Source organism: Alicyclobacillus acidiphilus NBRC 100859, from assembly GCF_001544355.1.
Taxonomy (GTDB): domain Bacteria; phylum Bacillota; class Bacilli; order Alicyclobacillales; family Alicyclobacillaceae; genus Alicyclobacillus; species Alicyclobacillus acidiphilus.
Map to the genome: position 1 here is coordinate 1 of NZ_BCQI01000027.1, position 40935 is coordinate 40935.

A 40935-nucleotide genomic window follows, 5' to 3' on the forward strand; every position below is an offset into this window, starting at 1 on the left:
TGTTTCGTTTTGTTGGCACATCAGCCTCCCTTATGACCCTTAAGGTGTCCCACCGCTTTTTGATTTATGCAGTCCATCGCCTGGTGACATCCATCTACACCAACGTTGGCACAGATGTCGCCGCTTCCGTCCAGTCGTCGACAATCCGCAGCGATGCACCAAGTCGATTGAACGTGCCTACCACGTCCTCGTAACCGCGCTCGATGTGTTCAATCCCGGTGATGGACGTCACGCCTTCCGCCATCATCGCCGCCAGCATGAGGCACGCTCCAGCGCGGACATCGGTCGCATGGACGCCTGCGCCAACCAACTTGCGGCCCCCGCGGATGAGAATACCCGATCCGAATTGCAGAATGTTGGCCCCCATTCGCTGCAACTGCGGAACATGGTTAAATCGATGATACACGGTGTCGACAATGACGCTTCGCCCCTTGGCCCGCAAGAGCGGCGCTGTCAATGGTTGCTGCAAATCGGTTGGAAATCCGGGATATGGCAAGGTTCGAACGCGTGTTGGCCGCAATTCCCCGTCCGAGAAGGCCGTGATCGATTGATCCGTCACTTCAAATGTCATGCCGATTTCCCTGAGTTTGGTCAAGCAATTGCCCAAGTGCTCCGGAATGACGCCGGACACCGTCACCGATCCCCCAACCGTCGCCGCCGCCAGCAGATATGTGCCCGCGATCAGCCGATCCGGTATGACAATGTGCTCGCAGCCGCTCAGGTACGATCGCCCGTCGATATGGATCACGTCCGTTCCAGCTCCGCGGATTCGAACGCCCATCTTGATGAGTAAGTTGGCGACATCGACGACTTCCGGATCGCGCGCCGCGTTGCGCAGCGTGGTCGTACCCTCCGCCCGCGACGCGGCGAGCATCAGATTGATGGTGCCGCCCATCGTGATCACGTCGAAATAGATATCAGCGCCGATCAGCCGATTCGCTTCGACAACGTAGTGATCTTCATGCAAATGCACCTTGGCCCCAAGCGCTTCCAGCCCTTTGAAGTGCTGTTCAATTGGACGTTGTCCAAAATTGTCGCCGCCTGGATACCCAATGGAAACACGCCCCAATTTGGCAAGCAGTGCGCCGACGAAGTAGTACCCTGCCCGATAGGACGAGGATTTTTCGGGATCGAACGCCGCTGTAAAAATAGGTCGAGGATCAATTCGATATTTCCCCCGCTGAAGTTGAGTAACTTCCACGCCGACCTCCTCGCACATGTCGAAGATGGTCGTCAAATCTTTCAAGCCGGGCACATTTCGGAGTGTAACCGTTTCGTCCGACAGGCACGATGCAGCAATCAGTGCTTGTACACTATTCTTCGAGCCCGGCACTTCGACCGTGCCGCACAACTCTGTAACAGGTTCTACAATCAAGGATCTCACACACACTACCGCCTCTATCGATTCATCCGAGAACAGACGCTATGCAATGTCAGTTGGACTCGTCCTGAGTTTACCATAGAGTTCCGCGTTTTCGGTGTGGTGTTGGATCCCGACCGAAGAAAAGATCTATATAGAATTGGCGCGGGGGGTGCGGGGCCGCTTGCCGCAAATAAGCGGCCCCGGGCCGTTTATTTGCGTTGAATCGTCGGATTCGCGCCGAATAAGCGGCCCACAGCCGCTTAAGTGGCCGAGATCGCTCCATTTGGGGACAGTAGAGGCAAATAAGCGGCCTTGGGTCGCCTATTTGCCTTCGATCACGCCACTTTGCCGAAATAAGCGGCCATGGATCGCCTATTTGCCCTCACGCCCCCGCCAGCCCCCACATCCTTCGCGGCGTGAAATTATGTGAAGAGGAACTGAACCATATCTCCGCCGCCAATACTGACCTGCACGGCCTGAGGTCGATGGGCGGAAGCAAATGTCGCGGTCAGAACGACGTTGTTGCCACTGGACGAAAATCGATAGGAGATACCTTGACTGGTATAGGATTTGCCGATCACGATGGACGGCGAAACCTTTACATTGACCAATGTCACGCTGAAAGTGCCATTTTGGATTCGAGGATTGCGGTACACACTCTGCATGTCTCCGTGCGTCATCAACAGCAAGATGCCGTTTTTCGCAACCTGCACACTTTCCAGCGTGATCGCGTTCTGCGAGCTGACCTGTCCACCTTCGGGTGTCGTGCGATTGGACGCCGCCGTGTTAGAAGTCTGATGCGAGGCGGCGTTCGTCGCATGGCTCGCACTTCCGGTCCCATTTCCGGTGCCGTTTCCGGACACCGAGCAACCGCTCACGATGGCGGTCGCCGCCAGAACCATACTTACGACGAGATACAGATGAGTCTGAACCCGAGTCATAAACGCAATCCCCCTTATTGATGATGTAGACGGTGCGGTTCCCCATCAGGTTACGCTCTATTTTTTGGAAATTCATTCATGTCCATGCACGGCTCTGCAACAAGGTCAAGCGATACGCTCCAAAGGACGAGCCCAAGAAAAAGGCCACTACGGATGCGGGTGTAGTGGCGAAAGTATAGAAAGGATTGGCTTCAAGCCCATTGTAGCGGCTCGCTTTGGTGCAAATGTGGAGCAGATATGGAGCGGATGTGGAATCCGAACCAAATCCCCTGCGTTCTGCGGCCATTTTCGCCCGAATCGAATGGACGATGTGTCGCTTCTCTCCATGCGGCGGTGGATGTTTGCTATGGGATCGGCAATGGGACCTTCTTCAACGTGCCGATCTTCGCGACATTTCTGCTCGGCATGTTTTGGAAGAGAGCGACTGGCTGGGGCGGTTTCTCCACCCTTGTCTCAGGAATCGCCTTCTCCTTTATCTTCTAGTTTCTGCTGCCAGTCCATTTCCTGACCGACAACGCGGAAAATTTCTGGAGAGCCATTTGATTCTGGATCGTGGCCACAGCCGTCGGCCTCTTGGTCAGCACGTTTACGAAGCCCAAATCGGACGACGAACTCCAAGGTATCGTCTTTGGTGTCGGAAGATATCGTGGACATCATCTTTTGGTAAGGGGTGACTCAAATGAATCGATCAGGCGGTGGAAACATGCTTGATTTCGGCGGCTCACCGGCATTTGTTGACATTCTACGAGCTCCTTCTGACGACCTACGGGGCCATCCCAGGCAATCACGCCCCATCCGTTTCATTCAATTTGGACCTTTGGTGGGGGTTGCTCGTCCTGGTCGCTGGAATCTTGTTTATCCTTGGCTCGCTGCGTCGCCCCCGGGAGCCTGAGGACGACGAAGACTAGACGACACACGGTTACCACGGTTACCGAATCAAGTTGCGAAGGCATGCGCACATCGCGGCGCTTGCCTTCGTCCCACGCGGTCCAAACTCTGAACGACGATGCCCAGTGATTTTACGATTTCACCCGTCGCCTCCACATGCTCAACATGCCGTTGCGACCCACGGCCCCGTCCGAGTCCACGGCTTGCTGCTTGTCCATCGTTATATGGTTGATGGTTGAGGACACCTCGGCCCCAATGAGCAAAATGATGCACACAACATAGATCCAAAACGTGAAGAGCATGACAAACGCGAACGATCCGTACATCAACGCATAGTTCCCAAGGTAATGGGTGTAGATCACAAACCCCCAACGGCTGGCGTAGATCAGAAGCGTCGCTGTCAACGCGCCAACGACAGGTGCCCAAGGCCTTTGCGGGGCACTCGGCAAAATGCGATAGCAGCAGTAACAAGTAACCCACAGCACAACCGGAAATGTGACGATCCCGAGCAGGTGAATGGACATCCATACATCGATCACATTCGTCGACAGAAAGCGCTGGAGAGACGCCGGATCCAACGCCGATATGACGGACGAAGCCACGGTCAGACTCAACAGAATGCCCATCATCACAAAACCAATGACGTACTGCAAAATGAAGGAACGACGTTTGCGCACTTCGTAAATGGTGTCCATGATTTGCTGCAGGTTCACAAATCCTCCAATGGAACCCCAAAGTAGCCCGAACGTTCCCACAATGCTGATATGCGCCCGATAGAGCGTCAAATGCTGAAGCGTCGTTCGCGCGAAATTTCCTCCAAACGGCAGAGCGGGAATATACGACTGTAGAATTCGTTGCAGAAACTGTGCAACCACTGCCTCTGGAACGACAAACGAAGCCACATATACGAGCAGGCAAAGCACTGGAAACAACGAAGAGAAACCGAAAAAGGCGATGATAGCCGCCAACGAACCTATGTTGTGCCGCATGGAGGATCGAAAAAGTGAGATGGCAAATTGTTTGATCATACCCATATGATTGCCAGATAACCAATGAAACAATCATTGGCGGCTTCCGCCAAACGGATGCCCATGACCTGCATGGGCATCCGCACGTTGTCAGACTAGCACGGGCATCCTGGGTCGATCACTTTGTGCTTCACCATCGGTTGCACATAGTGGCGAGGCACGTTGACGATAATCTTGCGCTGAACGTGGATGACGGGCTGCACAATCGGCACCTCGCGCGGCACATAGCAGTCATGGAAGACGTACTGTGGATCGCACACAATCGGTTTACATTGATTCGGCGCGGCGTGCACGACCGGATCCACCGCGTGATGCTTGTGATGTTTGGCTACATATGCTGTCGATTTCGGCGCAACATGACCCGGATCATAACCATGCACAAACGTCACAGATTTCTTCGAAGTGTATGGAGCTACCGGTGGATAGTACGTTGGACTCGACTCGTGTTCCATAGACGGCGATTCAAAGTCGGACGGAGATTCCGATCCATGCGAATACGAATAACCAGATTTCTTGTCGCTCATATGCAGGTGTTCGCCCCTTTCCTTTGATGGTTATAGGTATGAGCACCCATGAGCGTCTGCCCTAGTCATTTGACCATTTTCGCCGTCGGAGGTTGAATCGATTGTCGGCCGCGTTGGGGGGGACGAGGCGGTGCGGTTCACGCCGTATGCGATGCCAGAATGCGTTGATGGCTAGGAAATCCACCATTGGTCTTTGACTCTCGCTTCAAGGAACTCTTCCAAAGCCTGAGAAGTGATACGATACGGGATGCGTTTCTTCTTCTTGTAACGAATCATTTGTATCATATGATTGCCATACAGATATGCCTTAAATTCATAGGTCTTCTTGCCCTGTTTGATTTTCATCATAATTGGATACTTGTTCAACGAGGGAATCATACCGTATTCAAAGAGAAATTCGGCATTGTTGAACGCAATCACAAACCTGTCCCGCTCTCTTCCGCGAAGTTCCAAACCGTAGACGTTCACAGACGAGATTTCCGGATTATTCAGCTTGGGATGAAGGGCAAACGAATCGATCACTCTGTTTACCCATGCAGTCGGAGGACTTAGAAAAAAGGCCAGCAAAGGAACACAGACTGCAGAGACAAGGACAAGCCAATGTGGTATAGGCGGCAAAACCGTTCTCCCCCTCACCAACTCCGGTTTATCGATATTATACAACGCGTAGATTCCATGTTGCACACACCCACGCGAAGCCGGAATCAAGCCCGCGACTCGATGCTATGGCAAGAATTCCGGCTCTCCAATCAGTTCTGAATGGAACAGTGATCGAAGGTGCTGGATGTGGCGACGATCCGACAGCACCAAGAGGTGATCGTACGCTTGCAGCCGCGTCGCCCCTCTGGGAACGATGACATGGTTGTCACGGATAATCGCGTAGCACAAGGTGTTCTCCGGAAACTCAATCTCGACCATCTTCCGGTCGATGAAGTCCGAATTGCTCTGTATCTCGATAGGCGTCACAATCGCGTTTTCCCGCGCGATCGCGACTAATTCCAACAACCCTTCCGACGGCGATCGCTCAAATAAGTCCAGTCTGTGCGCCAACGGTTTGACTGTCCATCCTTGCACCAAGGTGGACGCGATGACTACAAAGAACACTGCGTCCAACATGGTGCTTGGCGTGTACCCGGGTGAAAGGATAGCCGTCAGGACCAACACAATCGGCACCGCGCCGCGAAACCCAGCCCAGGACATAAACTGTTTCTCCCGCCAATGAAAACCCATGCCGAGGGTCGACAGCCAGACGGCGGCGGGCCGGGCGATAAACAGTGCGCCTACTGCCAGTCCCAGCCCCGGCAAAACAATGGCAAACAGGCGCGACGGTGACATCTGCAGCCCGAGTACGACGAACATGATGATGTGCATCGTCCACGACAGCCCTTCGTGAAACCGCAGAATACTGTAGCGATGTTCGAGTCTGCGATTCCCCATCACCACCGACGCGACATACACCGAGAGGAAGCCGCTTCCGTGGAACAGTACCGCCGCGGCGTAAGACAATATCGCAAACGCCAAGGTCAAAGTCGGATACAATCCGCCGGTATCGAGCTTGATTCGTTGATTGGCGAGGGAACCGAGATAACCTGCGACAAGACCCACGGCAAGCCCTACCAGCATCTGAAGCGCAAAGGTTCCGACAATATACCAGGACGCGTGCCAAAACGATCCCATTCCATGTGTCGACCACTGAATCAAAACGATGGTCAAAAAGAACGCCATCGGATCATTGGTACCCGATTCCACTTCAAGGACATCGACCAATCGTCGTCGCAGAGGTTGACCTCCAAGAATCGAAAACACCGAAGCGGCGTCTGTGGAACTCACGGCAACGCCCAATAACGCGGAAGGAAAAAACGGAAGGTGCAGCAGGTAATGCACGAGACACGCCATGATGGCGGAACTGATGAGTACACCGAAGGTCGCCAGCGAAAGCGCAGGAAGCCAAACTTTCCGAATTCTCGAAACCGACGTATGTAAGCCGCCCTCAAACAAAATGAGTATCAAAGCGATATACCCGACAGATTGCGCGGCGGACAGTGGAACTTTGGGGCTGATTCCGATCCCGCCCGGACCGAGCAGCATGCCGATGGCGACGAATCCAATCAGAACAGGGAAACCGATCCGATTTCCCACTCGAGCCGACCAAACGCCAGCTAGCAGAATCACGGACAACAATAGGAGAAATGACTCCAACCGTCCTTCCCCCTTCTTTACGCGCAGCTTCCGTTGCACTATGTTCTTTTATTCTAGCATTGAGACAAATATTTGCGACAGCGTCGGGCCTTGTTTCGTCGTCTCCAGAGATATGCGATCTCGCAAAAATTTTTTTTGGATCGAGGTGACGAACCGATTGACTTGGCACGTCGCCGGAATACAATAAGAAATGTAGTTAGCACTCTCTAGTCTAGAGTGCTAATAAATTAAAGTTTTTGGAAGAAAGGAGTCTGACGAGGAAATGTGATGCGAAGTTGACTGCGGGTCTGAAATTGGTTGTATTCGCGGCACACACAATGGATCATTCAAGGGATGCTTGGAGGTGCTTGCTATGAAAACCCAATGGAAAATTGTGATCAATGCACTGATTGGAATTTGGTTCATTCTCACGCCTTGGGTACTCAATTTCTCGAGCGATACCGCAGCCCTGTGGACCAGTGTCGTGATTGGCGCAATTCAGACGTTGGCCTCGCTGGCAGTCTTTGCGCAAAAGCGATGGAACTCTGCGGCGCGCTTCGTATGGATTTCCTTTGTCACTGGACTGTGGTTCATCGTTCATCCTTTTGTCTTCCAGATGCAACAAAACAGCGGAGAACTGTGGAACTTCGTCATTCTTGGCGTGATCTCCGCCGTGCTCTCGTTCTGGTACGGCTGGGAAACCAGCACGGAATCGACCGACAGCAGACATGGTTCCGGTTCCCGTGCGCAAGCGGCAAAATAACAGTCGCATAAGATCATGAGACAACGATTGCTGATGATGGGTGCCCGACTTTCATGGTCGGGTGCCCGCTTTGCTTTTGCGGATGCACGTGAACACGAGGGATTCGTTGGCTCGGGTCACTCTAATCCCGCAAACGAGCCGAAGAACTCATAATGCCGTCTTTCGGCTGGCACGCCCCACTTTTTCAGCGCTTGATTGACCGCCTTCATAAACGGGATCGGACCACAAAAATAGAAATCAGCTTGGTTGTCGCCCACCACCTGTTCAATCCACTCTCCAGTGATGAAATCTGCCTGGTCAAAATTTTTCGCTTCCCGGTCCTCGATCTGGCGAGGAAGCATAGAACCTACGTTCCATGGCTCAATACGACGTTTCTGTTCGCCTCGTCATCATACACGATGAGGACGACCCATGAAACGACGCCACGATTCGCTCACGAAATGTTCGAGGATTTCACCGCGTACCTTGAATCACAGAACTACTCCCCTGCGACGGTGACTGCCTACCGTTCGGACTTCCGTCTGTTCCACAAGTTTCTCAAGGATCAAGACGTCTTGGAATTGACCGAAATCGATTCATCATTGATGCGCCTGTACCCTCGTTGGCTACATCGTTCAGGACTGAAGCGAACCAATTCAGCCCGGCGCATCAACTCCCTATGAGCATTCTTCAATGGCTGTGCGACGAAGAACTGATCGACAGTAACCCCATGAGCCGAATCAAAGTTCCACGACAGGACAAAAAACTACCGACGTACTTTCGACCTGACGAGCTGTCCCGATTTCTCAGCGCCCCCACTCTCAATCATCCGCTGGACAAGGCAGTAATTACCTGCTGGTCAATACAGGTCTGCGACGTCAAGAGGTTATCAACCTCACCTTGCAGGACATAGACCTCACGAGCCGTATTCTGAACGTGCGCCACGGTAAGGGGGCAAGGATCGCGTCATTCCGCTGAACGACATCGTCGTATCGGCGTTACTCGAATATCTCAAGGTACACCCCGATACAGACAGCGACGCGCTATTTATCGGGATGAGAAGTGCACGAGTACCAATCGGCGTTCAATACATGCACCGACTATTCCATCGCTGCCTCGATGAATCAGGCATTCGTCGTAGCGGTCTGACCCTTCACAAGTTACGCCATACTTTCGCGACACGGCTACTGGAACGGGGTGCCGATTTGCGGACATTGCAAGAGCTGCTTGGTCATGACGATTTGAACACGACCCAGATATACGCTCATGCAAGCCGAGAGCGCCTGACCGAGGCGGTGCGTCTGCTTGAGGAGGGCGAATGATATGTTCATCGTGACCTGCACGAATTGTGGCGCTACACGAGAATGGACGACTGGCGTTCTCGTCGGACAAGCACGAATCCAAGTGGCTGGGTTCAGCGTGTATGGACGATGTGGGCAGGTTGTCACCGAAGAGGAAGGCACCGTGCTGAGAGAGTTCGTTGTGCCGCTGGATGATGGCCAAATAGATGAGTGACGAAAGACATGTCACTCGGGATTCAATATCGTCGCGGGGTCTGTTGGTGAACGGGTGTTCGCCGCACTCGCTTCCGTCGCTGAAACCGCAACATCATCACCAGACATTATCCATTCAGCAGCACCAGCCGTCATTCCACCCCATCAACATAGACGTGCGACCTCAGGACCCACCGTGGACGAACTCAGACATTCGCAACGTCCAGTAATACCTCGAATTCTCTAAATGCGACAATGATCCTTCCGATCCGACGTGATCGTGGGGGCGTTTTTCTTGATTGGTGAAACATCAGTTGGCACAGTCGAGTAGACAGGTTATGTCCAGCGTGCTTATGGTACACTTGGGTTATTCAGGTAAAGGACAGTTCAAGTGAAGATGCAGCTTTGATTTAGAAAAAGGAGGTGAGAGACTAACCGAACATATGTCCGGGGAATCTTACGCGATGATTTTGAGGAAATCAAAACCGATGTTTTTGGGGAAATCAACCCGATTTTTTTGAGGAATTAAATCCGATGTTGACAGCTCACGACGTATCAAACGCAATAATCGCTCAATCATGCCCGATGTTGCCGCCACGCTTCAGATATTGGACAACCAAATTCTACTGGACCGTACCTTACCTTCTGACCTAGACAGCTTGCCTCGCGATCCCAGCCACCCCGTCTACATCGACGTACGAGGCGGCAGAAACCCAGCAACCAAAGGTAGAAACGCACGATTTCGGCTTGCTGTGTCGCCCGGTTGGCAGGCGGAATTTCGAATTCTGTGGGAAGCCTCTCTCATCAATCGCGAGACTATGGAGTCTGTGTGTCGCGACGCAGGGTTGCTTGTCGGTATCGCTGACGGTCGCATGATGGGCTTCGGTAGATTTGAGATTGTCTCATTTGAGTCGAGAGTGCCTAGGAAACGTCCACCACGGGACGTATGGAAAGAACTTCGATACATCGTCTGGAATCGCGATCAACAGCGATCGGACACAGCCAGCACGAAGCCGACGGACATCGGCGTTCCCATCCAGAACTCGAAGTGCTATAGTTTCATCGAGGCAAGACCGAACACGTCAAAAAGGTCGTAGATAGCAGACGTTCTATACTCGCTTCAGGCATAAATCTTCGACGAAGCCCGACACGACGCTGATTTAAGGGAATACTCCAAGTTATAAAATCGGGATTTTCCAGGAGATTCGCACCAGTCGAAATCAACAAGGACTGGGTCGCTTTAGATCCCCCCACCGTATGCCATTACAAAAACAACCCAAAAACCGCGCCTCCGCTGGGTTCTGCGCCCAACGAAAACGCGGTTCATACAAGGGTATGTAGCCGTCGAAGAAGCAAGCCTGTAAGCCGAGTTCTGTGCTCCTGTGCTGCAAACGGTATCGATGGACACGCGTACGCCCCTGTGATACCTCGCACGTTGGAGTAGCAATCATCTATCTAGGCTGACTGTTGCCAGCCAGCTCAAGCGACCAACCCGAGTGCGTGGCGGGCAACCACATCTGCACTCCTATCCGGTCTTGCTCCAGGTGGGGTTTACCTAGCCAGCCCGTCTCCGGGCTGCTGGTGCGCTCTTACCGCACCGTTGCATCCTTGCCTGTGTTCCGAAGAACCATCGGCGGTCTACATTTCTGTGGCACTATCCCTAAGATCGCTCTCGCCGGACGTTATCCGGCACCCTGCCCTGCGGAGCTCGGACTTTCCTCCCGTGCGGCCTTTCGGCACTGCACCGGCGATTGCCCAGCTTACTTCTTCGCGAGAAACATTACATAGTATACGCCGGACCGCGACCTTTGACAATTGGCCGCAGTATTTACCATTGCGCTCAACATCTGTCCATCACTCGAGTCGATCCGCACAGGATCGGCACGTCGGCGCCACGGCCGCAGCATCCGCCACAACCACACGCCGCCAACGCTGCCGCTCATGCCCTCGCCGCGGTCGGCTTACAGCCACCGCCACGGATCGGTCGATCCCGGCGCGGCCGCGACGTCCACGCTGTCGCCGAGGCGCTCCTGCAGCTTGGCGGCGATCACGTTGCATACGGGCTCCTCCATGGCTGCGTGCGGCACGTCGATCACGGCGATACCATCCTGCACCGCGTCCGCCACATCGTGGTGCGACGCGTCGGCGGTCACCATCGCGTGGGCGCCTTTGCGGCGTGCCGTGTCGATCCAGCCGCTGCCCGAACCGCCGAGCACTGCGGTGGTTTCGATCACGGCTGCGGGATCGCCGGCGTAGCGAATGTGCGGGAGGCCGAAGGCGGTGCGAGCGTGATCAGCGAATTCGCGCAGCGACATGGGCGACGGGAGTTTGCCGATCCGGCCGATGCCATACTGTTCGCCGGGCAACTGCAATGGGATGATGTCGTAGGCGATCTCTTCATAGGGATGAACTGCCCTCATCGCGGCGAGAACGCCTTGGAGCAACGGCTCTGGGACGACTGTTTCGAGGCGCGCCTCGGCGACATGCTCCAATTGGCCAGGCTTGCCGATAAACGGGTTCGTTCCCTGCGACGGGAGAAATGTTCCGCGGCCCGTCGTGGCGAATGTGCAGTGCGAATAGTTGCCGATGTGACCAGCGCCAGCGTTGCCGATGGCGTCGCGCAAAATGTCGACCTGGGCCAACGGCACGTAGACCACGAGTTTCAGAAGCGGTGTGGTATACGTGACATCGAGCGGCTCGACCTCGGACAGGGCGAGGCGTTGCGCGATCACGTCGTTCACGCCGCCGCGAGCGATGTCGAGGTTCGTGTGCGCGCTGTAGACCACCATCCCCTTGGCAATCAGTTTGGCGATGGCGCGGTGGCGGACCTGGCTGTAATCGATCCGTTGGAGCGGATGATAGAGCAGGGCGTGATGCGTGATCAACATGTCGACATCCGCGTCGACGGCGCGATCGACAATCTCCGGCGTCGCCTCGAGCGCGACCCAAACGCGGCGGACTGGCCTGGTCACGTCGCCGATTTGCAGTCCAATCTTATCGTTGGGCAACGCCAGATGAGGGGGAGCGAGATCGTCCATATAGCGGATGACGTCGACTGCGCGTAACACTTCACTCATATTCGACTTCTCCTTTCCCGAGCCAAGCGCTGAGAATCGCAATGTCACGTTCGAGCGACTGGCGGCGATTCGCGGAGGCCGGACGATCACTCTGCCGCAAAGCCCCGACAATCCTGCTCAGGGATTCCACCTCTCGCGCAACCCTCCGCCGCATGAGCGGTGTCGGGTTGGCCAACAGCGTGGGACCATAGACGAATTGCAGACGCCGACATTCGCTCACGCTCATGGCCGCGTCCAATGCCGTCAAGAAGGGCGCAGTCTCCGCGTAAATGCGATCCTTGCCGTCTCCTGGCTCGACCGCAATCACTTCGTACAGCTTGTCCTCTTCGGCCACGGTCGCTTCGTGGATAATGTGAAAATCGAGATCGTACAACGCTTCCCGCAGCACGTGGCCAGCGTTCATCGGTTGAAACACGAGCCGCCGCGCACTCCTTGCGATATCGATGGACTGTGTGACCATTTGCATGTGGACGTGTCCGCCGATCCCGGCGGATACGATAACGTCTGCTTCTCCATATTGGAGCGTGCGCAGGCCGTCGCCGAGCCGAAGGTCAATCTGGCCGATCAATCCGTACGCGTTGACGTTGTCGGCCGCGCGGGCTAACGGACCTTCGTTGATATCCGATGCGATGGCGCGGGCCGCGAGTTTGGATGTGACGGCATAGATTGGCAAAAGCGCGTGGTCTGTGCCGAGATCGGCCAAGGTGTCGCAGGGAAGCGCGAAATCGGCGATTTGTTGCATTCGGTTGGACAGCGATAGTTCAGGCATAATTCCACTCTTTCGTTGACTAAGCGTTCCAGAACGGGGCTTCCCGCCCCTTTAAAGTATATTGAATATGCGCAAAAACCTCACGCCTTGCGGCCTTAAATTCTCGTCGGGTCGAATAGGCCGCGCAGCCGCTCACCCGCATGCCAAGCGTCTGCGCGACGGCCAGCGCCCGGGGCAAGTGGTAATCCGATGTGATGATGACGGCTGTTCCGTATCCAAAGCGCTTCATTAAAACGTGACTGTTTTTCAAATTTTCCCACGTGTTGGTGGACCAGTCGTCTTCGTGTACGTGTTCGGGAGGCACGCCGTTCAACATCAAAAAACGCTTCATGGACGACGATTCGGACACACTTTCGTCAACCCCGCGTCCACCACTCACGATAAAAGCTCGTATGATGCCGAGTCGATACAGATGCAATCCCACTTTCAATCGTGCCAGCAGCGGGCGACTCGGATTGTAGCCGTCTGTATAGGCGCCAAGAACGATACCGACGTCGCTTGGTATGGGGCGTTCTCTTCGGCCGTCGATGCGCAGTCGTTGCGCAAAACGGCGAACAAACATGGATGTTCCCATGCATGTGACAATCACAGCGATGATCAGTACGACTATCCATTTCAGCAAAGTCTGGTCACCCACCCTTGATGGGTACGTCTGAAGGAGCACCCCACTTAACGATACGCACTGATTTACCGTGGTAGACCGAAGTAGGTTTCGGGCCGAGATAAAGAAAAAGGGCCATCAGCGACAGCCTCCAACGGCTTGCGGACAGCCCTTATGATACGGCGACACAACAAAGCAAGAGCGCTTATTCCAAGAAATCTTTCAGCCGCTTGCTTCGGCTCGGATGTCTGAGTTTGCGCAAGGCCTTTGCTTCAATTTGCCGGATGCGCTCGCGCGTCACTCCGAAAACCTTTCCAACCTCTTCAAGCGTTCGCGTACGTCCGTCGTCGAGCCCAAAACGCAATCTCAATACATTCTCCTCGCGCTCGGTCAACGTGTCGAGAACGTCCTCCAACTGCTCTTTCAACAACTCGTACGCTGCTGCGTCAGCCGGAGCCGGAGCCTCGTCGTCCGGAATGAAATCGCCGAGGTGCGAATCATCCTCTTCGCCGATAGGCGTCTCCAACGAGACAGGCTCCTGCGCAATCTTCTGGATCTCACGCACTTTGTCTGGCGTCAAATCCATCTCTTCCGCAATCTCCTCGGCGGTCGGTTCGCGTCCGAGTTCCTGCAGCAATTGACGGGAAACCCGGATCAATTTGTTGATGGTTTCCACCATGTGAACCGGAATGCGGATGGTTCGCGCCTGATCCGCAATGGCCCGAGTAATCGCCTGGCGGATCCACCAGGTCGCGTAGGTGCTGAATTTATATCCTTTGCGGTAATCAAACTTCTCGACCGCTTTAATCAGACCCAGATTGCCCTCTTGAATGAGATCGAGGAACAGCATACCGCGTCCGACATAACGCTTCGCGATGCTCACGACAAGTCGCAGATTCGCTTCCGCCAATCTCCGTTTTGCTTCCTCGTCGCCAGCTTCAATTCGCTTCGCGAGTTCAATCTCGTCCTGTGCGGAGAGAAGGGGAACGCGCCCAATCTCCTTGAGATACATGCGAACCGGATCGGAAATCTTCACACCCGGCGGCATCGACAAATCGTTCAAGTCGTATTCTTCGTCGCCGGAATCGTCGGATCGGCTCGGTTCCTCGTCGCGTTCGTTGACCACATCGATGCCCTGTTCGGCAAGCTGTTCGAAGAAATCGTCCAACGCGTCGGTGTCTTGATCAAATGGCGCCAATCGATCCGTTATCTCTTCGTATGTCAAGGAGCCCTGCTTCTTGCCCATATCGATTAATTGTTGTTTCGCTGTTTGAAGGGTTAAACCTTGGTCATCCTCGCGGATTTCATCTTTCGCCTTCGTCATAACGATCCCCGCCTCCTTTACCCCAAGGGTCATTCCGTTTGGTAAGCCCGGGGTTGCTTCAACGTTGCAATCTGGTCCTGAACTTGCTCCACTTGCAACTTTATCTGTCTAAACGCACCCTCGTCGCCCATCGCCTCTGCCTCGATCCACTGCCGAAGAAGTTGCCTGTGCAACATCTCGAGCTGCTGCAATTCCAGCGCACGCATATAGTCGTCGAGCAATGCCGGAGTAAACTCAGGCACCTCATGAAAAAAGAGTGACGACGCCAAATGCGCGAGCGACTCGTCGTCTAGTTGGTCGACAAAAGCCGACGGCGATCCCTCCGGATTCGCCATCCGCCAGGCATACAGATTGGATAGCAGGGCTGTCTGCAAAGGTTCTGCGAGCTCCGTTAAACCTCGTTCCATCAGATACGTCGCAGCCTCCGCGTCAAATAAAACAGCTTGCAGCAAACTGATGCTCGCCTTTTGATCCGCACGCATCAACGTCTGAGATTCTCGCTCCACCCGGCGAACGGACTTGTCTGCAAACCGTCGAGTAGATTGTTTCGAGAAAGCTCGAAGTTCTTCCTTCAATGTTTCGACAGACAAATTAAATTCCTGTGACAAATTTCTTAACTCGTATTCCTGTTCGACAGGCGTCGCTCTCGCGGCCAGTATCTGCAACGCTCGACGCACAAACTCCGTGCGACCGACCGAACTGACCAACTGCGCGCCTTGCCGCAAATCTTCGAGCAGAAACTGCACGACGGACAGCGTCTGTCTGCTCAGCAACCGCTCAAAAGCTTCCGCTCCATGGGCCCTGACATATTCGTCCGGGTCTTTCCCGTCGGGAATTCGTAAAACCAGTGGTTCGATGCCGGCCTCCAAAAGAATGTCGATGGCCCGAACGGTGGCCTTTCGTCCGGCTTCATCGCCATCATACGATATGATCACTCTGTCACAGTCGGTCTTCAGCAGGTGCGCCTGCTCCTCGGTGAGTGACGTTCCTAAAGTCGCTACGCCGTTCTCCACGCCCGCTTGATGAAGCGATATCACGTCCATGTAGCCCTCCAGCAGCAAAGCCGACTTCTGCTGCCGAATGAGCTTGCGAGCGCGATGGTAGTTATACAACAATCGACTCTTGTGGAAGAGCTCGTACTCGGGCGAATTCAGGTACTTCGGCTTGGCGTTGGCATCCATCGTGCGCCCGCCAAAGGCGATGACCTGCCCTTTTCGATCCATGATGGGAATCATCACGCGTCCACGGAAGCGATCGATCACGTCGTTTCCGATTTCCACGGCCAATCCGCACTCAAGCAACTCCGATTCCGCAAACCCCTTGCGCTTCAAAAACTGCACAAGCATGTTCGACGACTTCGGAGCATATCCCAAGCGGTAATCAACCATGGTCGAGCGCGAAATTCCCCGACTCTGCAGATAATTCAGGGCTTGCACACCAGCGTCGGTATTCATTAAAATATGGTTGAACACCTTAGCCGCCAGTTCATGCGCTTCTCGAAATCGATCCAGTTTCGGATTAGGGCCGGCCTGTGCGGAAGAATGGACTTCACCAGGCACAGGTATCCCTTGTCGTTCCGCAAGGAGAACAACGGCATCCACAAACGATATGCCTTCGATGTCCATGACAAAACGAAATACCGTTCCCCCAGCGCCACATCCGAAGCAATGGAACATCTGTCGTTCAGGAGACACGGAAAATGAGGGTGTGCGTTCATTGTGAAACGGACACAGTCCCGTAAACGCACGGCCGCTCTTCCTCAGCTGAACATAGTCGCTAATCACTTCCACAATGTCGACCTGTTGGCGCAATGACTCTAGGAATGACTCGGGTACTTTACCCATGGTAACCTCACCTCACGGTGCGCACTAGGATTGCAGTACATCGAATCGATCCTTGCCTTAGGGTCTATATACTGTTATTCTACAAAGAAAGACACTTTCCTCCCGTCTGATAAAAGTTTGTCCGGTTTTCTCCGCAGTCCAATATCAGGTTGCTGTGGAAACATACATCCGGTACGAGTCAAGACAAAACTTAGTATCGACGCATCTAGTCAAATTTATCCTCTTCAATGTCCCGCAATCCAGTGTATGGTTTGACAAATCCACTTATGTGTGAATCGTGATTAACTGCTTACCTGCATGCTTACCTTGAGGGATTTTCGTTATCCGCATCGAATACGCGGGCGATCTCGTCAAGCACCGCACGCGATTTCAAGTATAACCCAGCGAATTCCGTTAGTTGATAGAAGAGAATTCGATCCATGGCTTTCTTCGTCTGCACGGAAATTGCCACCTGCCCGAGCTGCTCAAAATTGGTGCGCTCCAAGACGGCCAGAATGGCTCCGCAGCGATCAGGCACTTGAAATGTATACGAAGCTTCTTGGGGAGAAAAACAACCGGAGCAAAGCAACCCGCCTTCGCGGATATGGTAACGGACAATCGGTGAGAGATCCCTGCCGCAGCGAACGCACTCGGTCCACGTCGGACTGACGCCAAGCCAGCGGCACACTTTGGTTTCAAACATTCTTGCGAGGATGGACGTATCGTGCTGACCAGCTTCCAGTTGATCCAGCAACGCGGCGAATTGGCGGAAGGCCGACGCGGGCGCGTTCGGCCGTTCCGGCACCGCGTGGGATACGAGTTCACAAAAGTAGGCGGCATAGGCGGCCGCCTCCAAGTCCTCGTGAAGGCGGCGGCGACTTGCCGTACGTTCAACTTGTTGAACCGTTCCCATCCCCTTGCCTTGATAAAGAAAATAAGTTCCTTGCGCACAGACTTGAGCTCCGGCAGATAGACGACTTTGCGGCTTCATTGCCCCCTTTGCCATCGCGCTGGTCAGACCAAGCGGTGTCAGAAGGGTCAGTATCGCGTTCGATTCCCCGTATCGAACCGTTTTGACGACGATCGCTTCGGTGTTGTAGAGCACCGTCTCCCAACTCCATTCAACCAGCCGCGTCACGATGGAGGCAACTCGGATTCATCCACATAACCGACATCTGCAGCGAGACCTTCCTCATTGGTTTCGGAGTCCGTTTGCTCAAAAGCACGATAAAGTAGATATGCGTCAATGTCGCCGGTGAGCTCGAACATTTGCCACGTGATGTCACGCAACGGGATCGTCTCCTTTCAAGCTCTCTTGGCTACATTCCCGTACGGGCTTAGTTTTCCGCACCCGCGGCACCCTATACCTGCTTTCGTCTCGTCCTTGGCTCAGGATTCCTCGTGAAATCCGAACTGGCGCAAGAGCGACGGACGATTCCGCCAGTCTCGTTTCACCTTGACCCACAACTCCAGATACATCCGATTGCCAAGCAGCGCCTCCAACTCTCGCCGCGCCAACTCGCCGACGCGCTTCAACATCTGTCCCTGCTTGCCAATCAGAATGCCTTTCTGGCTGTCGCGCTCCGTATAGATGGTCGCATTGACGTACACGGTGTCGGATGCTCGACGTTCCATACTCTCGATCTCGACCATAACCGAATGAGGAATCTCCTCGTGCGTAAACTGAAGAACTTTCTCGCGAATGATCTCGGAAATGATGAAGCTCTCGGGATAATCGGTCACCATGTCATCCGGATAGTACTTGGGTCCGTCCGGCAGCCGTTCTTCGATCAAGGCGGCCAACAGATCCGTTTGATCTTCGCGAAGCGCCGAGATCGGTATGTAGTCGTCAAACTCATACAGCTTTTGGTATGACGCGATCCGTTCGAGCAACCGCTCCTTCTCGACGGCGTCCACCTTGTTGATCACAAGGAATACAGGTGTTCTGACCGATTCCAAGTGCTTGATGATCTGGCGTTCCGTTTCATGGCTAGGCGCGGTGGCGTCGACAACCAGCAGAATCAAGTCGACTTCGCTGAGCGTTTGCATCGCCACGTCGACCATATATTCGCCAAGCCTGTGGTGGGGCGTATGAATTCCTGGCGTATCGATGAAGATGGTTTGCGCCTCTGATGTCGTTCGAACGCCACGAATACGATTTCGCGTCGTTTGCGGCCGATTGGACATGATGGCGATCTTCTGGCCGATCATCGCATTCAACAACGTCGACTTGCCGACGTTTGGCCGTCCGATGATGGCCACAAATCCAGATTTAAAACTCATGTGTATCCTCCATTCGCCTGCGCTTGATGACCGTCTCGGCGCGGTACGGCCAACAGCGAAATGTCCAGATGACGGCAAGTGCCGCGAGAACCATCACAGCACCGGGCATGTGACGTCTGGACAGAAGCCAGAAGTGCCACGGCCAAACCTGCGTTAACAGCCAGCAGGCGACACACAGGGCCCCAATTGAAATCATGGTGACGGCGCCGGACGCGACATCCTTGGCGGCGCCAGCGACGACGTGATAGCGCCAATTGGAGGCCACATCGACCGTCAACTCGATGGCCGTGTTGAACAACTCGGCCGCGAAGACACACATCGAGACAAAGAGCGTCACGGTGACTTCCGTCAGCGTCGGCCGCAAAACCAATTCGACAATCGCCAACGCGGTGAACAGCCAGACGTCACGCTTTAAGTTGGTCTCCGTGTGAAACGCATAGACGATGCCTTTTGCACTATACGACACTGCCGCCCGAAAAGGTTCTTCCGCCTGTTGCTCGATCTTCGGTTCATCCACATTCACGTGCGTCGCCCCACTTACATCGCCGACCGTCCGTTGGCTGTTGGCGCCTTTGGTGAACGCCTCATTGCTGAACGATTTACCTCACAAGCCCGATTTGCTTCAAAATCTCTTCTTGGTGTCCGAACATGACCCGTTCGTCTTCTTCGGTTTCGTGATCGAACCCGTTCAAGTGAAGAAAGCCGTGGACCAAGAGGAAGGCCAATTCGCGTTCGGCCGAATGTCCATAGGCTTCCGCTTGCCGCAGCGCTGTATCCACACTGACCACGATATCGCCAAGGACAGGCAGTTCATCGTCCACTTCCGGAAACTCGTCCCCCTCTTGCATGGCGAACGAGAGAACGTCCGTTGGCCGATCCACCTTGCGATACGTCCGATTTAACTCGTGAATCGCCTCGTCGTTGACGAACACAACCGAGACCTCTCCGGCGATTTCCAAGTAATCTGCAGCAGCCTGCAACACACGCGCCGAAAATTTGTCCGGTTCTTGATTGGACCCAGACAACGGCCAATCAACCTCGCATTCAACATCCACCGACAATGGAACGCCAGCCATCTACTTCGCCACTTCCTTCCGGAGTTTCTCGATATCGGGATACTCGATGCGCGAATGGTAGATGCCCTTGAGGGTCTTCATGAAAGCGCCGACCATCGCGTCCAAGTCTTGCAGCGTGAGATCGCATTCGTCCAATTGCCCATCCTGGAGCCTGTCCCGCACAATCTTTCGAATAACCCCTTCAACACGGTTCGGTGTCGGCCTCGACATGCTTCGAACCGCGGCTTCCACAGCGTCGCAAATCATGATTATCGCGCACTCCCGGGTCTTTGGCTTGGGCCCAGGATAGCGGAAATCGTCCGCTTTGACCGTACCGTTCTTGTCCTGCTCTTTCGCCTTGTTTAAAAAATACCACAAGATTGTCGTGCCGTGATGAGTCGCGCAAATGTCTTGAATCGGCTTCGGGAGCCCTGCCTGGCGCTGCATCTCAAGACCGTCGCTGACGTGCGACGTGATGATCAGGTGGCTAAGCGACGGCGCGATCTTCTCATGCGGGTTTTGCTTCGTCATCTGATTCTCGACAAAAAACATCGGCCGCTTCGTCTTACCGACATCGTGATAGTACGCGCCGACGCGGCAAAGGAGCGGATCGGCTCCGACGATCTCGGCCGCCGCCTCAGCCAAGTTTCCCACAATCAGGCTGTGGTGGTACGTCCCCGGGGCCTCCAGCAGCACCTTTCGCAACAGGGGGTTGTTCGGGTTCGACAACTCCAGCAACCGAATGGGCGTCAGTAAAGCGAACGCACTTTCAAAGAACGGCAGTACGCCCATTGCCAGGATCGCCGCGAAAATCCCGTTCAGCGCCGCCAGCCCAACGTGCAGGGAGAATGAATGAAGATCCTGCACGTGGCTCGTCTGCAGGAGATACAACGCGACGACGGAGGCCATGTTCATCAGCGAGACGAAAAATCCGGCCCGCATGAATGTGCCCCTGCTCGTCACGCGCGCCACGCTGTACGAACCCACCAGCGAACCCACGAAGCCGTAGAACACGAAATTGTAATCGAAATTCAGCGCCGCGCCGAGCAAAAATGAAAAATAGAACGAAGCGACGACGGCGAGCGAAGAATCCATCATCACCGTGATCAGCATCGCGCCCAGCGAGATCGGCAGCAAATACGCGATGGACGCGGGACCGCCAGCCGAGACGATCCACTTCGTCAACGCAATCAACAGGGCCATCAACACAAAGACCAGGCCGAGGATCGACAACAACAAATTGTCCAGGCGCCGCCGCGGGGCCCGCCGTTCCACGTAGGCCGCCAACAGGCCGATGGACAGCGCGATAAACGCGGCAAATCCGACAGCGACACCGAAATTGGGATACGTCGAATAAAGTCCAACATCGCGCAGCTTGCTGATGACGTCCTTGGTCACGATGCCATTCTTCGAGACGATGATATCTCCTTGATGGATCAACACAGGAGGCACAGTGGCCGCAACCTGTTGGCGGGCTTCCTGGGTCTCCTTCGGCTTGTAGACCATATTCGGTTTCAGAACGCTGACAGCGATGTTCTGGACGATCAGTTCAGAGACGTGATCGAGCGAAAGATTCAGGTTCAAGATTTGACGGTCGACTAGCAGCGTAGCCTGCTGCATCGATTCCTGGTAAAACGGCGCCGCGAGAATCTCCTCGACAACCTTTTCCGTATCTCGCTGCAACGTCGAAATTTGCTCTGGCGTCTTGCCGAGCAGTTCCGTCAGCGTGGCTTGCGACACGCCTTTCGGCGCAACGGCCAACAGCTTGGCCAGCTTCTGATTCTGGGACAACGATTTATCCGAGACCACCTGCGCGGCGGTCGAGAACAGACTGTCCACCGAATTCACGGCGTCCGTCTGGACTTTGGTCGATTGTTCGTACTGCTTCGGAACCTTGTCTTCAGCAGCCTTCTTGGCGGCGGCTGTCGCCGCCGTGTCGACGGTCGTCACTGGGGAGATGATGGTGCTGGGACTGGTCTCGCCGATGGCAAAATGATAGCGCGCCGGCAGGACACTGCCAACCAAAATGACAAACATCAAAACCCCAAGCCCGAGATAAATGGAAATCCGAATACGGCGATTCTCGCGAAACCGGGAGTCGTCGAGAAACTGCCGGATGGCTTGTCCCCATCTCGCTACAACCATGGTGTTCGCACCCTTTGCTCAATCATATGTAACCATTCGTGCGCAACTGGGCCGCGCTGCCGCGGGGCGTCCGTGGACCAACCAGTGTCAACCATTCAACGCACCCACGGACGCCTCGGCTTCGCTGTAGGCGTCGATGATCTTTTGTACCAGGTGGTGCCGTACCACATCGCTCGCCGAAAACAGATGAAACGCGATCCCGTCGACATCACGAAGGACTTTTCGAGCATGGACAAGACCCGACTGCTTTCCAACGGGAAGATCAATTTGCGTGACATCGCCCGTGATGACCATTTTCGAATGGAATCCCAACCGGGTCAGAAACATCTTCATTTGCTCAGCCGTCGCATTCTGCGCTTCGTCCAGAATGACAAACGAGTCATCCAGGGTTCGTCCGCGCATGTATGCCAACGGCGCGATCTCGATGTTGCCGCGTTCCAGCGCGCGCTGCACCTGCTCAAGCCCGTAGATATCGTGCAAGGCGTCGTACAGCGGCCGCAAGTATGGATCGACCTTTTCCTGCAAGTCGCCTGGCAAAAAGCCGAGCTTCTCGCCCGCTTCGACAGCTGGTCGCGTCAACACAATCCGCTTGACCTCGCCGCGCTTCAACGCCATGACGGCCATGGCGACCGCGAGATACGTCTTGCCCGTACCAGCAGGTCCCACGCCAAACACGATGTCGTTTTTGACGATAGCGTCGATGTATTTGCGTTGCCCGAGCGTCTTGACCCGGATGGCTTTCCCTTTGTACGTCACGCCGATCTCGGTCGTGTACACGTCGACAACGCTCGCCAAGTCATCCTCCTTGGCCAATGCGATCATGTATCGATAGTCTCCGTCGTTCAGTTGTATGCCATGGCGAACCAGTGTGGTGACCGTACTGCAAATGGCTTGCATTCGTTCGACATCCACTTCATCGCCAGTGAATACGACTTCCGTACCACGCATACCAACCTTTGCCGAAAACGACTGGCCTAAAAGATGAAGCAACAAATCGTTTGGTCCAAGCACCTTCACCGCTTCGTCATTCGTGGCAAAGACCCACTTGCGCGACAACGTTTGTTCTGTCAACCACAAACCATCTCCCAAGTCTCATCACGTGCCAGCAGTACTTGCCTGTCCCTGCGATTTCGGTTGTACGTTATAGGGTATGGCCGCAGGGGCTCCGATGTCCTGTTCGACTCGGGTCAGCACTGTCTCGTATAGAGTACCATGCTGAACTCTCTCATGTAAAACAGATTGTCCCAAAACTTTACAATCTCCACCTGCTTGCGTGCGAACGTCGTTGATCGCCGCCTGTAAGGCCGTTTGTTTCGCGTCCGCGATCGACTTCTGCTCAGCCGACGGCGTCGCCTCAAACAGGTTCACATGCTGCCATTGCACAGGAAGCAAAAAGTCTCCGATGCGCCAAGATGTCCCCTGATCCCGTTCGTAGTATGCTTGAAAGTGCGGTTCTTTCCATCCCCACACACGCAAGCGCAGCGGCCCGATGTACAAATAGTCGCGTGAAACACGCTCTCCGGTCAACCCTTGCGAATTGACCTGCAGCGGAACGCTGACCTGGGATGTGTACCAGACTTCCGCAAGCACTTTGCCACTTGCTGGAACAGGCTTTTCGCCGTCCGACAAGATGCCGGAGATGATCACCTGGCCCGGTCTCACATATTGATTGGGCTTGACCAGCACGCGTCCCCGCGTCGCCGCCACAGTGCGAATCACCGCCGGGCGCGTGGCGATAATGTTGTGCGGCGTTTCGTTCACCGTCTTCGTGCCCGCGATTTTCGGCACGGCTTGGATGGTCGTGACCGATCCGGTGGTCGTCACCCCCACCCACACAAAGTCGGTCGCCTCTTTTAAAATTTTGTCCGCGAGCACGGCTGGCTCCGGCAACCGGCTCTTCAGTTGTCCCACATACACCCCGCTGTCGACCGCCGCCGCGCGAAGCTGAGTGATTCCTTCTTCGTCTTCCGGACCGCTGATGTCAACGCGCCAAATGACGGAAGACATGAAATAAATGACGCAGACGAAGGCGACTGCGCCTACGGCGAATAGTTTCCTCTGCCACAAGCGGCGTCCCCAGAACGGAGCGCCATGTCTCGCTTCGATGTGAAAACGAACGCCGTATTTGCGGCATACCGAATAAACCGTGTCGAAGGAACGCAGAGAGACCGTACACCGCGCGGTTCTTCCTCGCACCCGCACATGCCGAAGCGTCACGCCCGATTGATGCAGCTCCGCCAGACAAGGACTGACCGCGTCACCCCGAAGATGCAGTGTCAGCGAACCATGGAGGGCGAATTCGAAAGGCGTCTCCGTCATGTCCTCACCTGCTTGCTCGGCGCGTAGTCCATGCTGATGACCGCGCCCTCGACGTGGACTTCCCGTTCCGTGATGAGCGTCACCTCAAAATCATGTCCACGCAGAGATAAAGTTTGATCGCCCAAATCAAGGACAATCGACTCCGAATCGACCCCAATCAGTCCCTTCGCGCCCTCGACAATGACGTGCGCGGCGCCAACGCACGTGACGCGCGGCACGTCCAACAGCGCGTCCGGCGGCAGATTCAGCAACTCGGTGGCACGTTTACGAATCCGCGTCTTCCATCCTGACATGGCCACTCCTCCCCCTCCTGCATTCGTATGAGCGAAAGGGACGGGCTAGTACCCCAATTGCTTGCCACGCTGCACGGAGAGCCGAGAGGGCAACTGGACGGCGTAGGGGCAGCATGGAGTGTGAGGTCAGCGTTGACGGCGCGATGGTAGCATGGAAATGGAGGGCGGACCAGGAGCGGCACATGGGCGTCTTGGGCCGCCTTTCGGCCGACTTCAAAAAGGGCCGCCCCTGCGTCATCGTGAATGACGACTGGGACAGCCCCTGCTTTGTTCGATCTGCGGCTTACACCTATGACAACAGCGATTGCACCGTTTGTTGCACAGCTCGGCCATCGGCTCGCACGCGAACGAGCGGCATCAATTCGGCCATGACCTTACCCATGTCGGCTTTGGATGTCGCGCCGACGCGGTTGACCACTTCCTGTGCCAAGTTGCGCAACTCGTCTTCGCTCAGCGGTTCGGGTAAGTATGACTCGAGTACCGCGATTTCTTCGATTACAGCATCTGCCAAATCCGTACGATTAGCATCCTGGAACGCTTGGAGGGAATCTTTGCGTTGCTTGAGTTCCTTTTGAATGACACCCATCACATCGTCATCCGAAAGGGGATGCCCAAGTTCGATTTCTCGATTCTTGGTGGCGGACTTGACCATTCGGATCACGGAAAGTTTTACCTTATCCTTGTCCTTCATGGCTTGCTTCAAATCATCGTTCAGACGTTGAAGTAAATCCACGAAACGTCCTCCTGCATCACGCTTTAGAATCCCTTGCGCTTATTCTTCCGAGCAGCCTCTGCCTTCTTCTTGCGAGCAACACTCGGCTTCTCGTAGTGCGCGCGTTTGCGAGCTTCCGCCAAAACGCCGTCGCGAGCGGTTGCCTTCTTGAAACGGCGAAGCGCACTATCCAACGACTCATTTTTGCGTAGACGAATTTCAGACATCGAATTCCCTCCCTCCAGTGATGCATCAACAGACGTATTATAGTACAGCGAAAAAAAGCTAGTCAAACCTAAGCATGGTCATCCGCACATCCGCATACGGTTGTCCTAGGATGGGAGGCGTTTCGTGTGTGGAGTCACAGCATCGCTGTCGTCTTGTCCATAGTCGCGTTTGTCGGCGGCTTGCGAGTGATGCGGCACGGCCTGGAAGGCATGGCTGAAGGCAAATTGACCCGCTGGATCGGCAAACTCGTCGCAAGTCCCACCCGGGGCATTGCGACGGGTGCCATCACCACCGCGCTCTTGCAAAGCAGTGCGGCACTGACCGCCATGACAGTCGGTCTCGTCGCCGCCGGCAGCCTGACCTTCCGAAACGGACTGGCTGTCGTCTTGGGGGCGAATGTGGGATCGACCATCACGCCGCAATTGCTCAATCTCAATCTGTGGGGCCTCGTCATCCCATCGCTGGTCATCGGCATCGCCTTCGTACTCGCCAGAAAACCGCGCCTGTTCCGTCCAGGGCAAGCGATGATTGGCTTCGCATGCATCTTTATCGCGCTCCAAGCCCTGAAGGTCTCACTCGAACCATTGGCGGCCAGTTCCTGGTTCCGCAGCGGCCTGGAGCACGCGGGAAATCACGCCGCGCTCGCGGTGGCGATTGGTTGCCTCGCCAGCGCCATGGTGCAATCGTCGACCGCGACCACACTGATCGCCATGGCGCTCGCCGCGGACGGGTTGATCCCTGCCAGCGGCGGGATCGCCATCGTGCTCGGCGCCAACGTCGGCACCTGCCTGACGTCCGTGATCGCCGCCATCGGCACGACGCGCCCCGCCGCGCAAGTGGCCTTGGCGCACGTGATTCTCAATGTGGGCGGCGTGATCCTATTCTTTCCGATGCTCACGCCCTTCAGCGCCTGGATGGGCTCCCTCACGCCCGACGTCGCGCAGCAGCTCGCCAACGCCAACACCATCTTCAACATCGCGTGCACGTTGGCCGTATGGCCCTTTACGAAGCAGTTCGCGAACTTCGTCGAACGTCTCCTGCCCGGCGAAGGCCACGTTGCGTAGCGTCGCAACGTCCCGGGCCGTTCTCAGCCTTCGACCAACGCCCTGCCGGACGATGTGCCCAGTCTGTCCGCCCCGTAGCGCATCAACTGCCGCGCCGCATCCGCTGTGCGAACGCCGCCGGACGCCTTGACGCGGGCGACATTCCCGGCGCACAAAGCCATCGCGCTGACGTCTGCCAGTGTGGCCCCTGCCCGATGAAACCCGGTCGACGTTTTGACGAAGTCGGCTCCCGCCGAGATCGCGAGCAGTGACGCTTTGATCACGCCGTCCATCGAGAGCGCGCTCGTCTCGACGATGACCTTGATGGCGGGAGGGTTCGGCAACGAGCGCGCAGCCTGCACGACGCGATGGACGTGATCGAACACGGTGAAGGCGTCATCCTCGACCATGGCGCCGATGGGGATGACCATGTCGATCTCGCTGGCCCCCTTCGCGGCCAACTCGATGGTCTCGAACGCGAGGGCGTCAGCCGTAGCAGCGCCAAGCGGGAAACCAATCACCGTGCAGACTCGCGTCTTTGTTCCTGCCAGCCGCGACGCGGCAAAAGCGACGTGGCGCGGGTTGATGCAGACCAGCGGAAACGACTCGCGCACCGCTTCGTCGCACAGGGCCGCAACGGCCACCTCGCTCGCCTCTGGCTTCAACAAGGTGCTCTCGACGGCCACGCGCACATCGGCGACGCCAAGGCCCTCACGCGGAAGCGAGACGTCTGGCACAGCCGGGATGGAGATGGACGGACAGGTGACCCGCAGTTCCTCGCGGCAGGCTTCAACCAGTTGTCGTACGACAGGCAGAGCCTCGGCCGCCAAGGCATCGATGTCCTGCTGCGGGGACGAAGCCGGCAATCCCCTCCAACGCGTTTCGTAATCGCCGTCGAGCCACGCAAGAAGCGCTTTCGCCTTCGCAAACACAAATGACCAGTTCGCGTAGCCGTGTTCATCGTGTTTGCGCTGTGCCTCGTCGATGGGCAGAAAGTACGCGCCGCGCACTTCCTCCGCCTGGTGGACGACGTTGCTGTCGTCTTCCGCTTCCAGGAGAAACAGTCGAACCTGTTTGCGAATCGGCTCCCCATCGCGCTCGATGCGGTACTCGACCCGGCCGATCGACCCGATGATCCTGGCCGTGACACCTGTTTCCTCCGCGATCTCGCGCACAGCCGCTTCTTCCCAGCTTTCGCCAGGTTCGAGGTGCCCCTTTGGGAACGACACCTTGCCGTACGCGTCGTCAATCATCAACAACTCGCGCCGACCTTGTGGTCCACGCACAACCAGTCCTCCGGCCGCGCGCTCAATCCGTTCGTTCACGACGTCATCCTCCCCGATATCCCATCGTCATCCGCAAATTCCACCCGTTCCGGCACAGTCACCTGCGCGGTGAACGATCCCGTCTGTACAACCGCGTCGGATTGCTCCACTCGAACGCGGACGACCTCGCCAATGACATCCTCCGGCGCGACATGCTCCGGCACGCGAAACGCGACCCGCAAATAGTTGGAGGCATAGCCCACCAGCATGCGGCCGTCGCCATCCGCGAGGCGATTTGCGAGCCGGCCGCGCGTCGCCTCGTCGGCAGTGGCAATCGGCGATTCCGCGATGACCTCTAGCGTCGATCCGACGAACTTCGATGCGTACGCCGCCGTCAAACGTTCCGAAAGATCGATCAACCGAGCGACCCGCGCGTGCTTGACGTCCTCCGGCACTTGATCCCCGAATTTGGCGGCAGGCGTTCCCCGCCGCTTCGAGTACGGGAAGACGTGCAACTGCGAAAATGCTTGAGCCTGGATAAATGAGAACGTGTCTTCGAAATACTCGTCGGTTTCGCCCGGAAAACCGACAATGACGTCGCTTGTCACGGCGAGATCGGGCAGGGCCTCGCGCAGTTGCGAGAGCTTGTCGGCGTACTGCTCAACCGTGTAATGGCGGTTCATGCGCTTCAACACCCAGTTGTTTCCCGCCTGCAGCGGCACGTGCAAATGGTTCACGACTTTGCGCGATCGCGACAGGACCTCGATCAAATGATCGTCGATCTCGCTCGCTTCAATCGAACTGATGCGGACGCGAAACGGCTCGTCGATCTGCTCCAGATCCTCAAGCAGATGCGCAAGCCGATAGCCGTCGAGGTCCTTGCCGTAGCCGCCTGTGTGAATGCCTGTCAGAACGATTTCGCGGTAGCCTGCCCTCGCCAGCTTGGTCGCCTGTGCGACGATCCGTTCCGGCGCACGGCTGCGAATGAGCCCTCTTGCGCGCGGAATGATACAAAATGTGCAAAAGTTGTTGCATCCATCCTGAATCTTGAGATTGGCCCGCGTGCGCTCTTCAAAGTAGGGCACGTCCATCTCCTCGAATTCGCGAGTCTTCAGGATGTTGTTGATACTTTGGTACGGATGTTGCTCCTGGCGCACGCGCTCGACGTGATCGACAATCTGCGACTTCTGGTCGTTGCCGATGACGAGATCGACACCTGCGATCCTCGCGATCTCGTCTGGCGCAACCTGCGCGTAACAGCCCGTCACGGCAACGACGGCATCTGGATTCGTGCGGACAGCCCGCCGAATCATCTGCCTGCTCTTCTTGTCGCCGCTGTGCGTGACCGTGCATGTGTTGACCACGTAGACATCGGCTTCTTCCTCAAACGGAACCTGCGTATAGCCGCGCCGCTTGAAGACCTGCCAAATGCCTTCCGTATCGTAGAAGTTCACCTTACAGCCCAATGTATGAAACGCCACTGTCGGCACGCGTCTCAGCCTCCCATGTCACCAAAATGGGCAAGTGTGACGGACAGTCCAACCAGCCCGGCGGTCTCCGTCCGCAGAATTCGGCGGCCCAGAGTAATGTGCGAGGCGTTCGGGAACGCTGCGAACTCGGTTCGCTCCTCATCGCTCCAACCGCCTTCCGGGCCCACCAACAAGGCGCGGGTCGCCCGTTCGTCGCCATATCCTCGCAGCGCCTCGAGAATGCCGCAAGTTCGCTCGTCTTCGTCGAGGATCAGCGTCTGCTCGACCCCCAATTCGCCGAGGTGGGCCCTCAAAGCCGCCGACGAACGCGCGTACGTCAGCGTGGGCACACGATCCCGCTGCGACTGCATCGCCGCCTCGCGAATGATCTTTCGCCACCTGTCGAGCTTGACCTCCACCTTGCCGTCCAGTTTTGCGACCGACCGGGCCGCCTGATACACAACAAAAGAGATGGCGCCGATCTCGGTGCCTTTCTGCAAGATCGACTCCATCTTATCACCTTTGGCGATGCCCTGAACGAGTACCAAAGGCGCCCGTGGTTCCGACGGAGGATACGCGGCGTGAAGGCGCACGTCGACCGATGAACCGCTGACGCGCTCGATGGCTGCGAGCCACGGGCCATTATCCATCGCGATCACGATTTCCTCGCCCGGCTGCACCCGCAAGACGCGCGCGTAGTGGTGCCCGTCTTCTCCTTCGACTCGCACGAGTTGGCCAGGCGCACCGACTCCTTCGACGAACACCCGCGGCAGCATCAGGTCTTCACCGCCAGCAGCGCGACCCAGTCGTCCTTGGTATAACGACGTTCCACGCGAAATCCGAAACGGTAGAGTGCGTCTTCGACCAGTGGGCTTTGCGTGTCGATGTAACCCGACGACAGAAAATATCCGCCAGACGGCATCCGCGTCGCAATTTGCGGGATCAGCAGGATGACAATGTCGCGAAGAATATTGGCCGTGACCACGTCGAATGTCTGAGATTCCGCGAATCCGTTCAGCAGGTTTCCCTCACTGACCGAAATCTTCGCAGCCAAGTGATTCAATTCGATGTTGTCGCGGGCGGCCCGAACGGCGACCGGATCGATATCGATGGCCGTGACGTGCCGCGCTCCCAGCCGAGCGGCCGCGATGGCGAGAATGCCCGTGCCCGTACCGACGTCGAGAACGTCCGTGTCCGATCGGACGATTTCAGCGAGCGCCTCCGTGCACATCTGCGTGGTCTGGTGCGTGCCTGTCCCAAACGCCATGCCCGGTTCGAGGATAATGGGCTCACGGTCAGCGAGTTCTGGAGACAAATCGTCCAGATTCCACACAGGTACAATGACCAGCTTGTCCCCAACAGGAATCGGCGCATAGTGCTCTTTCCACGCGTTCAGCCACATCGAGTCATCAATCGAATCGACGCGAATGTCGACGGGCCCATCCGCGACGAACACGCCAGCGTTTGCTACGCGATCGACCACGTCCGCGACTCGCTCGCGGATGGCGTCCGGTCGATAAGATTCCGGAAAATAGACGGACACAAGCACTGTGTCCGTCGGCACGATCATCTCGTCAAACCATTCGCCATACTCGGGATGCGGTGTCTCCAATTCACCGATGCCTTCGAGCTGCACACCTTGAATGTCGGGAAAATCTTGCAACAGTGCCGCCACGGCGTCCGCCGCTTCGTGCGACACGTGAAATTGTACATGCCACCAGTGCATGAATGGCCTCCTCAGGCATTTCCGAGAAATGCGTCCTTCATCCGTTCCATAAATGTGCGCGCCTGTTCGTGCGTCTGTTCACCGAGTTCTTTGGCCAACTGACGGAACAACTCCCGCGCTTCCTCGGACAGGTTCGTCGGCGTCATCACCTGCACGCGCACGTGCTGATCTCCCCGAGCAACCGGCGATCCGAGCTTCGGAATGCCCTTTCCTCGCAGACGGAACGACGTCCCAGATTGCGTTCCTTCCGGAATCCTCAGCTTGACGTTGCCGTCGAGCGTAGGCACGTCGATCTCGTCACCCAACGCCGCTTGCACAAACGACAACGGCACGTCGACGTAGACGTTCGTGCCGTCACGCTCAAACAGCGGGTGCGGCCGAACATGAATGATAATGTGCAGGTCCCCTGGCTGACCGCCGTTCGGACTTGCCTCTCCGGCCCCGGCCACCCGCAATCTCGTGCCCGTGTCGACACCGGGCGGCACCTTGATCTGCACGGTCCGCCGCACGCGCCGACGGCCTTGGCCGCGGCAATCTGGGCACGGTTGATCGACGATCTGCCCACGGCCTTGGCAGGCCTGGCAAACACGGCGATTCACCATGCGGCCAAACGGCGTGTTGGTCACAGTCTGCTGCTCGCCGCTGCCGTGACAAACGGAGCACGTCTTGGGACTCGTACCTGGCTTTGCGCCTGTGCCTGAGCACGTCGAGCACGTCTCCGTGCGAGGAATTTGAATCTCCTCTTCAACACCAAACGCGGCGTCCTCGAAATCCACTTCCAACTCATATTCGAGATCGTGACCGCGCTGTGGCCCTCTCGCACGCGCACCGCCGGCACCGCCAAAAAACATATCAAAAATATCGCCAAACCCGCCAAAATCAAAATCACCGAAGCCAGCGCCCTGACCGCCAGCGCCGCCAAATCCTTGCGTGGGATCCTGGTGGCCGAATTGATCATAGCGGGATCGTTTCGCAGGGTCGGAAAGCACATCGTACGCTTCCGCGATTTCAGCAAACTTCTGCTGCGCCTGGGGATCGTCTTTATTGACGTCCGGATGATATTGGCGCGCGAGTTTTCGATACGCCTTTTTGATTTCGTCCTGGCTGGCGGACCGGCTGACACCGAGAACCTCGTAATAATCTCGCTTGCTCACCGGAATCCCTCCATCGTCGCTTCTTACATCTCCATCTTACAACGGCGGCAGGGGATCGTCACCCTGCCGCCCATTGATACCGCACTATCTGAAATGCCACCCGTTATTGCTTGTCTTTGTCGACCTCGGTAAATTCGGCGTCGACCACATTGTCGTCGGACTTCTTGTCAGCCGCCTCGCTGCCTTGAGCCGCTCCGCTCGACTGCGCCGCTTGCTCGTAGAGCTTCGTCGACAACTTGTGGAGCACTTCGGTCAACTGATCTTTCGCCGACTTGATGGCGTCCGTATCCGTGCCTGCCAAAGCGTCGCGCAAAGCCTTCTGCTTCTCTTCAGCCTCGGTCTTCAACGCCGCGTCGACCTTGTCGCCCAAGTCCTTCAACGATTTTTCCGTCTGGTAGAGCAACTGGTCCGCCTCGTTGCGAATTTCCACTTGCTCGCGGCGCTTTCTGTCTTCCTCAGCATGCATCTCGGCTTCCTTCATCATGCGCTCGACATCTTCTTTGGACAAGCCGCTCGACGCAGTGATGGTAATCCGCTGCGACTTGCCTGTTCCGAGATCCTTCGCACTGACGTTGACGATACCGTTCGCGTCGATATCGAATGTCACTTCAATCTGCGGCACACCGCGCGGTGCTGGCGGAATGTCGCTCAGCGTGAAGCGGCCCAACGTCTTGTTGTCAGCCGCCATTTCGCGCTCGCCCTGCAGCACGTGAATCTCGACCGACGTTTGGTTGTCTGCAGCCGTGGAGAAGATCTGGCTCTTCGACGTCGGAATGGTCGTATTGCGATCGATCAACCGCGTGAACACGCCACCCATCGTCTCGATACCAAGCGACAGCGGCGTCACGTCGAGCAGCACGATGTCCTTGACCTCGCCCGTCAACACGCCTGCCTGGATCGCCGCGCCGACAGCCACGACTTCGTCTGGGTTGACGCCTTTCGAAGGCTCTTTGCCAATCAGCTTCTTAATCGCTTCCTGGACCGCAGGAATTCGGGTCGATCCGCCAACGAGAATGACCTTGTCGATTTGGCTGGCCGTCAGTCCCGCGTCCTGCAGAGCCTGACGGGTCGGACCAAGCGTCGCTTCGATCAAATCAGCCGAGATCTCTTCGAACTTCGCCCGAGTCAAGTTGACTTCCAAGTGTTTCGGACCCGTAGCATCCGCCGAAATGAACGGCAGTGAAATGGTCGTCGTCAACGTCGAGGACAGTTCCTTCTTCGCCTTCTCGGCAGCGTCCTTCAAACGTTGCATCGCCATCTTGTCCTTGCTGAGATCGATCCCCGTATCCTTGCGGAAGGTGTCGATCAGATAGTCCATAATCCGCTTGTCGAAGTCGTCTCCGCCAAGATGGTTGTTACCGCTCGTCGCTTTCACTTCAAACACGCCGTCGCCAAGCTCCAGGATGGAGACGTCAAACGTACCGCCGCCAAGGTCGAACACGAGAATCGTGTGATCATCTTCCTTGTCCACGCCGTATGCCAAAGCCGCTGCCGTCGGCTCGTTCACGATACGAAGGACCTCGAGTCCTGCGATACGGCCAGCGTCCTTCGTCGCCTGGCGCTGACTGTCGCTGAAATACGCCGGCACGGTGATGACGGCTTGCGTGACCTTCTCGCCGAGGTACGCTTCCGCGTCGGCTTTCAACTTTTGCAGAATCATCGCCGAAATTTCCGGCGGCGTGTAGCTCTTGTCGTCGATCTGCACCTTGTGATCGGTCCCCATATGGCGCTTGATGGAAATAATGGTCCGATCCGGGTTCGTGATTGCCTGACGCTTCGCCACGTCGCCAACCAAACGTTCTCCCTCGCGGCTGAACGCGACGACAGACGGGGTCGTCCGATTGCCTTCCGCATTCGGGATGACGACCGGTTCGCCGCCTTCCATCACTGCCACGCATGAGTTGGTGGTACCTAAGTCAATGCCAATGACCTTTGCCATCGGAAATCCTCCTCGCAATTTTTGAAGTCATGAACAGATCAATTCAATCATGTATGAAGCGACGGCGGAGCCGTCGGATTACACCTGACTTGTTACATCTGACCTTTACACGCTGACTTTCACCATGGCTGGCCGGAGCACTTTGCCATGAAGCAAATACCCTTTTTGCAATTCCTGCAATACGACGCCGGCTTCTTGGCCTTCGACTTGTTCCTGCATGACCGCCTCGTGCATGGACGGATCAAACGAGGCACCCTCCGCCTGCATGGGCGTCACACCGTATTGGCTGAGCAACTGATCCAACTGGCGGTACACCATTTCGATCCCGGTCTTCAGTTGCGGCTCGTCGACCGATTCGAGAGCGGTCATGGCCCTGTCAAAATTGTCGACGACAGGCAACAGATCCGTCAGCAACTTCTTGGTCGCGAACAAGCTCAGTTCTTCCTTTTCCTGCCGCGTCCTTCGACGGAAATTGTCGAAATCGGCCCGGGTCCGCAAAAGCTGTTGCGTCAACGCTTCGATTTGCCTGTCGCGTTCGTCCTGTTCATCCGACTGCGTCGACTCTTCCACCCGATTGGCACCCTCGTCATCGGCACCGTCGCCGTCAAACGAGATGTCTTCGGAAGTCACTTCCTCGACATCGACGTCTTGTTCGACCTCCTGCTGTGCTGTCTCGTTCGCTTGCGCAGTCTCTTCGCCGCTTTCTTGGCGCTCATCTTCATACAATGACTTGTTTGTCTTTTCCGTCAAGACTCAAACATCCTTTCCAACGCGATCAATGGCCCTCAATCCAGCGCGACATCATCTGCGTCATCGATTCGGACGTATAGTTGAGGATTTGCATAATCCGGTTGTAGTCCATCCGCGTGGGCCCCAACACTCCAATATGACCCACCGGGCGTCCGTGCAAACTATACGTCGTCGTGATCACGGTGCAATCCTGCAAAGCGCCAATCGGATTTTCAGCGCCGATGCGCACCTGCAGTCCCAGCCCTTCCGTGGGGAACAAGCTTGCAACCGTTTGCCCCTGCTCCAGCAACGTCAAAATCGTCTGAGCCTTCTCCACATCGTGAAACTCCGGTTGGCTCAACATGTTTGAAGCGCCGCCTATATAGACAGGCTCTTCGCGTTGGCTCACTTGGCAAACCTCGTTCAGAACCGCTAGGGCGTCCTCAAACCGTTCCACGGTCTGGGCCAATTCTTCCGACAGCTTGCTGTACAGATTGCTGCGCAGCCTCGAAATGGGCACACCAACCAATTTGTCGTTCAACACGTGGACGATCGATTCCAGATCTTCGACGCGAATGTCTTCGGACAATTGAACCGCGCAATTTTCCACATGGCCCGCGTCCGTCACGAGAATGGCCACAACGCGGCCGCGCGCGAGCGGAACCAATTCGATTTTCCGGACCTTTTCGGTATACATCTTTGGACCGAGCACAATCGCGGTCTGGCGCGTCAAGGAAGACAGCACCGTCGTGACTTCGCGCACGGCCTTCTCCACTTCGTCGATCCGGCTCGTGAAAAATTCGCGAAGGCGTTCGCCTGTGGCGCGATCGAAACCGCCCTGCTGCTGCAGCAAGTTATCTACGTAAAACCGATAACCCTTCTGCGACGGAATGCGTCCGGACGACGTGTGAAGCTGGGTCAGATACCCCATTTCTTCGAGATCGGCCATCTCGTTTCGAATCGTCGCGGGGCTGAACTGAATATCATCGTGCTTGGCGAGTGCCCGAGACCCGACTGGCTCAGCCATTCGCACATAGTCTTCAATAATTGCAGACAAGATCAACTCTTGGCGTGGGGTCAGCATCTCTCTCGCCTCCTCTGTTAGCACTCAAACGAACCGAGTGCTAAAGCTACTCTATTTGACAATAGCAACGCGAAGGCATGTTGTCAATTGACCTGAACGACCGATACAAATTTCTCGAAAATCGCATTGGCGACGGGCCAATACGGCGCGGGAATTCGGTACGCCCCGCCGCTTCTTTCGAGCAATCCATTCGCCATCAGCGAACGGATGACGTCGCCGAACACCGCTTCGACGGGTACGCCGAACCGCTGCTCAAACGCGTCCTCCGCAACGCCTTCGGCCAACCGCAAACCGAGCATCATCTGATCTTCAGCCCGTTCGCCGACATCCAGCAGCGTCGACTCCGCAACGGGGCGCTGGCCGGCTTCAAGGTGACGAAGATAATCCGGGATTCTCCGCACATTTTCGTATCGGACGCCGTGGACATAGCCGTGCGCGCCAGCGCCCGCCGCGAGATAGGGCCGGTTGCGCCAATACACCAGATTGTGTCTGGCCTCGCCGCCATCTTTGGCGAAGTTGCTGATTTCGTAGTGGCGGAAGCCCTGGTCAAGCAACGTCCGGCGAACCAAATCGTACATGTCCGCCTCCGCGTCTTCGCCCGGCAGCGACAATTGGCCCATGTCGCGCCAGCGGCCGAACGGCGTGCCCTCTTCGACCTTCAGCCAATACGCGGAAACGTGATCGACAGGAAGCAAGGCGACTTCCGCAAGGGCGTGTTCCACATCCTCCAGCGTCTGGTCCGGCAGCCCGAACATCAGGTCGATGTTGATATGTTGAAATCCAACGTCGGCCGCCAGGCGAACCGCTTCGCCAATGGCCTGCACGTCATGTGCGCGACCGATGGCCATTAAGAGATGATCTCGAAACGTCTGCGCGCCAAAGGAAATGCGGTTGACGCCGTGATCGCGCAGAACCTGCAACTTTTCCCGATCAATCGAATCTGGGTTGGACTCGAACGTGAATTCCGCGTCGTCAGCCAACGAAAAATGCGCATGCAGCGATTGCAACATGCGCGAAAGCAAACGGGCGGGCGGCAGCGTCGGCGTACCGCCGCCAAAAAAGACGGTCTGCAGCAAACCGCGTTCTTCCGCCGAAACGAGCTTGAACTCAGCCGCCAAGGCCTCGGCGTACCGCTCCATCGTCTCCTCCGGAGCCACGTACGTGTTGAAGTCGCAATAAAAACAGCGGCTCTTGCAAAATGGGATATGCACGTAGAGCGATGTCGGAGCACAATCCGCGTGGCGATCCGCCAGTTGCACGGCCCCGCCGCGATGCCAAACCTGTTGGTTGCCCACTCTGCAATCACTCCATTTTCAGTACAGCCATGAACGCTTCCTGCGGGACCTCGACGTTCCCGACTTGCTTCATGCGTTTCTTGCCTTCCTTTTGTTTCTCCAACAGTTTGCGTTTGCGCGAGATGTCGCCGCCGTAACACTTTGCGAGCACGTTCTTGCGCATCGCTCGAATCGTCTCCCGGGCAACCACCCGGTTTCCGATGGCCGCTTGGATCGGCACTTCAAACATCTGGCGCGGAATGAGTTCTTTCAGTTTCTCGCAGAGAATGCGGCCGCGATCGTACGCTTTGTCGCGGTGAACGATAAACGACAAGGCGTCGACGACCTCGCCATTGAGCAAAATATCCATTTTCACCAGGTTCGATTCGCGATAGCCGACCAGTTCGTAGTCGAACGACGCGTAACCTTTGGTCGACGATTTCAGGCGATCGAAAAAGTCGTAGACAATCTCAGACAGCGGCAGATCATAGATGATGGTCGTCCTCGCCTCGTCCAAATACTGCATGTCGTGAAACTGCCCGCGCTTTTCCTGGCACAATTCCATGACGCTGCCGACGTAGTCCTTCGGCACGAAGATAGAAGCCCGAACGTACGGCTCCTCGATGCGCTCAATCCGATCCGGATTTGGCATATCGCTCGGGTTGTCGATGGCCTGCATCGTCCCGTCGGTCTTGTAGACGTTGTACACCACGCTTGGAGCCGTCGTGATCAGCGTAATGCCGTACTCGCGTTCGAGCCGCTCCTGCACAATTTCCATGTGCAGCATACCCAGGAAGCCGCAGCGGAAGCCAAAACCAAGTGCGCTCGACGTCTCTGGCTCGTAGGACAAAGCGGCATCGTTCAGTTCCAGTTTCTCAAGCGCCTCTCGCAGATCCTGGTAATCCGCCGTATCGACCGGGTACAAACCGCAGAACACCATCGGGTTTGTCCGCCGATACCCTGGCAGCGGTTGTGCCGTCGGCCGATCCGCCTCTGTCACCGTATCGCCGACACGCGTGTCACGCACGTTTTTGATACTGGCGGCGAGGTATCCAACGTCGCCGGCGTACAAGGCGTCAACCGGCGTCATCCTCGGCTTGAACACACCGACCTCGTCGACTTCGAACTCCTTGCCTGTCGCCATCATGCGCACGCGCATACCTTTCCGAATGGTGCCGTTGAACACGCGCATGTAGACGATGACGCCGCGATATGGATCGTAGTGGGAATCGAAGATCAGCGCTTGCAGCGGCGCGTCGACATCGCCCTTCGGAGCAGGCACCTTCGCGACGACTTGCTCGAGAATATCCTCGATGCCAATCCCCGCTTTTGCGGACGCGAGCACCGCGTCGCTGGCATCCAGCCCAATCACGTCCTCGATCTCGCGGCGGACCCGCTCCGGCTCGGCGCTTGGCAAGTCTATCTTGTTGATGACCGGCAAAATTTCGAGGTTATTGTCCAAAGCCAGGTACACATTGGCGAGGGTCTGCGCCTCAATCCCCTGTGCCGCGTCGACGACAAGCAAAGCGCCTTCGCAGGCCGCGAGCGACCTGGACACCTCGTATGTAAAGTCGACGTGGCCTGGCGTATCAATCAAGTTCAATTCATATTCTTCTCCATCTTTCGCCCGATAGCTCAAGCGAACAGCCTGGAGTTTAATTGTGATGCCGCGCTCGCGCTCCAAATCCATCTGGTCCAGCAGTTGGTCCTGCATTTCTCGTTCACTGACAGCACCTGTCAATTGGAGAATTCGGTCAGCCAACGTGGACTTTCCGTGATCGATATGCGCGATGATGGAAAAATTGCGAATCCGCGATTGGCGGTCTGCGTTGGACACGTGCATCCTCCCCTCTGACGTCGCGGACATCCACGGTCAGAGATACCATGGTAGCTTCGACAAAGCCTGATCCTTGGACCAACTCTGCGAAAACATCTGTAAAAACAGCTCACACGAACAAAACCGCGCCTTGAGCGCGGCTCGTCAAAATTATAGCATTCTCGACAGTCCACCAACAAGCCGAGTCCCTGCGATTCAGGCCGAGGTTCAGCATAGGGATTCGGCGCGGCGGTTAAGCCCAGCGGTTCGGGCCGGGGATTCAATGGCGGTGATGGTGATGCTCGTGTACGTGTGGCTCGCCCGACTTGAACGACTCGAACGATTCGAATCCTTCGCGCAGTACGAAATACAGGATTCCTGCAGCGGCGATCGAATCCACCCACCACCAGTGGAACACATCGTTCGCAACCAACCCAGCGAGCAGTGTCCAGGACATGTAGGCACACGTGAATGAACACATCGCGTCCCCGATCAGCGACGGGCTGCCGAGTTCGCGGCCGTAACGGAGCTTCTGCACAGCCATCCACGGCGTGATGACACTGCTCCCCAAGGCAACCGCCAAGCCGAGAACGGAGAGTTCAGGGCCCTGCCGCAGGCGCAACGCCTGTCCGGACTTCAGCGAAATGTAGGCTGCGAGAACAAACAAACAGAGTGCGATAAAACCGCTTGTCCACCGTTCGACCGCGTGTTTCGCGTCCATTTGCTCCCCTGACTGAATCTCGATAAAGAGCCGGGCAACCAACAGCATGCCGCTCATCAGTTCCACCGCGCTGTCCACGCTGAAGGCGGACAGCGACAGACTGCCGACACGATACGCCGCCACCGCGGACAGAATCGCTTCCGTCATGATCCAGCCGACCGACAAGAGTTCCAGTTCAAACGCGCCGCGCAGGCGCTTTTCGCGAAATGTCTCCATGTGACGCTGCAACCCTCCAAGTCAATTCGTGTTGATAAACAGGGTATTGAGCACGCCTTTCAACATCGAACCAAAGACGTGCGAAATACGTTCGCCCACGAATACGCCACCCGTGTCCATCGCGGATGCCAATGCGCTTGGAGCCGCGTCCTGAGGGTCCGGTTGGGTGGAATTGGAGGTCACCTGTGTCGCCGACGGCGTCGACGGATTGGTATATTCCATGATCGGCGGCTGATAGCCGGAGATCGAGTTGGTTGTGCCTGAGGTTGGCGAATTGGCGACAGAGTTCGCGATATCGGATCCGTTGTCGGTTGCAAAGCTGTTCAGCGACGTCTGCCCGGCAACAGCCGTGGTGTCGTTGGCAGCCTGACTGGTGAATGTCGCAGCCTGTCCGCTTCCCAAGTGGGACAGTACGCTCGAAAATACGGTGAACACGGTGCCACTGGCTCCAATCAGGAGACCCAAGAAGATGGTTGTGGCTGTGATCTGTTTCAATCGCCTGCGCGCGTGCTTCCATGTGTGGTTCATCTGTGCGCATCTCCCTTATACGGTGTTATCACAACCTATGTCAGGCATCGGAAGATTATCACTAGCTTATTGAGAAAAAAGTTCGTGGTAGGGGGTGGGGCGGGGTGCGGGCGCGGGCCGGGGTGGGGTGGCGGGCGCGGGTCGGGGGGAGTGGCGGGATCGACCGCAGATAGGCGGCTCTGAGA

Annotated in this window: 41 protein-coding genes, 1 other RNA gene and 1 pseudogene; 7 read left to right on the top strand and 36 right to left on the bottom strand. The window is 56.3% G+C overall.

The features are described from left to right. Positions 1 to 94: 94 nt before the first annotated feature. Both murA and AAC01S_RS10915 read right to left on the bottom strand, forming a co-directional pair. Positions 95 to 1384 carry a UDP-N-acetylglucosamine 1-carboxyvinyltransferase gene (gene murA / locus AAC01S_RS10910; RefSeq protein ID WP_067621933.1) on the bottom strand — a complete coding sequence of 430 codons (1290 nt, stop codon included), beginning with the start codon at positions 1382 to 1384 and terminating at the stop codon, positions 95 to 97. Between the two features lie 401 nt (positions 1385 to 1785). Beyond that, positions 1786 to 2304 carry a hypothetical protein gene (locus AAC01S_RS10915; RefSeq protein WP_067621936.1) on the bottom strand — a complete coding sequence of 173 codons (519 nt, stop codon included), beginning with the start codon at positions 2302 to 2304 and terminating at the stop codon, positions 1786 to 1788. A 237-nt stretch (positions 2305 to 2541) separates the two neighbouring features. Between AAC01S_RS10915 and AAC01S_RS10920 the strand changes: the two genes are divergently transcribed. Further along, positions 2542 to 2787: a hypothetical protein gene (locus tag AAC01S_RS10920; protein ID WP_067621939.1), complete on the top strand. Its 246-nt coding sequence runs from the start codon at positions 2542 to 2544 to the stop codon at positions 2785 to 2787. A 224-nt stretch (positions 2788 to 3011) separates the two neighbouring features. Next, positions 3012 to 3212 (top strand): hypothetical protein, encoded by a 201-nt coding sequence (locus AAC01S_RS10925; protein ID WP_067621942.1) that lies wholly within the window; start codon positions 3012 to 3014, stop codon positions 3210 to 3212. Between the two features lie 111 nt (positions 3213 to 3323). Here AAC01S_RS10925 and AAC01S_RS10930 read toward each other — a convergent pair whose 3' ends face one another. The 4 genes from AAC01S_RS10930 to AAC01S_RS10945 form a co-directional block, all read right to left on the bottom strand. Next, on the bottom strand, positions 3324 to 4220 hold the full coding sequence (locus AAC01S_RS10930; RefSeq protein WP_169794036.1) for a YihY/virulence factor BrkB family protein: 897 nt from the start codon (positions 4218 to 4220) through the stop codon (positions 3324 to 3326). Between the two features lie 95 nt (positions 4221 to 4315). Beyond that, a complete protein-coding gene (locus tag AAC01S_RS19925) occupies positions 4316 to 4744 on the bottom strand; it encodes a hypothetical protein (RefSeq protein ID WP_245630181.1) in 429 nt (142 codons plus the stop codon). A 171-nt stretch (positions 4745 to 4915) separates the two neighbouring features. Beyond that, positions 4916 to 5428 carry a YfmQ family protein gene (locus tag AAC01S_RS10940; RefSeq protein WP_306307180.1) on the bottom strand — a complete coding sequence of 171 codons (513 nt, stop codon included), beginning with the start codon at positions 5426 to 5428 and terminating at the stop codon, positions 4916 to 4918. Between the two features lie 39 nt (positions 5429 to 5467). Beyond that, positions 5468 to 6943, bottom strand: coding sequence for a potassium/proton antiporter (locus AAC01S_RS10945; protein WP_067621950.1), 1476 nt, complete (start codon positions 6941 to 6943; stop codon positions 5468 to 5470). Between the two features lie 352 nt (positions 6944 to 7295). Between AAC01S_RS10945 and AAC01S_RS10950 the strand changes: the two genes are divergently transcribed. Beyond that, positions 7296 to 7685: an SPW repeat protein gene (locus AAC01S_RS10950; RefSeq protein ID WP_067621953.1), complete on the top strand. Its 390-nt coding sequence runs from the start codon at positions 7296 to 7298 to the stop codon at positions 7683 to 7685. Positions 7686 to 7801: 116 nt separating this feature from the next. Here AAC01S_RS10950 and AAC01S_RS19930 read toward each other — a convergent pair whose 3' ends face one another. Continuing rightward, positions 7802 to 8026: a hypothetical protein gene (locus AAC01S_RS19930; RefSeq protein WP_245630182.1), complete on the bottom strand. Its 225-nt coding sequence runs from the start codon at positions 8024 to 8026 to the stop codon at positions 7802 to 7804. 99 nt (positions 8027 to 8125) lie between these two features. Here AAC01S_RS19930 and AAC01S_RS20235 point away from each other — a divergent pair, with 99 nt between their 5' ends. From AAC01S_RS20235 to AAC01S_RS10960, 3 genes and pseudogenes are all read left to right on the top strand, one after another. Then, on the top strand, positions 8126 to 8347 hold the full coding sequence (locus tag AAC01S_RS20235; protein ID WP_370670822.1) for a site-specific integrase: 222 nt from the start codon (positions 8126 to 8128) through the stop codon (positions 8345 to 8347). Between the two features lie 172 nt (positions 8348 to 8519). Next, a pseudogene (locus tag AAC01S_RS20240) lies at positions 8520 to 8986 on the top strand (tyrosine-type recombinase/integrase). 1 nt (position 8987) lies between these two features. Continuing rightward, positions 8988 to 9179 (top strand): hypothetical protein, encoded by a 192-nt coding sequence (locus AAC01S_RS10960; protein WP_067621958.1) that lies wholly within the window; start codon positions 8988 to 8990, stop codon positions 9177 to 9179. A 1323-nt stretch (positions 9180 to 10502) separates the two neighbouring features. Here AAC01S_RS10960 and rnpB read toward each other — a convergent pair. The 17 genes from rnpB to rpsU all read right to left on the bottom strand — a co-directional run bounded on the left by rnpB (position 10503) and on the right by rpsU (position 25785). Beyond that, an RNA gene (gene rnpB / locus AAC01S_RS10970) (RNase P RNA component class A) lies at positions 10503 to 10924 on the bottom strand. Positions 10925 to 11118: 194 nt separating this feature from the next. Next, on the bottom strand, positions 11119 to 12234 hold the full coding sequence (locus AAC01S_RS10975; protein WP_067621964.1) for a Nif3-like dinuclear metal center hexameric protein: 1116 nt from the start codon (positions 12232 to 12234) through the stop codon (positions 11119 to 11121). After that, the gene (locus tag AAC01S_RS10980) at positions 12227 to 13003 is read right to left on the bottom strand and encodes a tRNA (adenine(22)-N(1))-methyltransferase (protein WP_067621967.1); all 777 of its coding nucleotides are present in this window, start codon (positions 13001 to 13003) and stop codon (positions 12227 to 12229) included. The genes AAC01S_RS10975 and AAC01S_RS10980 overlap by 8 nt, the downstream gene beginning before the upstream one ends. 19 nt (positions 13004 to 13022) lie before the next feature. Next, on the bottom strand, positions 13023 to 13625 hold the full coding sequence (locus AAC01S_RS10985) for a YdcF family protein (protein ID WP_245630183.1): 603 nt from the start codon (positions 13623 to 13625) through the stop codon (positions 13023 to 13025). Positions 13626 to 13809: 184 nt separating this feature from the next. Continuing rightward, positions 13810 to 14928 (bottom strand): RNA polymerase sigma factor RpoD, encoded by a 1119-nt coding sequence (gene rpoD, locus AAC01S_RS10990; protein ID WP_067621970.1) that lies wholly within the window; start codon positions 14926 to 14928, stop codon positions 13810 to 13812. Between the two features lie 29 nt (positions 14929 to 14957). After that, positions 14958 to 16772, bottom strand: a complete 1815-nt coding sequence (gene dnaG / locus AAC01S_RS10995; protein ID WP_083511717.1) for a DNA primase — start codon at positions 16770 to 16772, stop codon at positions 14958 to 14960. 301 nt (positions 16773 to 17073) lie between these two features. Next, a complete protein-coding gene (recO, locus tag AAC01S_RS11000; protein ID WP_245630184.1) occupies positions 17074 to 17889 on the bottom strand; it encodes a DNA repair protein RecO in 816 nt (271 codons plus the stop codon). After that, positions 17886 to 18041 carry a YqzL family protein gene (locus AAC01S_RS18830; RefSeq protein WP_083511718.1) on the bottom strand — a complete coding sequence of 52 codons (156 nt, stop codon included), beginning with the start codon at positions 18039 to 18041 and terminating at the stop codon, positions 17886 to 17888. The genes recO and AAC01S_RS18830 overlap by 4 nt, the downstream gene beginning before the upstream one ends. Before the next feature lie 99 nt (positions 18042 to 18140). Next, a complete protein-coding gene (gene era, locus AAC01S_RS11005; RefSeq protein WP_067621973.1) occupies positions 18141 to 19034 on the bottom strand; it encodes a GTPase Era in 894 nt (297 codons plus the stop codon). After that, positions 19024 to 19557 carry a diacylglycerol kinase gene (locus AAC01S_RS11010; RefSeq protein ID WP_067621976.1) on the bottom strand — a complete coding sequence of 178 codons (534 nt, stop codon included), beginning with the start codon at positions 19555 to 19557 and terminating at the stop codon, positions 19024 to 19026. The genes era and AAC01S_RS11010 overlap by 11 nt, the downstream gene beginning before the upstream one ends. A 76-nt stretch (positions 19558 to 19633) precedes the next feature. Beyond that, positions 19634 to 20110 (bottom strand): rRNA maturation RNase YbeY, encoded by a 477-nt coding sequence (gene ybeY, locus AAC01S_RS11015; protein ID WP_067621979.1) that lies wholly within the window; start codon positions 20108 to 20110, stop codon positions 19634 to 19636. Continuing rightward, positions 20111 to 22234 carry an HD family phosphohydrolase gene (locus AAC01S_RS11020; protein ID WP_067621982.1) on the bottom strand — a complete coding sequence of 708 codons (2124 nt, stop codon included), beginning with the start codon at positions 22232 to 22234 and terminating at the stop codon, positions 20111 to 20113. Between the two features lie 87 nt (positions 22235 to 22321). Continuing rightward, positions 22322 to 23305, bottom strand: coding sequence for a PhoH family protein (locus tag AAC01S_RS11025; RefSeq protein WP_067621985.1), 984 nt, complete (start codon positions 23303 to 23305; stop codon positions 22322 to 22324). Positions 23306 to 23329: 24 nt separating this feature from the next. Beyond that, on the bottom strand, positions 23330 to 24553 hold the full coding sequence (locus AAC01S_RS11030) for a sporulation protein YqfD (RefSeq protein WP_067621988.1): 1224 nt from the start codon (positions 24551 to 24553) through the stop codon (positions 23330 to 23332). Next, on the bottom strand, positions 24550 to 24846 hold the full coding sequence (locus tag AAC01S_RS11035) for a YabP/YqfC family sporulation protein (RefSeq protein WP_157071145.1): 297 nt from the start codon (positions 24844 to 24846) through the stop codon (positions 24550 to 24552). Before AAC01S_RS11035 ends, AAC01S_RS11030 begins: the two co-directional genes overlap by 4 nt. A gap of 289 nt (positions 24847 to 25135) precedes the next feature. Beyond that, positions 25136 to 25579 (bottom strand): GatB/YqeY domain-containing protein, encoded by a 444-nt coding sequence (locus tag AAC01S_RS11040; protein WP_067621993.1) that lies wholly within the window; start codon positions 25577 to 25579, stop codon positions 25136 to 25138. A gap of 23 nt (positions 25580 to 25602) precedes the next feature. Continuing rightward, positions 25603 to 25785: a 30S ribosomal protein S21 gene (gene rpsU, locus AAC01S_RS11045; RefSeq protein WP_067621996.1), complete on the bottom strand. Its 183-nt coding sequence runs from the start codon at positions 25783 to 25785 to the stop codon at positions 25603 to 25605. A 126-nt stretch (positions 25786 to 25911) separates the two neighbouring features. Between rpsU and AAC01S_RS11050 the strand changes: the two genes are divergently transcribed. Then, a complete protein-coding gene (locus AAC01S_RS11050) occupies positions 25912 to 26850 on the top strand; it encodes a Na/Pi cotransporter family protein (RefSeq protein WP_067621999.1) in 939 nt (312 codons plus the stop codon). 23 nt (positions 26851 to 26873) lie between these two features. On the opposite strand, the gene deoC is transcribed toward AAC01S_RS11050, so the two are convergent. The 12 genes from deoC to AAC01S_RS11110 form a co-directional block, all read right to left on the bottom strand. Continuing rightward, entirely contained in the window at positions 26874 to 28154 is a 1281-nt protein-coding gene (deoC, locus tag AAC01S_RS11055) for a deoxyribose-phosphate aldolase (protein ID WP_245630185.1), read from the bottom strand. Continuing rightward, complete coding sequence (mtaB, locus tag AAC01S_RS11060; protein WP_067622005.1) at positions 28151 to 29584, bottom strand: tRNA (N(6)-L-threonylcarbamoyladenosine(37)-C(2))-methylthiotransferase MtaB; 1434 nt, start codon at positions 29582 to 29584, stop codon at positions 28151 to 28153. The genes deoC and mtaB overlap by 4 nt, the downstream gene beginning before the upstream one ends. 5 nt (positions 29585 to 29589) lie before the next feature. Next, complete coding sequence (locus AAC01S_RS11065; RefSeq protein WP_067622008.1) at positions 29590 to 30339, bottom strand: RsmE family RNA methyltransferase; 750 nt, start codon at positions 30337 to 30339, stop codon at positions 29590 to 29592. Then, entirely contained in the window at positions 30339 to 31289 is a 951-nt protein-coding gene (gene prmA, locus AAC01S_RS11070; RefSeq protein WP_067622011.1) for a 50S ribosomal protein L11 methyltransferase, read from the bottom strand. Before prmA ends, AAC01S_RS11065 begins: the two co-directional genes overlap by 1 nt. Positions 31290 to 31300: 11 nt before the next feature. Next, positions 31301 to 32443 (bottom strand): molecular chaperone DnaJ, encoded by a 1143-nt coding sequence (gene dnaJ, locus AAC01S_RS11075; protein ID WP_067622013.1) that lies wholly within the window; start codon positions 32441 to 32443, stop codon positions 31301 to 31303. Between the two features lie 103 nt (positions 32444 to 32546). Further along, positions 32547 to 34382: a molecular chaperone DnaK gene (gene dnaK, locus AAC01S_RS11080; protein ID WP_067622016.1), complete on the bottom strand. Its 1836-nt coding sequence runs from the start codon at positions 34380 to 34382 to the stop codon at positions 32547 to 32549. 105 nt (positions 34383 to 34487) lie between these two features. Beyond that, positions 34488 to 35132, bottom strand: coding sequence for a nucleotide exchange factor GrpE (gene grpE, locus AAC01S_RS11085; protein WP_067622019.1), 645 nt, complete (start codon positions 35130 to 35132; stop codon positions 34488 to 34490). A gap of 25 nt (positions 35133 to 35157) precedes the next feature. Next, complete coding sequence (hrcA, locus tag AAC01S_RS11090) at positions 35158 to 36195, bottom strand: heat-inducible transcriptional repressor HrcA (protein WP_067622022.1); 1038 nt, start codon at positions 36193 to 36195, stop codon at positions 35158 to 35160. Positions 36196 to 36278: 83 nt separating this feature from the next. Beyond that, the gene (gene hemW, locus AAC01S_RS11095) at positions 36279 to 37490 is read right to left on the bottom strand and encodes a radical SAM family heme chaperone HemW (protein WP_245630186.1); all 1212 of its coding nucleotides are present in this window, start codon (positions 37488 to 37490) and stop codon (positions 36279 to 36281) included. A 7-nt stretch (positions 37491 to 37497) separates the two neighbouring features. Continuing rightward, on the bottom strand, positions 37498 to 39306 hold the full coding sequence (gene lepA, locus AAC01S_RS11100) for a translation elongation factor 4 (protein WP_370670823.1): 1809 nt from the start codon (positions 39304 to 39306) through the stop codon (positions 37498 to 37500). 259 nt (positions 39307 to 39565) lie between these two features. Next, entirely contained in the window at positions 39566 to 40222 is a 657-nt protein-coding gene (locus AAC01S_RS11105; RefSeq protein ID WP_067622027.1) for a cation efflux transmembrane domain-containing protein, read from the bottom strand. Between the two features lie 21 nt (positions 40223 to 40243). Further along, positions 40244 to 40750: a hypothetical protein gene (locus AAC01S_RS11110; RefSeq protein WP_067622029.1), complete on the bottom strand. Its 507-nt coding sequence runs from the start codon at positions 40748 to 40750 to the stop codon at positions 40244 to 40246. Positions 40751 to 40935: the final 185 nt, after the last annotated feature.

What these genes read in the sequence shown, in the direction of transcription:
- AAC01S_RS10915 (WP_067621936.1), bottom strand. Translation starts at nt 2,304, where the DNA reads ATGACTCGGGTTCAGACTCATCTGTATCTCGTCGTAAGTATGGTTCTG.
- AAC01S_RS10920 (WP_067621939.1), top strand. Translation starts at nt 2,542, where the DNA reads ATGGAGCGGATGTGGAATCCGAACCAAATCCCCTGCGTTCTGCGGCCA.
- AAC01S_RS10930 (WP_169794036.1), bottom strand. Translation starts at nt 4,220, where the DNA reads ATGATCAAACAATTTGCCATCTCACTTTTTCGATCCTCCATGCGGCAC.
- AAC01S_RS19925 (WP_245630181.1), bottom strand. Translation starts at nt 4,744, where the DNA reads ATGAGCGACAAGAAATCTGGTTATTCGTATTCGCATGGATCGGAATCT.
- AAC01S_RS10950 (WP_067621953.1), top strand. Translation starts at nt 7,296, where the DNA reads ATGAAAACCCAATGGAAAATTGTGATCAATGCACTGATTGGAATTTGG.
- AAC01S_RS19930 (WP_245630182.1), bottom strand. Translation starts at nt 8,026, where the DNA reads ATGCTTCCTCGCCAGATCGAGGACCGGGAAGCGAAAAATTTTGACCAG.
- AAC01S_RS20235 (WP_370670822.1), top strand. Translation starts at nt 8,126, where the DNA reads ATGTTCGAGGATTTCACCGCGTACCTTGAATCACAGAACTACTCCCCT.
- AAC01S_RS10960 (WP_067621958.1), top strand. Translation starts at nt 8,988, where the DNA reads ATGTTCATCGTGACCTGCACGAATTGTGGCGCTACACGAGAATGGACG.
- AAC01S_RS10975 (WP_067621964.1), bottom strand. Translation starts at nt 12,234, where the DNA reads ATGAGTGAAGTGTTACGCGCAGTCGACGTCATCCGCTATATGGACGAT.
- AAC01S_RS10980 (WP_067621967.1), bottom strand. Translation starts at nt 13,003, where the DNA reads ATGCCTGAACTATCGCTGTCCAACCGAATGCAACAAATCGCCGATTTC.
- rpoD (WP_067621970.1), bottom strand. Translation starts at nt 14,928, where the DNA reads ATGACGAAGGCGAAAGATGAAATCCGCGAGGATGACCAAGGTTTAACC.
- dnaG (WP_083511717.1), bottom strand. Translation starts at nt 16,772, where the DNA reads ATGGGTAAAGTACCCGAGTCATTCCTAGAGTCATTGCGCCAACAGGTC.
- era (WP_067621973.1), bottom strand. Translation starts at nt 19,034, where the DNA reads ATGAGTTTTAAATCTGGATTTGTGGCCATCATCGGACGGCCAAACGTC.
- ybeY (WP_067621979.1), bottom strand. Translation starts at nt 20,110, where the DNA reads ATGGCTGGCGTTCCATTGTCGGTGGATGTTGAATGCGAGGTTGATTGG.
- AAC01S_RS11020 (WP_067621982.1), bottom strand. Translation starts at nt 22,234, where the DNA reads ATGGTTGTAGCGAGATGGGGACAAGCCATCCGGCAGTTTCTCGACGAC.
- AAC01S_RS11030 (WP_067621988.1), bottom strand. Translation starts at nt 24,553, where the DNA reads ATGACGGAGACGCCTTTCGAATTCGCCCTCCATGGTTCGCTGACACTG.
- AAC01S_RS11035 (WP_157071145.1), bottom strand. Translation starts at nt 24,846, where the DNA reads ATGTCAGGATGGAAGACGCGGATTCGTAAACGTGCCACCGAGTTGCTG.
- rpsU (WP_067621996.1), bottom strand. Translation starts at nt 25,785, where the DNA reads ATGTCTGAAATTCGTCTACGCAAAAATGAGTCGTTGGATAGTGCGCTT.
- AAC01S_RS11065 (WP_067622008.1), bottom strand. Translation starts at nt 30,339, where the DNA reads ATGCTGCCGCGGGTGTTCGTCGAAGGAGTCGGTGCGCCTGGCCAACTC.
- prmA (WP_067622011.1), bottom strand. Translation starts at nt 31,289, where the DNA reads ATGCACTGGTGGCATGTACAATTTCACGTGTCGCACGAAGCGGCGGAC.
- dnaK (WP_067622016.1), bottom strand. Translation starts at nt 34,382, where the DNA reads ATGGCAAAGGTCATTGGCATTGACTTAGGTACCACCAACTCATGCGTG.
- hrcA (WP_067622022.1), bottom strand. Translation starts at nt 36,195, where the DNA reads ATGCTGACCCCACGCCAAGAGTTGATCTTGTCTGCAATTATTGAAGAC.
- AAC01S_RS11105 (WP_067622027.1), bottom strand. Translation starts at nt 40,222, where the DNA reads ATGGAGACATTTCGCGAAAAGCGCCTGCGCGGCGCGTTTGAACTGGAA.
- AAC01S_RS11110 (WP_067622029.1), bottom strand. Translation starts at nt 40,750, where the DNA reads ATGAACCACACATGGAAGCACGCGCGCAGGCGATTGAAACAGATCACA.